This is a genomic window from Streptomyces sp. NPDC050211 (assembly GCF_040656035.1).
Lineage (GTDB): Bacteria > Actinomycetota > Actinomycetes > Streptomycetales > Streptomycetaceae > Streptomyces.
On record NZ_JBFALC010000015.1, the window covers coordinates 109,850 to 150,516 of the forward strand.

Consider the following 40,667-nt stretch of genomic DNA (forward strand, 5'->3'; position numbering starts at 1 on the left):
GCTGCGCAGCCTGGGCCTGGCCGACCGGCCGCGCCGTCTGCTCCAGGCCGTCAAGGGGCTGGAGCTGGTCGAGTTGCCGGGGGCGGACGAGTGCTGCGGCTTCGGGGGCACCTTCGCCCTGAAGAACTCCGACGTCTCCGCGGCGATGGGCGCGGACAAGGTACGCAACGCCGAGTCGACGGGCGCCGACGTGCTGTGCGCGGCCGACAACTCCTGCCTCATGCACATCGGCGGGACCATGGCCCGGCTCAGCACCGGCATGCGGCCGGTCCACATCGCGGAGATCCTGGCGAGCACGGAAGAGGAGCCGGCGGAATGAGCGGGCGTACCGGAGAGGAGCCGCGCGCATGAGCGGGACGTTCGTAGGGATGCCGGCCTTCCCGAAGGCCGCGCACGAGGCGGTGCACAACCAGACGCTGCGCGGCAATCTGCGGCACGCCACCCACACCATCCGCGCGAAGCGGGAGAAGGCGGTCGCGGAGGTCTCCGACTGGGCGGCGCTGCGCGAGGCGGGCAAGCAGATCAAGGACCACACGCTCCGCCATCTCGACCGCTGTCTCGTGCAGTTGGAGGAGTCTGTCACCGCAGCGGGCGGTACGGTCCACTGGGCGGCCGACGCCGACGAGGCCAACCGGATCGTGACCCGCCTGGTCAAGGAGACCGGCGAGTCGGAGGTCGTCAAGGTCAAGTCGATGGCCACGCAGGAGATCGGGCTCAACGAGGCGCTGGAAGAGGAGGGCATCCGCGCCTACGAGACCGATCTCGCCGAGTTGATCGTGCAGTTGGGCAAGGACCGGCCCTCGCACATCCTCGTCCCGGCGATCCACCGCAACCGTGGCGAAATCCGGGACATCTTCACCCGCGAGATGAGCGAGTGGGGCCGCCCCGCACCCGAGGGCCTCACCGACACACCCGCCGAACTCGCCGAGGCAGCACGCCTGCACCTCCGCGAGAAGTTCCTGCGCGCCAAGGTCGGCATCTCCGGCGCCAACTTCATGGTCGCCGAGACCGGCACGATGGTCGTCGTGGAGTCCGAGGGCAACGGGCGGATGTGCCTGACCCTGCCCGAGACGCTGATCTCGGTCGTCGGCATCGAGAAGATGGTGCCGACCTGGCAGGACCTGGAGGTGTTCCTGCAGACGCTGCCGCGCTCGTCGACGGCGGAGCGCATGAACCCGTACACGAGCATGTGGACCGGCACGACGGACTCCGAGACCGCCGACGGGCCGCGCACCTTCCACCTGGTGCTCCTCGACAACGGCCGCACCGACACCCTCGCCGACGAGGTCGGCCGCCAGGCACTGCGCTGCATCCGCTGCTCGGCGTGTCTCAACGTGTGCCCGGTGTACGAGCGGGCCGGCGGCCACGCCTACGGCTCGGTCTATCCGGGCCCGATCGGCGCCATCCTCAGCCCCCAACTCCGGGGTACGGACAGCGAGATCGACGCCTCACTGCCGTACGCCTCGTCGCTGTGCGGTGCCTGCTACGAGGTGTGCCCGGTCGCCATCGACATCCCCGAGGTGCTGGTGCATCTGCGGGAGCGGGTCGTGGAGGGCGGCCAGGTGACGCGGGCGGGCAACAAGGTGGTGCTGAAACCAGCGAAGGGACATGCCGCCGAGCGGGCCGCCATGCGCGCGGCACGCTGGGCGTTCGCCCGCCCGGGAGCCCTGCGCACCGGCCAGCGGCTCGCCTCCCGCACCCGGCGGCTGCATCCGCGCTCGCTTCCGGGTCCCGGCAAGGCGTGGAGCGAGACCCGGGCGCTGCCCGCGCTGCCGTCCGAACCGTTCCGGGACTGGTGGCAGCGCACGCACGGCGGCGGAAAGGACGGTGCGAAGTGAGCAGCAGGGAGCGGATCCTGGGCCGGGTACAGCGCGCGCTCGCGGACGTGCCACCGGACGACACGCCGTACGACCAGGCGATCTCGCGCGCCTATCTGAGCGAGCACGGGAACCGGAGTGTCGAGGAGACGGTGGATCTGCTCGCCGAGAACCTGGCGGACTATCGGGCGATCGTGCACCGCACGGACGGCGCGGGACTCGCCGGAGTGATCGCGGGGTTGCTCGACGCACGGGAATCGGCGTCCGTCGTCGTGCCGCCGGGGCTGGACGAAGGCTGGCTGGCGGCGACCGAGGTGGCCCGGGTGCCGGACCGGGCCGAGAGCACGTCGTATGAACTGGACCGGGTCGACAGTGTGGTCACCGGCTGCGCGCTCGCGATCGCCGAGACCGGCACGATCGTCCTGGACGGCTCCCCCGGTCAGGGCCGCCGCCGGATCACCCTCGTTCCCGACCACCACATCTGTGTCGTACGGGTCCCCGACCAGGTCGTCTCGTCCGTGCCGCAGGCCCTGCCCCGGCTCGACCCGACACGCCCGCTGACCTGGATCTCCGGCCCCTCCGCGACCAGCGACATCGAACTCGACCGGGTCGAGGGGGTCCACGGGCCGCGCACCCTGGAGGTGATCCTGGTGAGCGGGGAGTGATCGGCGCGGCGGTACGCCCGGTTCCTGGGCGTACTGACCCCGGCGAAGCGGCGTCAGCTGTATTTCATCGGGCAGCCGCGTCTCAGGGAATGGCGGGCGGCGCTCAGATACAGCGCCGTGTAGAAGGCCGTGTCCAGGTCCTTGGCCCATGGTCCGGGTCGGGTTGCGGCCACCTCCTGCGCCGGTCCGTCCAGGAACCACGACGTGAGTTCCAGGTTGCCGTTCGTGGCAGGTATCTCGGGCGGGAGGCCTATGACCGCCGCCAGTTGTTCCGCGAGGGCGAGCACCTGGGGTGCGCCGGCGAGCGTGGTCTCGTCGGTGTAGGAGGACTCGACGGGCAGTCGGATCTCCTCGTCGAGCGAGATGGGCACCAGCACGGTCCAGCCCAGGAGCCGTTCCTCTGCCTCCCGTGACAGGTGGGCCCGGCACAGCGCGCTGAATCCGTCCATGGGTGGAACGAGCTTCTCCTCGAATGCCGACGCCTCCGGCACCGACTCGTACGGCGGCAGTCCGCGCCGCCGCAGCTCCTCGTTCAGCCCGGACGCCACCGCGCCCAGTCCCCCCTCCTCCTCATCCTCGTCGAGCCACTCCTGCGCACCGACCCCGACCAGGTAGATCCCCATGACCGCCAACGTACAGCGCACCACTGACAGTCCCCCGGCCTCACCGCAGCCCTGGTGACCCGTACAGGGTGTTGCCGAGTACACCCTCCAATACGGGTTCTGCGCCCAATGTGGTCCCGCCTCCGTCTCCGTAGCGTCTTGGGCATGGCACAGGGCGTGCCGCAGTGAGGGTGATGACGACATGTTTCGCACAGGTTCGCGACGTATGCACGACAAGGGACCCGCCGCCGAGGCGCTGCGGCTGGTCAAGGTCACCAAGACCTACGGCTCCGACGACAGCGCAGTGACCGCCCTGGACGGGGTCACGCTCAGCCTCGGGCGGGGCACGTTCACGGCGGTGATGGGGCCGTCGGGCTCCGGGAAGTCGACGCTGCTGCAGTGCGCGGCCGGTCTCGACCGGCCCGACAGCGGCATCGTGCTGGTCGACGGGGCGGAGATGACGGGTGGCACGGAGGCAGAGCTGACGAAGTTCCGGCGCCGTCGGATCGGGTTCGTGTTCCAGCAGTACAACCTGCTGGAGACGCTGACCGTCGCGCAGAACACGGTGCTGCCGCTGAAGCTCGCCGGGCAGCGCGTCGACCGGCGGCGGGCCCGGGAGGTCCTGACCTCCGTGGGGCTCGGTGAGCGGCTCGGGCACCGTCCCGACCAGCTCTCCGGCGGTCAGCGGCAGCGAGTGGCCATCGCCCGCGCCCTGGTCACCGAACCCCGTGTGGTCTTCGCGGACGAGCCGACGGGCGCCCTGGACACGCGCAGCGCACGGGAAGTGCTGCTGCTGCTTCAGGAGGCGGTGCGGGTGCACGGCCGGACCGTGGTGATGGTGACGCACGACCCGGTCGCCGCCTCGTACGCCGACTCGGTGCTGTTCCTCGCGGACGGCCGGCTGGCCGGCCGGATGGACGCACCGACGCCCGACGCGGTCGCCGAGCGGCTGGCCCACCTGGGCGACGACGCGCTGCAGGGGGTGTGAGCGATGTTCATGCTGGCCATGCGGTCGATCCGGCAACGGCCCGGACGCTTCCTCGCGACCTTGCTGTCCGCCTTCCTCGGCGCGGCGATCATCATGACGTTCAACTCGATGCACGACACCGCCGGACAGCCCGGCATCGACTCGACCAGCTCCGAGACGCTGAGCCTCTCGGCGAGCGTCGTCGGCGGCTACGGCACTCTGCTGGTGTTCTTCGCCATCGCCTCGACGCTCACGGTCAACGTCCGCCAGCGGGCGGCCGAGCTGGAGCTCCTGCGCTGCTCGGGGGCGACTCCGGCGCAGATCAAGCGGATGGTCGTCGGTGAGGCGGTGGCCGTGGCCCTGGTGGGCGCGGCGCTGGCGATCGGCCCGGCGATGCTGGGTGGACAGCTGCTGCTGGACGTGTTCCAGGACAGCGGCCAGGTCGCCGAGTCCGTCGACCACTCCTTCGGGCCGATCGCGCTGATGTCGGGCATCGACATCACGCTGCTCGCGGCGGCGGGCGCCGCGTTCCTCGCCGTACGGCGGGCGACGCACCGGCGCGAACGACGGGACGGGAAGCGGAAGTTCTTCGCGTACGCCGCTCTGGTCGTCGGCGCTGTGGCGGTGACCTCCACCTTCGCGATGTCGGCGACGGACGAGGCGCTGATGGCGGCTCCGGCGTACGGCGCGATCCTGCTGTCGGTGGGTTTCGCGCTGCTGGCGACGCGACTGCTGAAAGGCATGCTGGACCGACTGTCGCTGTCGGGGGCGAGCGGCTGGCTGGCCGTGCGCAACCTGCGTGAGCGGGCGGAGCATCTCGCCGGGATCCTGATGTCGCTGATCCTGTTCACGGCGGTGTCCACGGCGACGCTCACCATGCAGGCGGTGGAGAGCGACACTGTCGAGAAGCTGGGGATCGTCAAGGACGTCGACGCCAAGACTCTGGAGACGCTGAACTTCACGGTCGTCGGCATCATCGTCGCGTTCGTCTGCGTGATGCTCGTAAACTCGCTGTACGCGGCGACGACGTACCGGGCCCGGGAGTTCGGGCAGCAGCGGCTGGCCGGGGCGACTCCGGGTCAGGTGCTCGGTGTGGTGGGCGCCGAGGGGCTGGTGCTCACGGTGACCGGTGTGTTCTTCGGCACGGTGGCGGCACTGGCGGGGATCGTCCCGTTCGCCGTCGTCCGCTCGGACGAGGCGCTGCCCGGCCAGTTCTTCGGCATCTGGCTGGCGGTCGTCGCAATAGCGGCCGCGGTGACGATGGGGACGAGCCTGGCCACGAGCCGGCGGGTGCTGCGCACTCCGGCGGTCGAGGCGGTGGGGCTCGCGGCCTGAGCGAGGAGGACTCGGTAAGGGGCGGCCGCCATTGCGGCCGCCCCTTACGCCTGTTCGACCGCCCAGTGACAGGCGCCCTGAACAAGCGCTTAGATAGTGGCCAGGAATCCACACCGAGCGGGAGGCCCCGTTGTTCACATCCGTCGACGAAGTCTCCATCCGCCTCGCCGAGACCGGCTATCTCGCCTCCCCCGCGGTCGCCACCACCGTCTTCCTCGCCGACCGTCTCGGCAAGCCGCTCCTGGTGGAGGGCCCCGCCGGCGTCGGCAAGACGGAGCTCGCCAAGGCGGTCGCCGCGATCGCCGGAGCGGAGCTCATACGGCTGCAGTGCTACGAAGGCGTCGACGAGTCCCGCGCGCTGTACGAGTGGAACCACGCCAAGCAGCTGCTGCGCATCACCGCGGGCCGCGACGAGACCTGGGACGAGACGCGCACCGACATCTTCAGCGAGGAGTTCCTGCTCCCCCGCCCGCTGCTGACGGCCATCCGGGGCGACACCCCGAAGGTCCTGCTGATCGACGAGACCGACAAGGCGGACGTCGAGGTGGAGGGCCTGCTGCTCGAAGTGCTGAGCGACTTCCAGGTCACCGTCCCCGAACTGGGCACGGTCACGGCCACGCGCCGCCCCTTCGTCGTCCTCACCTCGAACGCGAGCCGCGAGCTGTCCGAGGCGCTGCGCCGCCGCTGTCTGTTCCTCCACATCGGCTTCCCCGACGAGGAGTTGGAGCGCCGGATCGTACGGCTGAAGGTGCCCGACCTCGACGAGGCGCTGGCCGCGTCGGTGGTGCGCGTCGTCGGCGCCCTGCGGGCGATGGACCTGCGCAAGGTGCCCTCGGTCGCCGAGACCGTCGACTGGGCGCGCACGCTGCTGGCGCTGGGCGCCGACACGCTCGACGAGACGGTCGTACAGGCCAGTCTGGGCGTGCTCCTCAAGCACCAGGACGATGTCCTGAAGGCGGCCGCCAAGCTCGATCTGGACGCCGTGTGACCGCGGCGGCATCGGATGTCGCGGCGCGGCTGACGGACTTCGTCGCCGCGCTCCGTGCGCACGGCATCCGCATCGGCACCGGGGAGACCGTGGACGCCGGCCGGGCGGTGGCGGCGCTGGGCCTGGCGGACCGTGAGCAACTGCGCGAGGGACTGGCCGCGACGCTGCTGCACGGCACGGGACAACGGCCGGTGTTCGACCCGGTCTTCGACCTGTACTTCCCGCGGGGCGTGGGGGCGCCGGAGGAGCAGCCCGCGGACCGGGACGATCTGCGGGACCGGCTCGCGAAGGCACTGACCGCCAACGACACCGCGTTGATGGGCCGGTTGGCGGGCGAGGCCGTCGACGGCTTCGGCGGGTACGGGAGTTCTCCGGCGTCGGACGGCTGGTCGTCGTACCAGACCCTCGACCGGCTCCGCCCGCAGACGCTGCTGGCCCGCGTCCGCGACGACATCCGGGCGCAGAACGGCACTTCAGGGTTTGCGGACCGGCTCCTCGACGACGAGATCCGGCGGCGGATCGAGGCGTTCCGGGCGATGGTGGCCACGGAGGCGCGGCGCCGGGTCGCCGAGCGGCGCGGGCGGGACGAGATCGCCCGGCGGGCGGTGGCCCCGACCGCCGACCGGGTCGACTTCCTCTACGCCGGCCGGGACCGGGTGGCCGAGCTGCGCAGGACGGTGCAGCCGCTCGCCCGGAAGCTCGCCACTCGGCTGGCGGCACGCCGGCGCCGTGCCGCGCGGGGCACGATCGACCTGCGCCGGACGCTGCGCGGCTCGCTGTCGACGGGCGGGGTGCCGATGCGGCCCGTGCTGCGCCGGCGCCGTCCGGCCCGGCCCGAACTGGTGCTGCTGTGCGATGTGTCGGGGTCCGTGTCCGGCTTCTCGGACTTCACGATGCTGCTGGTGCAGGCGCTGCACGACCAGTTCAGCAAGGTGCGGGTGTTCGCCTTCGTCAACCGGATCGACGAGGTGACCGGGCTGCTCCGGCACGGCGCCGCCGATCCCCAGGGACTCGGCGCCCGCATCCAGACGGAGGCCACGCTCACCCGCTGGCACGGCAGCAGCGACTACGGCACCGCACTGGGCGAGTTCGCGGAGCACTACGCCGACGCACTGGGCCCGCGTACGACCGTGTTCATCCTCGGCGACGCCCGCACCAACATGAGCGACCCCAACCTGCCCGCCGTACGCGACATCGCCGAACGGGCCCGCCGCGTCTACTGGTTGAACCCCGAGCCGCGCACGCTATGGGGCACCGGCGACTCGGCCGCGCCCGAGTACGCCGGTGTCGTCGGAATGCACGAGTGCCGCAACGCCCGGCAGCTCGGCGACCTGATCGCCCGCCTGCTGCCGGTGTGATGCCAGCACCGGTGACCAGGGCGACGGAACGTCTCTCCCGAACCCCCTAGGGGTGCTCTCCGGGGGGAACCAGGGCTTGCTCCTCATTCCCGGGCGGACCTCGCCCTTCTACGCTCCGCAGTAACAGAGGGGGGATTCCATGAAGGCTGTGATCCAGGACCGGTACTGCTCGGCGGACGAGCTGCAGATCAGAGAGGTCGACCGGCCGGTACCGAAGCCCGACCAGGTGCTCGTGCGGGTGCATGCGGCGTCCGTCAACGCCAAGGACTGGCACATGATGCACGGCGACCCGAAGCTGATGCGTATCTCCATGGGACTGCGCGCACCCAAGTTGAAGATCCGCGGCAATGACTTCGCGGGCCGGGTCGAAGCCGTCGGCAGCGAGGTGAAGGGGCTGCACCCGGGCGACGAGGTGTTCGGCGAGACCGACGGGACGTTCGCCGAGTACGCGTGCGCCCGCTCCGCGGCCGTGGCCCCGAAACCGCCCGGCCTCACCTTCGAGCAGGCCGCCGCGATACCGGTGGCGGGATGCACCGCGCTCATGGGCCTGCGCGACGTGGCCCGCGTGCGGTCCGGGCAGACGATCCTGATCAACGGCGCGTCCGGCGGCGTCGGCACGTTCGCGGTGCAGCTCGCGAAGGTGTACGGCCTGGACGTCACCGCGGTGTGCCGGACCCGCAACGTGGACATGGTCCGCTCGCTCGGCGCGGACCATGTCGTCGACTACAGCCAGGAGGACTTCACCCGGAGCGGACGCCGGTACGACGTGGTGCTCGACCTGGTCGGCAACAAGTCGCTGAGCGAGTTCCGGAGCGTGCTGACCCCGGCCGGCACGCTGGTGCTGTCCGGCGGCGGGACCTACAACGGTGGCACCTTCTTCGGGCCGATGAGTCTCTTCTTTCAGGGGCGGGTGGTCGGCAGGTTCGTTCGGCACCGCGTGGTCGAGATCGCGGCGGTCATGACCACGGAGTATCTGACCGTCCTGGGCGAGCTGGCCGAGTCCGGAAAGGTGGTCCCGGTCATCGACCGCACGTATCCGTTCGCCGAGATACCGGCGGCGATCCGGTACCTGGAGGTGGAGCACGCGCGCGCGAAGGTCGTCATCACGGTGTAACGTGCCGGCGCGGGCCGACCGGTCCTAGTCCTTCTTCGCGAACTCCCTCGCGGTCTGCCCCTGGAAGTCGTAGACCACGACCTGCTCGTCGCCCACGACCCAGGCGTCGTGCCCGGGCGAGACGACGAAGACATCGCCGGGGCCGACTTCGCTCTCGCCGCCTTCGTCCATCTTGATGTGCATGCGGCCTTGGGCGACGTAGCCGTTGTGGTGCATCTGACAGGTGTCCGTGCCCGCGATCGGGGCCACGGACTCGGTCCAGCGCCAGCCGGGCTCGAAGGTCGCCACGGCGAAGTCAAGATCCGTCATGTGGATGGCTTCCATGTGGCCGCGGGGGAAATCACGCCGCTCGTCCGGCTTCTCGAGCGTCTTCACTTCCAGCACCATGACGCGCTCCCTTCCGGTCGCGGTTCACCGCGGCCGCGGCCGGTCTCCCCGGCGGCCCTGGGCACCGCCGTCGGCTGCCGGCCCCCTGCCCTTCCATCGTCCGTCCGACCACCGGGAGCCGCCATTCGGGGGAGCCTGCTCAGGCCTGCTTCCCGCAGATCTCAGCGAAGCGCCCGGCGTCGATGTTGCCGCCGGAGATGATCACGCCGACCCGGCGCGGAAGTGCGCCCACTCGGCTGGTGAGCAGGGCGGCCAGCGGTGTGGCACCGCTGGGCTCCACGACGATCTTCAGCCGCTCGAAGGCGAACCGCATCGCGTCCCTGATCTCGTCGTCGCCGACCAGCGCGATCTCGTCGACCAGCCGTCGATTCACGGAGAAGGTGAGCTCTCCGGGGGTGTGCAGGGCCTGTCCGTCGGCGATGGTGCGGGGCACGGGGATCGTGATGCGCCGGCCCGCCTCCAGCGACCTCTTGGTGTCGTCCCCGGCCTCCGGCTCGACGCCGATCATCCGGATCCCCGGGTACAGGCCCTTGGCGACCGTGGCACTGCCGGCCATGAGCCCGCCTCCGCCGACCGGTGTGACGAGGGCGTCCAACTCCCCCGCTTCTTCGAGGAGTTCCAGGGCGGCGGTGCCCTGCCCGGCGATGACATGCGGATGCTCGTACGGCGGGATGAGGGCGAGGCCCCGCTCGGCGGCCAGAGCTTCACCGATGGCGATGCGGTCGCCGGTGTAGCGGTCGTACGTCACGATCTCGGCGCCGTATCCGGCGGCGGCGTCCATCTTGGAGCGCGGGGCGTCCTCCGGCATGAGGATGACCGCGGTGGTGCCGAGTTCGCGGGCGGCCAGGGCGACGGCTTGGGCGTGGTTGCCGGACGAGTAGGCGGCGATACCCCGGGCCAGCTGCTCCGGTGCCAGCCGGGAGGCCGCGTTGTAGGCGCCGCGGAACTTGAAGGCGCCCACACGCTGGAAGTTCTCGCACTTGAGGAACACCTCGGCGCCGACGAGCGCGTCCAGCGTCCGTGAGCGCAGCACCGGGGTGCGGTGCGCGACGCCCTTGAGCCGGGCGGCGGCGTCACGGACGGCATCGAGGGTGACCGGCGGGGTCGTGGTCGTCACGCGTGTCCTCCATCGGCGTCGGGGTGGCCTCGGGCTCGATTCACACCCTCTAGACTAACAGTCCAGATCCTGTACTGACAGTCCAGATTTTCCGGCGCCCGCCGGGGAAACCCTCAGTACCCGACGTAGAACGTGGCGTCCTGCCGTTCCGTGGCGGTCGAGACGGGATCGATCCGCAGGGCGTAGTCGGCGTGCCTGATGTACCGGGTCGGGTTGTTGTAGGAGCGGAACGACGACCAGGAGGAGTCGGCGAGCCCCGCGGTCCGGTAGAAGGTGGCGTCGGCGGCGAACGTGGACGTGCCGTCGTTCTCGTCCAGCCTCAGGTTGTAGCTGTAGTGGCGCAGATAGCGGGCGGGGTAGTTGACCGACTGGAAGGAGACGCCCGCCGAGTCGGCGAGGCCTGGCACGAGCTTCCACTGCGAGTCGGGATACGGGTCGAAGGGGTATGCGTCGATCCGGCCCACGAACCCGCTGTGCCGGACGTAACGGCCCGGGTAGTTGTACGACTTCAGCCGGTTCCAGGCCGGGGCACCCCAGGCGGACACCAGATTGCCGTACTGGGCCGAGGTGATCGACTGTATGCCGCAGTGCTTGGAGTTGAGCGGCTGGGTGTAGAGGCGCTGGTCGAGCGCGGCCCAGGTGCCGGCCGCGAGGTTCGTGGTCTGCCAGGCGTAGAAGACGCCGTTCGGTGTGTAGGTGTCGCCCCAGAGGTACCAGGTGTTCGAGGTCAGGGACTTCACGACGGTCGGGGCCTCGGTGCCGCCGTGTGCGGCGGGCGTACTGAAGACCGTGAAGCTGCCCGGGTTCAGTGAGGTGGATCTCGCGCCGACGAGGGTCTGCTCCCGCTTGAAGTACAGGTAGTTGACGCCGTTCACGCCCACGGTCAGATTGCCGTCGATGACGTCGTAACCGGGGTCGAAGAAGACCTGCGGGTTCTCGGTCGTCCGGAAGTCGGTGGTGTAGCTCACCATGATCACGTTGTGGCCGCTGCTGTTCACCGACGAGTAGAGGATCCCGTACCGGCCGCGCCCGGCGTCCCAGAAGGCCTCCGGTGCCCAACTGTGCGTGTTCGTCATGTCGTGCAGCTTCAGCAGCCGGTAGCCGGTAAAGGTGCGCAGGTCGGCCGAGTCCCAGACGTGGATGTTCACGCTGTTGCGGGACCAGTCGGTGCCCTTCAGGTCCGTTGCCAGCACGACGAAGGTGCCGTCCCGCTTCCGCAGGATGAACGGGTCGCGCAGCCCGCCCGCGCCGGCGGTCGGCGTGACCACGGGGTTGTTCTGGTTCAGCGGCATCCACTGCAGGCCGTCGGTGCTGACGGCCAGATGCAGGCCGTAGTCGGCCTCCAGCATGGTCGTGGACTCGGTGAAGTAGCACATGACGTACGCCGAGTCGGCCGCGTGGGCCGATCCCGCACCGAGAGCCAGCGAGCCGGTCACGGCCAGCGGCACGGTGGCGGCCATACCGAGCACCTGACGGCGTGAGGGGCGGGGTCCGGGCTGGGCACTGCTGCTCATCTACCCTCCAAGAGGTCATCGACTTCCGATATTTCGAACGCAGTTCGGTGAATCGATCAGAAGGTAGAGGCGTGGTGACAGGGGGTCAATTGTTCTGTCAGGCCTTGTTGATTCCTGTGAGAACTCCCAGGACAGCCGCGTCAGCCGGGGGCGGTCGGGTCAGCGAGGAGTGAGGAGGCAGAACTCGTTGTCTTCCGGGTCGGCCAGAACCGTCCAGGGGATTGCGGACTGGTCGATACCAGGGTCGGTGGCGCCCAAGGCGCGCAGTCTGGCTTCTTCTGCGGCCAGGTCGTCACCGGGGTAGGGGCAGACGTCGAGGTGGACGCGGTTCCACCCGCTCTTGGTGTCGGGGGTGCGAACGAACTCCAGGTAGGGGCCGACGCCTTTGGCGGAGCGCATGGTCGCGTGGTCGTCGGAGACCTCGTGCAGCGTCCAGTCCATCGCCTCGTCCCAGAACCGAGCCATCCTTCGCGGGTCGGTGCAGTCGACCACCACCGCGGCAATCGGCCCGGTGTCCTGGTAGATCGGGCGGGGCTCCAGGACGCAGAACTCGTTGCCCTCCGGGTCGGCCATCACCGTCCAGGGGACGTCGCCCTGACCCACGTCGGCGAGCGTCGCGCCGAGATCCTTCAAGCGCGCGACCAGCTCCGTCCGGTGGGCGGTCGAGGTGGTGGCCAGATCGAGGTGCACCCGATTCTTCACCGTTTTGGGTTCCGGGCGGGCGATGATGTCGATGCAGACGGCCACGGGGTCGGGATAGGCGAAACCCACGGGTTCGAGGTTGGTCACGCCGGGTCCTTCGCTGTCGACACCCCAACCGAGTGCCTCCGCCCAGAACCGGCCGAGCGCGGAGTCGTCCTGGGCCTTCATATTGATCTGCACGAGTCTTGATGCCATGCCGCAGATCCTAAAAGCTGCCGCGGACCCAGGTCGCCGCGATCAGTACTTGCTCCCCCTGGTACTGACCATGGTCACACGCGTCGAGACTGCGCGAGTCCTTGTGAACGAAGGCGCGACCTGACCACGCCGTCTGCACCCGCGTAGTACGCGGAGGAGAAACCGCCCGAGTCCTGGAACATGGCGGCCAGCCCGGTCGCTCCTTCGGCGGCCGCGGCCGCCTGGACGTGGGCGGGGTAGGACACACCCGTCATCACCACCCTGCGCCAGGCGATCGTGTCTGCCCCGTCCGGGCCTCACCGAGGTACGCCTGGGCCACGACGTCCTCGCGACCGTGGCACGGTGAACCGAGAGGGGAAGCTCAGGGCTAGGGGCTGGCCTTGGGTTCCTCGGCACCAACCAGTCGACCTTGTTTGGTTCAGCGCACCCTGCCCCGCGGCTTCAACGGCAGCGGCGGCAGTTCTGGCGCCAGCAGCGGATCACCGTCGTAGCCCTTCACCTCGCCGAAGCGGGAGCCGGTCATCCAGTCCTGGCGGGCCTGTTCGATGTCGGCCTGGGTGCGTCCGATGAAGTTCCACCACATGATCAGTTCCTCCTCGAACGGCTCACCGCCGAGAAGCATCAGCCCCGCGTCCGACGCGGCGCGCAGCGGCAGTTCGGTGCGGCCGCAGCCGAGGTAGAGCATCGAGCCCGGCAGCACCGGCACCCCGTCCACCTGGGCCTCGCCGGACATGGACAGCACGGCGTATTCGAAGTCCGGCTCCAGCGGCAGGCGTACGTCCGCGCCGCCGGCGAGGGCCAGGTCGGCGCCGACGATCGGGGTGTACGTCGTGCCGGGCGAGGCGGCGCCGTCGAGCTCGCCGAGGATCATGGTGGCCCGGAGGCCGGGCGCGGTGACGACGGGCAGTTCGCCGTGGTGCTCGAAGCGCGGGTCGGTGTGGCGGTGTCCGTCGGGGAGGGCGACCCACAGCTGGGCGCCGTGCAGGAGGCGGGCGTGTGAGCGGGGGCTCTCCTCGGAGTGGCTGATCGCCCGACCCGAGGTCATCAGGCCCAGTTCGCGCGGGCGGATGGTCTGCAGGCTGCCCGTCGAGTCGCGGTGGAGCACCTCGCCCTCATGCAGCCAGCTGACCGTCTGAAGTCCCATGTGGGGGTGCGGCGGGACCTGCATGCCGGGCTCGTCAGCGATGTCGTCGGGGCCGTAGTGATCGACGAAGCACCAGGCGCCGACCATACGGCGGCCCAGGTTGGGCAGGAGACGGCGGACCTCGGTGGACTCGCCGAGCTTGACGTGGCGAGGGCTGAGAAGTTCACGCACGGGCTCCGGCACGACGAAGCCGCGGCCGCCGCACAGCGCGGGAACCGCCTCGCGATCAAGATTGCTCATGGCGCCCAACCTAGACCCGAGGGAGTCCTCGCGTCAGTCCAACGCAGGCCAGGCCCATCCGAAAATAGTAGCCATGAATATAGTAGCCATGTACTCTATTCGCATGAGCATGGCTTCCGAGGGCGCGACGCCCGGTTTTCTGGTCTGGCGGCTGTCCACGAAGTGGCGGGTCGCGGTCGACCGCGCGGTCACCCCGCTGGGACTGACCCACGCGCAGTACGCGCTGGTGGCCTCGTTGTACGGCATGCAGCGCGGCGGCGAGCGCCCCAGCCAGCGGCGCCTCGCGGACCACACCGGTCTCGAACCGCTGTATGTCTCCAAGCTGGCGCGCACCCTCGAAACGGCCGGCCTGCTCGAACGCACCCGTGATCCCCGCGACCCGCGCGCGGTGCAACTGGCCCTGACCGAGCAGGGCCGTGAGCGGACCCGGGAGGCGATCAAGGTCGTCCAAGGCCTGCTGCAACAGCTGTTGGAGCCCCTCGGCGGCCTCGACAGCCCGCGCACCCGGGAGTTCACCCGCGATCTGGCCACCCTGCTCGACGCACCTCTTGATCCGTTCGCCATGGACCGCGAGTCCGACAAGGAGCAGTCATGACCACCACCACCCCGGTCGACCCCCGCGTCATAGCCCTGGCCCACTACGCCGGCCGCGCGCTTCTCGAGCAGGCACTGGCCCGCCACGGCGCCACGTTCCAGCAGTCCGTCACCCTCCGGTCCGCCGCCACCGCCGACGAACCGATCGAGCGGGACCGCCTCGTCGACAGTGTCGTCGGCGCGCTGAAGATCGACGCCGCGGACTCGCACTCCGTGGTCGACGAACTGCTCGCGGCGAACCTGCTGGCTCCTCAGGGGCCGTCCCAGCTGCGGATCACGGACGCCGGACGGGCGCTGCTCGACAGGACGTCGGCCGAGACCGCCCCCATCACCGCCCGGATCTACGCCGGTATCCCGGCCGAGGAACTGGCCACCGCAGGACGGGTGCTGACCCTCATCACCGAGCGGGCCAACGCCGAACTCGCCGCCATGGCCGCCCACTGACCCAGTAGTGGAATATTGAACCACCGTGCTCCGTTGACGGCGCCGAAGGAGGTCACGAGTGGACACGACGTACTACGACCACGGAACAGAGGCGGAGCGCTGGGAGCGTGCGCAGTTGTTCTTCGACGCCAGGGACTACGCCGCCGCGGCGCGCGTGCTGGTCGGGCTGGTCGAGGAGGTGCCGGAGCAGACCGGACCGCGGCTGCTGCTGGCACGCGCCTACTACCACTCGGCCCAACTGCGCCGCGCGGAGACCGAGTTGCGCACGCTCGTCGAGCGCGACCCGGTGGAGCACTACGCCCGGCTGATGCTGGGCCGGACCCTGCAGCGGCAGGGGCGGCACGAGGAGGCGGAGCAGCACATGCGCCTCGCCTCGGCACTCGCCGGGGACTTCGAGCGGCTGTGAGCCACGACGGGGGCCCGGTTCCCACAGGGGAACCGGGCCCCCGTCCGGTTCATACTTCCGCGTTACGCGGCGTCCGGCGCCCCCGGCGGTGGGCGATCTCCCCGAGCACGACGTCCACCACGATGAACGCGGCCAGTGGAATACCGAGCAGCGGCACGAAGTAGCCGAGGACGGCGATCACCGCGACCAGCGGCACGAGGATCTGCGGGGGCACCTGCTGCCAGGCCCCGCGCGGGATCGGCCGGCCGAAGGCGGAGCCGCGGCCACGCTGCCACCACATGCGGTAGCCCAGCACGATCAGCACGATCAAGCTGAGCGCGAGAAGCATCAGGGCGATCTGGTTGACCAGGCCGAAGAGGATTCCGGTGTGCAGATCGATGCCCCAGCGGGTCAGCTTCGCGAGCAGCGGATAGTCGTCGAACCGCAGCACGTCGGTGACCTCGCCGGTGGCCGGGTCGATCGCGACCGAGTCCTGCTTCGTCGGCCAGCTGCGCTGCACCTGCTTGACGACGTACGCGGACGACGCGTCGGCCGGCGGGACGATCTCGACCGGATCGCCGAGCTCCTCGGCACGTGCGGAGGCCAGGATCTTGTCGAGGCCGACACCATGCTCGGCGTTCCCACCGGAACCGGCCGCGGCACCGTGCCCACCGTGGTCGCCGCCCCCGGTCGCCGAGACCGACGGGGTGGAGTGGCCGAGCGAGGTCCGCAGTTCGTCGATGTTGGCGCCGGCGTAGGTCGACCAGGTCAGGCCGGTCGCGGACAGGAAGAAGAACCCGATCGCTGCCCAGACGCCCACGGTCCCGTGCAGACCCAGTGTGCGCCGCCGCCCGCTGGTGCCCCGCACCTTCCGCAGGGCCCGGCGGCGGGACAGCCACAGCACCACGCCGCCGCCCGCGATCACCCACAGCCAGCTCGCGGCGAACTCACTGTAGAGGCGGCCGTTCTCGCCGAGGTGCAGGTCCCGGTGGAACTCGTCGATCCACGTACGCAGCGGCAGTGCGCCGGTCGAGCCGTACTGTTCGAGGGCGCCACGCACCTCGGCCGTGTACGGGTCGACGAACACGGCGAGCGTATGGGTGTCGTCGACGCCCTTGACGCCGGACAGCAGCACACGGGTGCTCGCGTCGTCCGCCGGGGAGGGGCGTACCGCCGAGACCGTGCCGTCGGGGTGGGCCTTGCGGGCGGCGGCCACCTGCTCGGAGATCGGCAGCTTGGTGTCGCCGACCGGGACGGTCATCTCGTCGGCGTACACGATCTTCTCGACCTGGAACGAGGCGGCGTACAGCAGACCGGTGGTGGCGGCGACGAGCAGGAACGGTGCGACGAGGAGCCCGGCGTAGAAGTGCAGACGCAGGACCAAGGGGCGGAGCGGGGCCCATCTGCTGGGGGACGGCGCCGGGGCGGCGGCTTTCGGGGCCTCGTCCGTGGAGGTCGAGGGAGCGATGGACATCGGCGGCTTCTCCGGGGCTGGGGACGTTTCTCGGGTCTGGCGGTCCAGTAGTCGGGGGAACAGCGCGCCGAGTTCCCGGCATCTGGAGTGACGTACGCCACACAGTCGCGATCCGGTCGTCGTGGTGCCGTGGCATTCTGGCCCGATGTCATCTCCCCATGACCGCGCGCCCCTTGCCGAGCTGGTCGAGGAACTCCTCGCCACCGAGGGGCCGCTGACCATCGTCGAGGCGGGCGAACCGGTGCTGCGGCACGCCGCCGAGCCCTTCGACGGACAGCTGGACCCCGCGCTTCTGGCGCGTTTCGTCGCGGCGCTGCGCGGCACGATGCACGCGGCGCCGGGTGTGGGCCTGGCGGCCCCGCAGGTAGGGGTGCCGCTGCGGATCGCGGTCATCGAGGATCCGGCGCCGGTTCCCGACGAGGTGCGGGTGGCGCGCGGGCGGGTGCCGCAGCCGTTCCGGGTGCTGGTCAATCCGTCGTACGAAGCCGTCGGGCCCGGCCGGGCCGCGTTCTTCGAGGGCTGCCTCAGCGTGCCGGGCTGGCAGGCGGTGGTGGCACGGCACGCCGAGGTGCGGCTGACGGGCGAGGACGAGCACGGCCGCCCTCTGGACGAGGTGTTCAGCGGCTGGCCCGCGCGGATCGTGCAGCACGAGACGGATCACCTCGACGGCACGCTGTATCTGGACCGCGCGGAGCTGCGCTCACTGTCCTCGGGCCGGGCGATGGCCGAACGCTGGGCGCAGCCGACGCCGGATGCGGCGGCGGCTGCGCTGGGATTCCGGCTGCCCGAGGCGTGACTCAGTTGTCCCGGTAGGCCTCCAGCAGCCGCAGCCAGATCTCGCTGATCGTCGGATAGGACGGCACCGCGTGCCACAGCCGGCCGATCGGGACCTGCCCGGCGACCGCGATCGTGGCCGAGTGGATCAGTTCGCCGACGCCGGGGCCGACGAAGGTGACGCCGAGGAGGATCTCGCGTTCCAGGTCGACGACCATGCGGGCGCGGCCGCGGTAGCCGTCGGCGTACAGGCCCGCGCCGGCGACCGAGGACAGCTCGACGTCCACGGCGCGGACGCGGTGGCCCGCCTGCTCCGCCTCGGCGAGGGAGAGCCCTACGGCCGCCGCTTCCGGGTCGGTGAACACGACCTGGGGTACGGCCGCGTGGTCGGCGGTGGCGGCGTGGGCACCCCACGGGTCCGACTCCAGGAGCGGTACGCCGGAGGCGCGGGCGGCGATGGCGGCGCCCGCGATCCGGGCCTGGTACTTGCCCTGGTGGGTGAGGAGGGCGCGGTGGTTGACGTCGCCGACCGCGTAGAGCCACTCGCTGCCGGTGACGCGCAGGCTGTCGTCGACCGGCAGCCAGGAGCCCGGCTCCAGGCCGACCGTGTCCAGGCCGATGTCGTCGGTGCGCGGGGCGCGCCCGGTGGCGAAGAGGATCTCGTCGCCCTCGATACGGTCGCCGGCCTCGGTCACGGCCACGACCGTGCCGTTCTCACGGGTCACCGATGCGAGCGACGTGCCGGTACGGACGTCCACGCCCGCTTCCGCGAGCCCGTCGCCGACCAGCTCGCCGGCGAAGGGCTCCATGCGGTTGAGCAGGCCCTTGCCGCGGACGAGGAGCGTGACCTGCGAGCCGAGGGCCTGCCAGGCGGCCGCCATCTCGGTTGCCACGACGCCGCCGCCCACCACGATCAGCCGGCCGGGCGCGGCCTTCGCGCTGGTGGCCTCCCGGCTGGTCCAGGGCCCGACGTCGGCGAGCCCGGGCAGATCGGGCACGAGGGCGCGGCTGCCGGTGGCGACCACGACGGCGTGCCGTGCGGTCAGGACGTGCTGTTCGCCGTCCGGGCCGGTCACGGTGACCTCGCAGGGTCCGGTGAGGCGGCCGTGGCCGCGGTAGAGGTCGGCGCCGATGCCGTCGATCCACTGGACCTGGCCGTCGTCCTTCCAGTGGGAGGTGAACTCGTCGCGGCGGGCGAGGACCGCGGCGGTGTCGAGCGGGCCCTGCACCGACTGCTTCAGACCGGCGAGGCGGCGGGCGTCGGCCTGGGCGATGACCGGGCGCAGCAGGGCCTTGCTGGGCATGCACGCCCAGTACGAGCACTCGCCGCCGACCAGCTCACTCTCCACGACCGCGGTGGCGAGACCGGCCGCACGGGTGCGGTCGGCGACGTTCTCCCCCACGGGCCCGGCTCCGAGCACCACGACGTCGTACACGTTGGAATCCGTTTCCGTCATGGGGTCAGTCTGGTGGGTGGTGTGCGCTGTGGCCACACGGGTACGTGCGCGGAATACGCAATGGGTCGGACGTGTTGAGCGGACGGCTTCGCCCCGACATCAGGAAGAGAGAATCACGCCATGAGCAGCACCGTGGAGCTCACCAAGGAGAACTTCGACCAGACGGTCACGGACAACGACTTCGTCCTGATCGACTTCTGGGCGTCCTGGTGCGGGCCGTGCCGTCAGTTCGCCCCGGTCTACGAACAGGCCGCCCAGGACAACCCCGACCTGGTGTTCGGCAAGGTCGACACGGAGGCACAGCCCGAGCTGGCCCAGGCCTTCGGTATCCAGTCGATTCCGACGCTGATGATCGTCCGTGACCGGGTCGCCGTGTTCTCGCAGCCCGGCGCCCTGCCCGAGGCCGCGCTGACCGATGTCATCGGACAGGCCCGGAAGCTGGACATGGACGAGGTCCGCAAGGCCGTCGAGGAGCAGCAGGCCAAGGCCGAGCAGAACGGCGAGTGAACGCGGGGGCGTTGTGCCATGGAGCCACGTCGCCGTGTGCGCGGCGGCGTGGCGCACATCGTCCTACAGCGCCAGCGGCAGTCCCGCGTAGTTCGCCGCCAGTTCGGCGGCCGCGTGGCGCGATGCGGTGATCCGGCGCAGACGGGCCCGCTGCAGCCGGTCGTCGAAGGCGTCCCCGTCCGGCCGTACATGCAGCATCGTCGTCATGTCGTACGAGAAGCGGGTCGCCTGCCAGACCCGGGCGAGGCACAACTCCGAGTATCTGTCGAGGAGTTGCTCCGACCCGGTGCGGTGCAGCTCATCGAAGGCGCGGGCGAGGACGCGTACGTCGGACACGGCGAGGTTGAGGCCCTTGGCACCGGTGGGCGGCACGATGTGGGCGGCGTCACCGGCGAGCAGCAGCCGTCCGTGGCGCATCGGTTCGTGGACGTAACTCCGCATCGGTGTCACCGACTTGGACGTGATCGGGCCGCGACGCAGGGTCCAGTCGGCGTCGATGGCGAAGCGCGCGGCGAGTTCCTCCCAGATGCGGTCGTCCGGCCAGTCGTCGGGGTCGGTGCCGTTCGGGACCTGCAGATACAGGCGTGAGACGCTCGGCGAGCGCATGCTGTGCAGCGCGAAGCCGTGCTCACCACGGGCGTAGATCAACTCATCGCAGGACGGCGGGACGTCGGCGAGGATCCCGAGCCAGGAGTACGGATAGTCGTGCGCGTACGAGCGACTGCGCGCGGCCGGGAAGCTGTCCCGGGCGATGCCGTGGGAGCCGTCGCAGCCGGCCACCCAGTCGCAGGCCAGCGCCTGCTCACGGCCCTCGTGCCGGAACCGTACGACGGGCGCCTCGCTCTCCGGCTTCTCCACGGCGAGCACCTCCGCCTCGAACAACAGCGGTGGGCCTTCGGCCAGTTGGAGCGCCACGAGGTCCTTCACGATCTCGGTCTGGGCGTAGATCGTGACGGTACGGCCGCCGGTGAGGGCCGGGAAGTCGAGGTGGTGCCGTTCCCGGTCGAAGCGCAGCTCGATGCCCTGGTGGACCAGTCCCTCGGCGTCCAGACGGTCGGCGGCGCCGGCCTCACGCAGGGCGTCGACCGTGCCCTGCTCCAGCATGCCGGCGCGCTGGCGCTGTTCGACGTACTCCCTCGTTCTGCTCTCCAGCACGACGCAGTCGATGCCCGCCCGGTGCAGCAGACGGGCGAGGAGCAGTCCGGCGGGGCCGCCGCCGATGATGCCGACCGTCGTGCGCATGGTGCGCCTCCCGTGGGGTTCAGCTGGATTCGCGGTGCATCACCGTGGCACCGAGCACGGTGTGCCGCTCGGGTGCGGTGCCCGGGTCGCGGACCGCGCGGTCGACGAGTTCGGCGAGGTCACGGCCGGACGGCAGCTCGATGTGGACCGTGCTCAGCCGGGGCCGCAGCAGCCGCCCGAGCATCAGGTCGTCGGCTCCGATGATCGCCGTGTCCCCGGGTATGTCGACCCCCTCGTCCTGCAGCGCGCGCATCAGCAGCATCGCGTACTCGTCGTTGTACGCGAACACGGCGTCCAGGTCGAGTTCCCGCCAGCGCGCGGCGAGCCGGGCGCCTACGGACTCCTCGTAGGCGAGCGGCAGTTCGGTGACGGTGGCGTCCGTGCCGTGCAGGGCGCGGCGCACGCCGGCGAGGCGGGGCGCGGAGAAGGTCTCCAGGCCGGGCTCCTCCGGTACGACGACGCCGATCCGGCGCCGGCCGCGGTCGTACAGGTGGGTGGCGGCGCAGTGGCCCACGGTCGCGTGGTCCATGAGCAGGGCGTGGGCGCCGTCGACGGTTTCGGGGCCGAGGGTGACGACGGCCCGGGCGCCGGAACGCTTCAGCACCGTGACGCCCTGCGGGCCGAGGCCGGCGCCCGGGACGAGGACGGCGACGGGCCGCAACTCCGCCCAGGCGCGGGCGGCTTCGTCGCCGTGCAGGCCGACGGTGCCGTACTGGACGACCGTGTAGTCGAGCCGGCTGAGCGCCCACTGGAGCTCGTTGATGAACTGGCTGTAGAGCGGGCCGACCGGGATGGTCGGGGCGGGCATCAGGACCAGTCGGCTGTGCCCGGCGCGCAGGCTGCGGGCGGCGGCGTGCGGCACATACCCGAGTTCCTTCGCCGCCTGGTGGACCCGGCGCCGGGTCGGTTCGCTGATCCGGACGGCGCTGGTGTTGTTGAGCACGTAGGAGACGGTCGCGCGCGAGACGCCGGCCAGGCGGGCCACATCGGCGCTCGTGGGCACGGGGTGCTGCGCGGGCGACACGGGGGCGGGCGTTTTCGGTATCTGCACCATGACGTCTCGCATCTTGGCAGAGGGCCGGGGCGGGGGTGCGGGCGGGATCGGGCGGGTGAAGATTGTACGAACGGGGCTCAGCGAGGCGGGTCGGTACGCGTGACGCGGGCGACCAGGTCGACCCAGCCCGTCTCCAGCCGCTCCAGCGGCATCCCGCACTGCTTGGCCAGATGGTGGATCACGGCGGGATCGAGGTAGCCCAGCAGCGTCTGGGCGAGGAGCTGGCAGTCGGCGTCGGGCACGATCTGCCGCAGCAGGATCACCATGTGCGTGCGCAGCGCCCGGACCGACGGGTGGGAGTACCGGCGGGTCGGTTCGGGCTGGGCGGCCAGTTCCAGCTCCAGCTGTTCGACCGAGCGGTACAGCACGGCCACGCCGAACGCCCGCAGCCGCTCGACCGGCGGCGCCCCGGGCCCCAGGGGCGGCGGTCCGCCGAGGAAGTCGGCCTGGAGCTTGCGCGCGGAGTGGTCGAGCAGCGCCGTCAGCAGACCCGTGCGGTCGCCGAAGCGGCGGAAGACCGTCCCCTTGCCCACTCCGGCCGCCGCGGCCACCGCCTCCATCGTGACCCCGGCGACGCCGTGCTCAGCGATCAGCTCGGCGGCGGCCTCCAGCAGCCGGGCCCGGTTGCGGGCCGCGTCGGCACGCAGGCACGGCTCGTCCTCGGCGCTGCCGAGCTGGAGCAACCCGGCATCGTCGAAGGGCTCTTGAGGCCCCGGGAAGGGCGGCAGAGGGGCGGACATGAAAACAGCGTAAAGCATGGGGAATGAAACTGGACCGCGGTCCGGTTATGGTGCTACACATTAAGCGGACCCCGGTCCGGATCGTTTCGGCAATGTTTCAGCACCCCTGGAGTACGCATGTCTGTTCGCATCCTGGCGCTCGTCGGCAGCCTTCGCGCCGGTTCGCACAACCGTCAGCTCGCCGAGGCCGCCGTCAAGCTGGCCCCGGAGGGCGCGGATATCCACCTGTTCGAGGGCCTGGCCGAGATCCCCTTCTACAACGAGGACATCGACGTCGAGGGCAGCGTCCCGGCCCCGGCCGCCAAGCTGCGTGAGGCCGCGCAGGCCGCCGACGGCTTCCTGCTCTTCTCGCCCGAGTACAACGGCACCATCCCGGCCGTCCTGAAGAACGCCATCGACTGGCTGTCCCGCCCGTACGGCGCCGGCGCGATCACCGACAAGCCGGTCGCCGTGGTCGGCACCGCGTTCGGCCAGTACGGCGGCGTGTGGGCGCAGGACGAGGCCCGCAAGGCCGTGGGCATCGCCGGCGGCAAGGTGCTGGAGGACGTCAAGCTGTCCATCCCCGGTTCCGTGACCCGCTTCGCCGAGACGCACCCGGCCGACGACGCCGAGGTCGCCGCGGACCTCGCCGAGGTCGTCGCCCGGCTGCACGTGTACGCCGGCGAGACCGCTGCGGCCTGAGCCACACCCCTCCCACAGGGGCCGGAGCCGCGAGAGGCTCCGGCCCCTGCATGCGTCAGGCCACCGCCTTGGGCGCCAGCTCACGCAGTTCCGCCAGCGCGGCAGCGACCGCGGGGCGCTCGTGGCCGCCGCGGCGCGTGCAGGTGAGGAGCTTGCGGTGCGGGTCGGCCGCGCACTGCACCCGGGTGATCGGCAGGTGGGGCGTCAGCTGTGCCAGCCGTGGGATCAGCGCGACCCCGAGGCCGTGCGCGACGAGATGCGCCATCACGTTCCAGTCCATCGCCTGGTGCACGACGTCCGGAGTGAACCCGGCCGCCCCGGCCGCCGACAGCACATGCGGACGGCAGGGGCTGTCCGGCACGGGGGCGATCCAGGGCTCGTGCGCCGCCTCCGCGAGGTCGATCCGGTCCCGCCCCGCCAGGGGATGATCCTCGGGCACGACAAGGTCGAACGGGTCGTCCAGCAGCGGCTGTTGATCGAAGCGCGCGTCGCTGAGGGGCGGGTTGAACACGGTGGCCTCGACGACCGCCAGATCGCTCTCCCCCTCAAAGAGCAGGTTGAAGCTCTCGGGCACCTCCGCCTCCTGGATCCGCACGTCCAGACGCGGATGGCGTGCGCGCAGCCGCGCCGCCATGGGCGCCAGCAGCACCGAGACGGCCAGCGGGAATCCGCTCGCGCGCAGGGGCCCCGCGGGTTCGCCCTGGCTGGCCCGCAGATCCAGCTCGGCCCGGTCCCAGCGGGCCTGGATGGCGTCGGCGTGCGCGAGCAGGCTCTCGGCGGCCGGGGTGAGTCGTACCCCGCGACCCTGCGGTTCGAGCAGGTCGACGCCCAGATCGCGGGCCAGCTGCCGGATCTGCTGGGAGGCCGCGGACGGCGTGAAGTGCAGGGCCTGGGCGGCCGCGGTGACCGTGCCGTAGTGGGCGACGGCCCTCAGGACGTGCAGTCGGCGCAGGTCAATCATGAAGTCCACGCTTCAAGGTGGAGTCCACGAAGTCAACCTGGACGTGTACGGAGGTTGCGCAGCACGCTGGCTGTGTCGCGACGGTCAACCAGCCATGACGTCCAAGGAGTTCCCATGACCAGCACGTCCGGCACCGTCTGCCCGCACTGCGGCTGGCCCGACGGAGCCGAGCCCTTCCAGGTCGTGTCCCGGCACGTCACCGCGGTCGGCACAACGGTGTGGACCCGCTGCGGCTGCGGCTCGCTCCAGGTCCGGGTCGTCGACGACCACGGCATGCGGATCGTCTCCCGCAGCCGCCCCGCCCTCACCGAGCCGAGCACGGCGAACTAAGCCACGCGTTCCGACTCGTTCTCCTGCTCCTGCTTCTTCGCGGCCCGCAGGCTCGTCACCGTCGTCACCGCCAGGACCAGCACGATGAAACCGAGCGAGAAGGGGATGGAGATCTCGGGGACGTGGACCCCCGACTCGTGCAAGGCGTGCAGCACCAGTTTGACGCCGATGAAGCCGAGGATGATCGACAGGCCGTAGCTGAGGTGGACCAGCTTCTTCAGCAGGCCGCCGATGAGGAAGTACAGCTGCCGCAAACCCATCAGCGCGAACGCGTTGGCGGTGAAGACGATGTACGGGTCCTTGGTCAGACCGTAGATGGCGGGGATGGAGTCGAGGGCGAAGAGCACGTCCGTCGAGCCGATGGCGAGCATCACGACCAGCATCGGGGTCATGACCCGCTTGCCGTTCTGCTCGACCCACAGCTTGGTGCCGTGGTAGCGGTCGGCCACACCGAAGCGGCTCTCGACCATCTTGAGCAGCTTGTTCTCCTGGTACTCCTCCTCGTGCTCCTCCTTGCGGGCGTCCTGGATCAGCTTCCAGGCGGTCCAGATCAGGAAGGCGCCGAAGAGGTAGAACACCCACGAGAACGTGGAGATGATCGCCGCGCCGGCCGCGATGAAGCCCGCACGCAGGACGAGGGCCATCAGCACGCCGACCATCAGCACGCGCTGCTGATACTGCGAGGGCACCGAGAACTTCGCCATGATCAGGACGAAGACGAAGAGGTTGTCGACGCTCAGCGACTTCTCGGTGATGAACCCGGCGAAGAACTCACCGGCGGGCTGCCCGCCGCCGAAGACGGCCAGCCCGAGCCCGAACAGACAGGCCAGCACCACCCATACGACCGTCCAGGTCCCCGCCTCCTTGACCGACACGTCGTGCGGCTTGCGGCCGATGAAGAAGTCGACGGCGACGAGGGCACAGAGCGCCACTACGGTCAGCAGCCAGACGGAGAGGGAGACGTTCACGGGATACTCCTAGTGCGATGGGGCCTGGACAGCGTTGTCGCCGCTCCCTTTCCCTTCCACTGACGGAAGGTGAACAAGAGGTCATGTCATGGCAAGGTCCCACACACGGATGTGCTGGTCAGCGGGGTGCCACCCGCCGTACGGCGGGCAGGTTCCGCCGTACGGCGGCGCTCTGGAGCCGCTGCCGCGCGCGGACCATGACCGCAAGAGCCGCCGCGCGACAGCGTGATGTGAGGAGAAGCCATGACCCAGGTGCCGCCCCCGTTCGACCCCGAGCTCGCCGCCGCGCTGGATACGATCAAGGACATGATCTCGCCCAGCTTCACGCCGGAGGAGATCGAGGCGGTGAGGACCGGCCCGGGCATCCAGATGCTGGCCGAGCTGGACCTCACCGACGGCGGGTTCTTCGAGGTGGAGGACCGGGTTGTGCCGGGGCCGGAGGGAGCCCCGGACATCTCGCTGCTGATCTGCCGTCCGGCCGCCGAGCCGGTCGCGGGCCCGCGTCCGGTCGTCTACCACGTCCACGGCGGCGGCATGGTCCTCGGCACCAACCGGGTCGGTGTGGACGTACCACTGGCCTGGGCCCGTGAGCTGGACGCGGTCGTGGTGTCCGTCGAGTACCGGCTGGCGCCGGAGCATCCGCATCCGGCACCGGTCGAGGACGTGTACGCGGGTCTGGTGTGGACGGCGGAGCACGCCGAGGAGATCACCGGGGACGCGGAGCGGATCGTCGTCGCCGGCGCGAGCGCGGGCGGCGGACTGTGCGCGGCGCTGGCCCTGCTCACCCGTGACCGCAAGGGCCCGCAGCTGGTCGGGCAGCTCCTGATGTGCCCGATGCTGGACGACCGCAACGACACGCCGTCGTCGTACCAGATGGCGGGCCTCGGCATATGGGACCGCACCTCCAACGACACCGGCTGGACGGCGCTGCTCGGCGAGGCGCGCGGCGGCCCGGACGTGCCCGCCTATGCGGCACCGGCCCGGGCGGAGGACCTGACCGGGCTCCCGCCGGCCTTCCTGGACGTCGGTTCCGCGGAGACCTTCCGGGACGAGGTCGTCGCCTACGCCTCACGCCTCTGGCAGGCCGGCGGCGTGGCCGAGCTGCATGTGTGGCCGGGCGGCTTCCACGGCTTCGACGGCTTCGCCCCGCAGGCGGCCCTGTCCCAGGCGGCCCGGGCGGCACACGTGCAGTGGCTGCGACGGCTGCTGGCGAGCTGACGCCCGGCCGATCCCCGCTCCCCCGGATCCGGTGCCCCCACAGGCGGCCCTGACCCGGGCCGCACGGGCGGCACCTGTGCAGTGGCTGCGCCGACTGCTGGGGAACTGAAGCCCGGCCGATCCCCGCTCCCCCCCGGATCCAGTGCCCCCGCAGGCTCCTCATCCACGCCCCGATGCCGCACCATGGGCAGATGAAAGAGCTGGCCGGGCGCCTGACGGCGCTGGATCCGGACGCCGGTGCCGCCGTGCGGGTCATCGCCTACTTCGACCGGCTGTTCGAGTCGCGGGCGGGCCTGGAGGCGCTGGTGCGCGGGGCGGCCGTACTGGCCGGGGTGCCCGCGCGGCTCGTCGACGCCGACCGGCGGGTACAGGTGCGCGTGGAGCCGGACGGCACCCGGCGGGACTCCGACCTCCCGCCGGACCCCGGCTGGCCGTCCGCAGCGCTGGTTCCGGACGGTGCGCCGGCGCTGTGGCTGGAGCGTGCGCCGGTGGAGCAGCCCAGTGTGGTCGACGCGGTGATCCTGGAGCGGGCGGCCGGTGCCGTACGGCGGGTCCTCGACCGCACCCGCGGCCGGGCCCCCGTCGACGACCCCGCCCTCGTCGAAACCCTCCTCGACGCCACCGCACCGGAGGCGGCCCGGCTGCACGCCGCCCGCCGGCTGGGCCTGGACGCCGCGGGACGGGCCCGCGCCCTGGCGCCGTACGACGGCCGCCCCCGCATCGCACCGGCGCACCCGGAGACCGAGCCGCCGCACACCGGACAGCGCATGGGCGTCGGACCCTCCGTCCCCGTGCTCGACCTGCCGTCCTCCTGGGCGGCGGCCCGCACCGCCCTGCGCTTCACGGCGGACGGCACCGCCCAGGACCCCGGCGCGCGCGTCGTGCACGCCGACGACCTGGGCGGTATCGCGCTCCTCGCCGACCTGGTCGTCCCCGGTGCCGAACCCCCGCCCGACGTCCGCGCCGTGGAGGCGGCGGCAGCGGCGACGCCCTGGCTGCTGGCCACACTGACCGCGGTCGCCTCGACGGCGAGCCTGCGCGCGGCGGCCACCGGGATCAACGTCCACCACTCCACGCTCCAGGACCGGCTGGCCCACGCCGAGCATCTGCTGGGCTGGCCGGTGCGCACCCCGCAGGGCCGGCTCAGGCTGCAACTCGCCCTGACGATGCGGCACTTGGCGCGCTCATAACCCGGGACGCGCCCTACCTCGCCCCCGACGACGAGCGCTGCTCCAGTCGCCGCAGCGCCATCCGGCCCCACTCCAGGTTCGCCCGCTCGAAGGCCATCCCGCCCATCAGCGTGAGGTAGGGCCCGATGCGCTCGGCGTCGGCGAAGTACTCGTCCTCGCCGCGCCCGGCCAGCAGCCGCTCGCGCATCCGCTCGTACCGGGCCAGCTTGGCGGTGGACCGCTCCACCCGCTCGACGATCGCGGCCCGTACGGCGTCGATGTCCCCGATGTCGACGCACTGGACCCGGACCATGAGCTCGTCCCGGATGGCCGTCGGTTTCGAGGGCCCTTCGGCGACATAGGCACGCAGGACGTCGCGACCGGCTTCGGTGAGCGAGAAGAGCCGCTTGTTGGGCCGGCGCTCCTGCTGTACGACCCGGGCGGAGACGAGCCCCTCGCTCTCCATGCGTTCCAGCTCCCGGTAGAGCTGCTGAGGCGTGGCCATCCAGAAGTTCGCCACCGAGGCCTCGAACCCCTTCGCGAGGTCGTACCCGGACGCCTCACCCTCCAGCAGCGCGGCCATCACCGCATTACGCAACGCCATGGCCTCAAATTATCAGTCCGTTGATTACTCAACGGGGCGACCGTCGCCTCGCCCAAGGTCTTGACCCGGCGCCGAATGTTACCGGTAACATCCCTCCTCGTGACCGAACAACAGACCGCTCGGCCCCTCACCCCTCCCCCGGCTCGTTCCGTCTTCAGCCCTTCCGCGGTGGTCGCGTCCTGCGTGGGCTTCGTGCTCATCGGCGTGCTCCAAGCCCTCTACGGCCCCTCGATCCCGGCCCTCCGCGAGGAGTTCGGCCTGTCGCCCTCGGCCGCCGGGCTGGCGCTGAGCGCGCACTTCGTGGGCGGGGTGGCCGGTGTGCTGCTCTTCGACCGGCTGTACGGCCGGATCGGCAACCGGCGGCTGCTCGGCGTCTCCTATCTGCTGATGGCGGTCGGCGCGGCCGGGTTCGCGCTGGCGCAGAGCTGGCCCGTGGCCCTGGCCGCCGCACTGCTCGCCGGGCTCGGGTTCGGCGGGATCGACTACGGCCTGAACCAGCTGTTCGCCGTCGGCTTCGGCCACCGTTCCACCGCGATGCTGAACGTCCTCAACGCGCACTTCGGCGTGGGCGCGATCCTCGGCCCGGCGCTGATCGGGGTGGTGGGCGCGGAGCACTATCCCGCGGTGTTCCTCGGTTTCGCGCTGGCCAACCTGCCATTGCTGCTGTGCCTGAGGGGCGTACGGGACCGGGTGTCGCCGCCCGCCGGCGTGGTGCCGGAGTCCGGTGCCGGGGTCCTCCGCCGCAGCCTCGGCTCGGTGCTCGCCGTGTTCGTCGCGCTGTATGTCCTGCACGTGGGCATCGAGGCAGGGGTGGGCGGCTGGGAGCCCACCCATCTGGAGACCGTGGGCTATGGCGCCGGGGCCGCGGCCACCGCCACGTCCGTGTACTGGCTGATGATGACCGTCGGCCGCTTCCTGGTGGCGCCTCTCGCGCTGCGCTTCTCGGCGCAGGCCATCATCACCGTCTCCTGTGCGGGCATGACGGTCTGCCTGCTGCTGGCCGCCGTGCCGGCCCTCGCCCCGTACGCGTACGCCGGGGTCGGTCTGTTCATCGCCCCGATCTTTCCCACCGGGCTGCCGTGGCTGCACCGGGCGGCCCCGGGCGCCCGGCGGGCCGGTGCCGTCGTGATCGCCGCGTCGATGGCCGGCGGTGTCGCGGCCGGTCCAGCACTCGGCAAGGCCATCGAGTGGTCCGGGATCCGTGCGGTCCCACTGCTGCTCTGCGCCGTCTCGGCGGTCTGCCTGGCCGCGACGCTCTGGCTCATCCGCGCGACCCGACGCCGCGCTGAGCGCTCCGCTGGGTAGGCAGTTTGTTCGCTGCGGGCCGGTGGGGGCTGATCGCGCAGTTCCCCGCGCCCCTTGCGGGGCGCGGTTCCCCACCCGCGGGACGGTCGTGGGCGGTCCCGGCCGGGACAGGGCCTGTCGTGCGGGCCGCCTATGCTGAGTGCCTGCCGCCGCGATGTCGAGGAAGCACCCGTCATGACCAGTAGCGCCGTTCCCAAGGGGCGCAGCCGTCGGAACTTCGCCGGGGCGCGTCCCGTCATGGACGACGTGGCCCGGCTGGCCGGTGTCTCGAAGCAGACCGTGTCCCGGGTGCTCAACGACAACCCGGCCGTACGCCCCGAGACCCGCGAGGCGGTGCGGGCCGCGATGCGTGCGCTCGGCTACCGCCCGAGCCGCAGTGCCCGGTCCCTGGCCAGCGGCAGGACCCGCATGCTTGGCGTCATCTCCTTCGACGCGGCGCGCTACGGGCCCGCCTCCATCCTCACCGCGATCAACACGGCGGCGCAGGAGGCCGGTTACCTGGTGAGCTCCATCGCCCTCGACACGGCCGACCCCCACACGGTGGTCCAGGCCGTGGACCGGCTGTCGGCCGAGGGCGCGGACGGCGTGATCGCCATCGCCCCGCAGGAGTGGGTGGGCCGGGCGCTGGCGGACGCCCGCCTCGACAGTCCGCTGGTGGTCCTGGAGAACGACCTCGGGGGCGGCGGCACGCCCCTGGTCACCGCGAATTCCCGCATCGGCGCCCGTGACGCCACCGAGCACCTGCTGAGCCTCGGTCATCCGACCGTCTTCCACATCGCGGGCCCGACCGGATGGACCTCCGCCGATCTGCGAGTCGCCGGCTGGCAGGCGACTCTGGAGGCGGCCGGGGCCGAGGTGCACGCCCCGCTGACCGGCGACTGGAGCGCCGAGTCCGGATACGACCTGGGCCGGCGGCTGGCCCACCGCTCCGACGTCACCGCGGTGTTCGCGTCCAACGACCAGATGGCGCTCGGCGTGCTGCACGCCCTGCACGAGGCCGGGCGGGCCGTCCCCGAGGACGTCAGTGTCGTCGGCTACGACGACATCCCCGAGGCCGCCCACTTCCTCCCGCCGCTGACCACCGTCCGCACGGACTTCGCCGAGATCGGCACCCGGTCACTGCGGCTGCTGCTCAACCGCATCGACGACCCCGCCGAGCCGCCCCGCGTCGAGCCGCTCGTCCCGGTCGAACTGGTCGTCCGCCGCAGCAGCGGTCCCTACCGCCGCTCCTCCTGAAGCACCTTCACGTCCCAGGGCCCCAGCGGCACCGCCTCCGGGTGCACCGCGCCCGACAGCACATCCCGTACGGCCGCGGGCACCGGAACCGACACCTCCTCCCACGACCAGTTGTGCAGGAAGCGCACCCGCCGGCCGTCCCGGGCGGTGGCGGAGGCAACGGTGACGCTCGGCAGGGCCGGGCGCCACTCGTCCGCCGGGACGGCCCACCGGAACAGGGCCCGGGCGAACTCGGGGTCGGGCACCGTGCCGACATACGTGATCCGGCCGGCTCCATGCCGGTGAGTGGTGGCCGCGGGCCAGCGCCCGAAGTGCGGATGCTCGTACGCCGCCAGCACCTCGGCGCCCTCCGGCCGCAGACCGTCCGCCCAGTGCAACGCGTGGGCGCCCGGCGGGAGTGGGAAGTCCGAGCTGCCGGTCACGGTGAGCGGTGCTCCGAGGTTGCTGAATTCGTCGTACGTCACCCCGGCCGCCTCGGCGAGCCGTCCCGGCTGTGCCTCGGTGCGAGCCCTGGCCTCGGTGTCGGCGTAGGCCGTGCGGGGGCCCAGGATCAGGTGGCCGCCGTTCGCCGCATACTCCTTGAGCCGGTCGAGGGTCTCGTCGTCGGCGGCGTAGAAGGCGGGGACGACCAGGACGGGGGGCAGGTCGTGGTCGGGCAGTTGGCCGGGGTGGAGGATGCGGGACTGGAGGCCCGCGTCGAAGGCGCCGCGGTAGAAGGCGTCGAAGATGGTCTGGTACGAGCTTTCGTCGGCGCTCCCGCCGGGCCGGGCGAGTGGCGCCTGGGCCTGGAGCGCCCACTTGCTCGGCGAGGAGTAGAGGAAGGCCACGTCGGCATCGGGAGTCAGGGCTGACACCAGGTCACCCGCCGTCTCCAACTCCCGTCCCAGAGCGGCCAGTTCACGGTAAACGCGGCCGGGGCGGCCGTTGTGCGGGAGGATGCCGCCCCAGTAGGTCTCGGTGCCGAAGTGCAGGGTGTGCCAGTGCCAGTACTCGATCATCGAGGCGCCGCGGGAGACCAGCGCCCAGGCGGCCTGGCGCCACTGTCCGTCGTAGGCCGGGCGGTTGTTCCACGGGGTGCCGATGGCCTGGGCGTTGGTCTCGGTGACCAGGTAGGGCTCCTGGCGGGAGGAGTACATGCGGTCCGCGCTGCGGTACAGCGCCCAGGTGCCGTTGGTCGTCCAGCCCTGATCGTCGCGGTTGCGGTCGGGCAGCGCGAGGGCGTCCTGCATCGTGTAGTAGGGGTTGCCCGCCGTGACGTCGAGGCGCTCGGTGAGTTTGTCGTCCTCGACGCCCTTGCGGTCGTAGGAGATGCAGGTGGTGACGAACTGGCCGGGGCGGGCGTACTCGCGCACGATGTCCGCCTGCCAGGCGATGAACTCGGTGGTGAGGCGGGCCTGGAAACGGCGCCAGGCGAGGTCGTACTGGGGCTGGGCGTTGTTGTCGGGGGTCCACAGGTCGGCCCACGTGGACAGCCGGTGGGACCAGTAGACCAGGCCCCAGGCGCGGTTGAGGGTCTCCACGTCTCCGTACTGCGCGCGCAGTTCGTCGGTGAAGCGCTGGAACACGCCGTGGTTGTGGAAGAGTTCCAGGCCGGGTTCGTTGTCTACCTGGAAGCCGATCACGGCCGGGTGGTCGGCGTAGCGGCCGACGACCTTGCGGATGATCCGCTCGGCGTGGAAGCGGAACGCCGGGTGAGTGAAGTCGACCTCCTGCCGGGCGCCCCAGCCGATGCGCTCACCGGTGCGGCGCTCCCCCGCGATCTCCGGGTACTGCCGGGCGAGCCACGGCGGCACCGCGTAGGTGGGCGTTCCGAGGACGACGGAGATCCCCCGCTCCTGTGCCCCGTCCAGCACCGGCTGCAGCCAGTCGAGGTCGAAGCGGCCGTTCTCCGGTTCCCAGGTCGACCAGACCGACTCGCCGACCCGGATCACCGTGAAGCGGGCCTCGGCCATCAGGTCGAGGTCGTCCTTGAGGCGCTCGTAGGGCTGGTACTCGTGGTAGTAGGCGGCACCGAACAGAACCCGTCGCGGCAGGTCGAACATGCTTCTCCTATACGTTGGTTGAGGCAGCGTCAGCCCTTGACGGCGCCGGTGGACAGGCCTTCGAGGAGCTGTTTGCGCAGCAGGACGAAGAGGGCGACGGCGGGCAGGACGGCGAGGACGGCTCCGGCGAGGACCAGGTCGTACTGGCGCTGCTCGGAGACGAACAGGGTCTGCAGGCCGAGGGGCAGGGTGTACTGGGAACTGTCGGACACCAGGACCAGCGGCCACAGGAAGCTGTTGTAGCTCTGCAGGAACGTCCACACCGCCAGCGCGCCGAGCGCGGGCCGCAGCAGGGGCAGCACGACGCGGCGGAAGATGCCGAACTCACTCGCGCCGTCGATACGGGCCGCTTCGAGCACCGAGTCCGGGACGGACTGCACGATGTACTGCTGCATCATGAAGATGCCGAACGCGGGCGCCACCCAGGGCACGATCAGAGCGAACCACGGGCTTCCCAGACCGGTCTTGACCAGGATCACGAACAGCGGCACCAGGATCACCGCGAACGGGATGGACAGCGAGCTGAACATGACCGCGAACAGCGGCCGTTTGCCCGCGAAGCGGAACTTGGCGAAGCCATAGCCGGCCAGGGCGCACACGAACACCGACACGGCCGTCGCGATGACCGCGACCACGGTGCTGATCACGAACCAGCGCACGAAGGGCTGATCGTCGATCAGGGCACGGTAGTTGTGCAGGGTGAACGGGTCCGGGATCAGCTCGGGCGGGTAGGCGAAGATGTCGCCGCGCGGCTTGAACGAGCCGCTCAGCGCCCACAACAGCGGCGCCAGGAAGGCCAGGAGCAGCAGGACGAGCGTCGTGTACAGCAGGGTTCGGCCGGTCCGTGTGCCGGAGTTCATGAGGTCGCCCTCCCGATGCCGAGGAGACGGTTGAAGAGCGTGCTCAGACCGAAGACCACGACGAACAGCACCACCGCCGCGGCGGCCGCGTACCCGAACTGCTGGCGCTGGAAGGCGGCCCGGTAGATGAACATCGTCACGGAGAGGGTGGACTCGGCCGGTCCGCCGCCGGTCAGCAGATACGGCTCCTCGAAGATCTGCGCGGCGCCGATGAAGGAGGTGACCACGACGAACGCGGTCACCGGCTTCAGCGCCGGGAGGGTGACCGTCGCGAAGGTGCGCAGCCGTCCTGCTCCGTCGATCGCGGCGGCCTCGTACAACTCCTTTGGTACCGCTTGGAGTCCGGCCAGGAAGAAGACGGTGAGGTAGCCGGTCCAGCGCCACAGCATGACCAGGCCGATACTGATCTTGGCCATGCCCGGGTCGCCGAGCCAGTCGACGCCACCGGTGCCGAACAGGGCACGCAGCACGGAGTTCAGCAGTCCGAACTGCCGGTCGAAGATCAGCCCGAAGACGAGCGCGACGATGATCGGCGAGACGACGACCGGCACGAAGTACGCCGTCCGCCACAGATCGCGGACCCGCAGCCCCCGGGTGTTGAGGGCCTGGGCGATCAGCAGCGCGAGCGGTACGACCACGCAGACCGAGATCAGCACGAAGACGCCCGTGTTGCCGAGGGCCCGGTGAAAGCTGATGTCGGTGGCGAGGTTCCGGTAGTTGCGCAGGCCCACCCAGTGCGGGGTGCCCAGGCCGACCCATTCGGTGAGGCTGAGCCACAGCGAGACGGCGACGGGGATCAGCATGAACAGGACGTAGAGCAGGTAGAAGGGCGAGATGAAGAGGTAGGGCGCCCAGGACCGCTTCCGGGGAGACGTCCGGGCCGTGTCGACGCGCTCACGTGCGGTGTGAGCCCGGCCGGCGATGGTGGTGGTCATGTCGGGCCTCCTTCCTAGCGTCCGGCCTGGTCGCGGAAGTCTTCCGCCGTCTGTTTGAGCGCCTGACGTGGGCTGAGGTCGCCGTGGTAGGCGCGCAGCAGGTTGCCCGCGAGGACGTCGTAGAGGATCGACTGGTCCGGGCTCTGGTGGAAGGCGGGCACGTCCGGGAGCAGCGAGCGGTAGAGACGGAAGAGGCGCTGGCCGCCGCAGAACTCGTCGGTGAGGGCGTTGAGTTGGGGATCCTCGAAGACGGAGCGGCGGGTGGGGAGATAGCCGGTCTCCTCGAAGCGGCGGACCTGGCCGTCGTGTGTCAGCCACGTGTTGAGAAGGAACTCCGTGGCGGCCCGCGTGTTGGCCTTGCCCTTGAGGACGCCGAATCCGGTGCCGCCCGCCGCGGCCGTGATGCCGCCGCCCTTCGCGAACCGGGGCAGGGCCCTGACCCGCCATTTGCCCTTCTGCTCGGGCACGTTGGGCAGCAGGCCGTAGTTCTTGTACCAGATGGCCATGGGCAGGCCGATCACCTTGCCCTGCTTCAGGGCCGTCTGCATGGCGGCCCCGTAGTAGTCGGAGATGTCGACGACGAAGCCGCTGCGCAGTCCCTCGCACAGGAAGCGCAGCACCTCCTCCGCCTCCGCCGAGTCGAGGGCCAGTTGCTGGTCGGCGTCGAAGAAGGCTCCGCCGCGCTGGTAGAGCAGCATCTGGAAGGACTGCACGAGCTGGCCGACGTCACTGCCCGCGGTGGAGACGACGCACAGCGAGGCGCCGTGGTCCTGGTGTACGCGGGCGCCCAGTTCGGCGAACTCCTCCCAGGTCGGGACGGAGTCCGGGATGCCGTACTCGGTGAAGAGGTCGTCGCGGTAGTAGTAGACGACCATCGGGGTGTCCGAGTCGAGGGCGTAGACGCTGCCGTCCATGCTGTACGGCGCGGTGCGGGCCGGGAGCAGGTCCTTCTGGAGGCCGGGGACGGCGGCGATGTCGGCGGTGAGGTCGTGCAGCAGGCGCGGTGCGATGTCGCCGCGCAGCATCCGCGGGAAGCTGCCGATCTCGAATCCCGCGAGGTCGGGTGTGCCGCGGCCGGCGACGGCCTGGGCGAGCAGCTTGGTGACGAGGTCGGCGGCCCCGGCGCGGGTGACCTCGAGCCGGTAGCGGAAGTCGGTGAGTCGGTCGGCCTCGGTGATGCCTTTGGTGAAGAAGGCCTCGTATCCGGGGTCGTGGGTCCACAGGGCGAGCGTCACGTCTCCGGACGTACGGGCGGTGGTGCTCCCGGTGCCACAGGCGGCGAGTGCGGCGGCTGCTCCCAGTCCCAGGGCGCTGCGGAGCACGGTTCGGCGTGATGGGGTGTCCACACGTGACTCCTCACGTGGTGCGGCTGCGGAAGTGCGCGTGCGCGGCCGTCCCGGGCGGCGCACGCGGGCAGGGCGGATCGGGCCGGCGGCGGGGTGCCGCAGGCTGTTCCGCCGACGGATCAGCGGCTGGGTGCGGTGGAGGACCGTACGGCCAACTCGACCGCGAGCGCGGTGTGCCGGTCCGGACGGGACTTTCCTTCGATCATGGCGATGAGGGTGGCGACGGCGTGGTCGGCGACGGCGGTGAAGTCCTGCCGGACGGTGGTCAGGGGTGGGGAGAGGTAAGGGGCGGCGGGGATGTCGTCGTAGCCGACGATGCTCACGTCGTCGGGGACGGCCAGTCCCGCCTCGGCGAACGCGCGCAGGGCGCCGATCGCCATGTCGTCGTTGGCGGCGAACACGGCGGTGACGTCGGAGAGTCGGGCCAGCTGGCGACCGGCCGCGTACCCGGAGGCCGGGCTCCAGTCGCCCGCGGCCGGCAGCGGCGGCTCGGGGGCGCCGACGGCTTCGAGTGCCTCGCGCCAGCCGCGCAGTCGGTCCCGGGCGGCGTACCAGTCCTGGGGTCCGGGAAGGTGCCAGACCGTGCGGTGACCGAGCGCGAGCAGATGCTCGGTCGCCATGCGGGCGGCCGCCACACCGTCGGCGCCGACCACGGCACCCACCCCTTCGGTGAGCTCCATGCCCTCGCCGAGGCTGACCACCGGCACGTCCGCGCTGAACCGGAGCGGGGTGCCCTCGTCGATCGGTTCGGACAGGACGATCCCGTCCACGCCCTGTTCCAGGAGGGACTCGACGGCGACCGAGACACGCTGCCCCTCCAGGGTTCCGGCCAGCGCGAAGGAGTAACCGGCCCGCTGCATCGCCCGTTCCAGCGCGCTGAGCAGGGTGGACGGTCCGTACAGCGCTGTGCCCAGCGTGACGACGCCGATCCGTCGGTACCGGCCGAGGAGCAGGGCACGCGCCGCGTTGTTCGGGCGGTAGTCCAACTCCCGGATGACCCGCAGGACGCGGTCGCGTACCTCCGGGCTGACATGCGGTTCGCCGTTGACGACCCGCGACACCGTCTTCTGCGAGACACCGGCGACCCGGGCGACCTCCGTCATTCCGGGGCCGCGCCGACGTCGTCCGCCCTCGGCAGCGGTCGTCGCCATGCATCCTCCTCGTCTGCGACTACGTAGTCATGAGCGCGTGCGAGCCACCGGCCCAAGCCCCATGACTACGTAGTCATGTCAGTGTCAGGGCCGCTCAGGACCGAGTCAATGGTCCGTACGCCACCAACCTGAAACTCGCATGCGCGTGCGCCTGCGGCTCTGGGACCATCCCGGAATGGTCCACAGCCCCGAAGCACTGGTCGTACGTCACACGCGCCGCCTCCCCTCCCCGACGGGTCCCGCGGGCGAAGGCGCCGTCGCGGCACGGCAGTTCGACGCCGCGCTGATGTCCGTGGGCTTCAAGCTCTCCGCCGAGCTGCTGGAACGGCTGTCGGGGCTGTCCGAGGGCACGGTCGTCGACACGGCCGTCCGTACGCTGGCGGCCGTCCGCGAGATGGTCGGCGACCACGTCCGGCACAACGTGTACTTCATCGACTTCCCGGCCAACGTGCCGGACACCTTCGACTTCTGGATGCGCTGCATCGCCGAGGCCCTCGCCGACGACGCCACGCGTGATCGCACGCTGGAGCAGCTGAGCAGCGGCGTGGTGAACCTGCTGACCCTGCCGACGTACGGCAACTACCGCCACACCTACGCCGAGATGCTCGCCGCGCACCAGGAGCTGATCGCCGCCGCGGGCGACCGGATGACGGTCCTGCACCTCGGTGGCGCCCTGGACGACGAGGTGACCGCGCTCTATCTCGCCCTGGCCGGCAGCACCACGCCGCTCAACGAGGACGACCTGCGTGACCTCGACGTCCTCGCCGGGCTGTGCGTGCACGGTCCGCAGCCCAAGGCGATCCCGGTGCGGGAGAACCGGGCCGTCGTCAACCGGGCCCGCCTGGAGGCCGGTTCGGACCTGCTGCTGGACACGGTGACCGATGTGCTGCGGCTGGCCTGCGCGCTGTCGGACGGTGACGTGACCCTTCAGGAGCCGACGCGTTTCCGGGGGCTGTCCCGCCGGGTCCGCCGTGCACTGATGGCGGGACTCGACTCCGTGGTGGCCGCGTCCGAGGCCAAGCTGGCCGACGTACACGCGCATCGCGAGGCGTTCAAGCGGCTCGGTGAGCGGCTGCATCCGCACGAGTACCCGCGACTGCCGCACGCCGCCGAGGTGTTCGCGGTCGCCCGCGGCGAGAAGCGGGCGCCGTCCTTCGACGCCCGGGTCGAGGAGCTCCTCGCCATGGACGATGTCACCGGTGCGGTCCAGCTGCTGAAGTCCGCGCCGGGCAAGCTGTTCCGCGCGCTGGACCGGCTGCTGCGCTCGGCCGCCGGTCAGGAGGAGCGTGATGCCGTCGTGGCCGCCGCGGAGGAGGTCGCCCCGCTGGCCTCCGGCCGGGTCGTGCTGTCGGTGCGCGAGCATCTCCACAACCGGACCGAAGGGACCGGCGGGCGCCGGGTGTTCGTCAATCGCCTCGGCCGCGCCCATGTCACCGACGACACGCGTGCGCCGGTCCTGCCGGCGGAGCGCAAGCGACTGATCGCCGCGCTCGACGCCGAGACGCGGCGCCGACTCCCGGCCGTGGAGCGGCTGTTGGTGGATCCCGACATCCTCGACGTGGCACTTCCGCTCAGCGGCAAGGCGACCGCGTCCGGCCTCGGCGTGCTGCCGCGCGGCTCCGTCTCGCCGGTCGACGGCGAACTGCTGCGCTTCTTCGTCTACTGGAAGCAGAGGGAGCACGTCACCGACTACGACCTGTCGGCGCAGCTGCTGGACGCCACGTACACGACCGTGTCCTGGCTGTCGTACACCAACCTGCGGAATTTTGAGGGCGAGCACTCCGGCGACATCACCGACGCACCCGATGGCGCCTCGGAGTTCATCAACCTGCGTCTGGGGGCTGTGCGGAGCACGTTCATCGTGCCGCAGGTCAACATCTTCTCCGGGGAGGGTTTCGAGGAGGCCGCGGAGTCGTTCTTCGGGTTCATGCTGCGTGAGGCCGAGCAGCAGGGCCGACCCTTCGAGCCGCGCACGGTGCGGATGAAGTCGGAGATGCGCGGTCCGGGCCGGGTCGCGCTGCCGCTGGCGTTCCGGCGTGGGCGGGACGGCCGTTGGCATGCCCGGTGGCTGCACCTCTACCTGAAGGGCATGCCGTCGCACAACCGGGTCGAGGGCAACCGGGTGACGGTCGCGACGCTGCTGCGTGCGATCATGGAGCGCGAGCAGCTGACGATCCGTCACCTGACGGGTCTGATGGCGGACATGGGCGCGACGGTGCTGCCATGGGACGGCGCCACGGTCCCGGACGTGCCCGTGACCTACATCGGACTGGAGCGGCCCGAGGGTCTGCATCCGGACTCGCGGATCATCACCCCCGAAAATCTGCGCGACTTGATCCCCGACTGACTGTTACCGTTGCCCGTGGCGAGGCCATGAAGGGGCTTCCTTCTCATCCGCCGCGAAAGCGGCTTCGCTGATTCAGTCCCTTCGCTCTCCTCGCCCTCGTGCCCGGGCGGCACAGGCGGATCACCGCGCCTGTGCCGCCCGAGCCACGTCCAGGGCCTGTTCCGCGTAGCCACGGCCGAAGAGCACCGCGTGCACCAGCAGCGGGAAGAGCTGGTGTAGTCCCACGCGGTCCGTCCAGCCGTCGGCCAGGGGTGCGGTCTGCTGGTAGCCGTCCAGTACGAGGTCCAGGTGAGGGCAGCCGAAGAGGCGCAGCATCGCCAGGTCGGTCTCACGGTGTCCGCCGTGCGCGGCCGGGTCGATCAGCCAGGCGTGACCGTCGGCGCCCCACAGCACGTTTCCGTTCCACAGGTCGCCGTGCAGCCGGGCGGGCGGCTCGGCGGGGCCTGCCAGCTCCGGCAGCCGCTCGCAGACCCGCTCGATCACGGCCGCCTCCGCGGGGCGGATCGTGCCGTCGTCGACCGCGCGGCGCAGGTACGGCAACACTCGGTGTGCCGCGTACCACTCCGGCCAGTCGGTGCCCGGCGAGTTACGCATGGGGGCCAGCCCGATGTACGCGTCCACCGGGCCATCGGGCGGCGGGGCGCCGAACGCGGGCGCACCGGTCGCGTGCAGGGCGGCCAGCTCACCGCCGAAGCGGG

Annotated in this window: 41 protein-coding genes (1 of these 41 cut by a window edge); 20 read left to right on the forward strand and 21 right to left on the reverse strand. The window is 71.0% G+C overall.

What is annotated here, in order from left to right; genetic code table 11:
- The 3 genes in view from AB0I98_RS18345 to AB0I98_RS18355 are tightly spaced (at most 28 nt apart) and all read left to right on the forward strand, a layout consistent with a single transcriptional unit that may run on beyond the window.
- Positions 1-319: the final stretch of a (Fe-S)-binding protein gene (locus AB0I98_RS18345; RefSeq protein ID WP_362942497.1), read on the forward strand. 437 nt of this gene lie to the left of the window's left edge; 319 of the gene's 756 nt are visible here — the last part of the coding sequence; the start codon falls outside the window, past its left edge; it ends in the stop codon at positions 317-319.
- Positions 320-347: 28 nt separating this feature from the next.
- Complete coding sequence (locus AB0I98_RS18350; RefSeq protein ID WP_362942500.1) at positions 348-1,838, forward strand: LutB/LldF family L-lactate oxidation iron-sulfur protein; 1,491 nt, start codon at positions 348-350, stop codon at positions 1,836-1,838.
- Entirely contained in the window at positions 1,835-2,482 is a 648-nt protein-coding gene (locus tag AB0I98_RS18355) for an LUD domain-containing protein (RefSeq protein WP_362942503.1), read from the forward strand. Before AB0I98_RS18350 ends, AB0I98_RS18355 begins: the two co-directional genes overlap by 4 nt.
- Positions 2,483-2,535: 53 nt before the next feature.
- Here AB0I98_RS18355 and AB0I98_RS18360 read toward each other — a convergent pair whose 3' ends face one another.
- Positions 2,536-3,105 carry a hypothetical protein gene (locus AB0I98_RS18360; RefSeq protein WP_362942506.1) on the reverse strand — a complete coding sequence of 190 codons (570 nt, stop codon included), beginning with the start codon at positions 3,103-3,105 and terminating at the stop codon, positions 2,536-2,538.
- A 181-nt stretch (positions 3,106-3,286) separates the two neighbouring features.
- On the opposite strand from AB0I98_RS18360, the gene AB0I98_RS18365 reads away from it, so the two are divergent.
- From AB0I98_RS18365 to AB0I98_RS18385, 5 genes are all read left to right on the forward strand, one after another.
- Positions 3,287-4,072, forward strand: coding sequence for an ABC transporter ATP-binding protein (locus AB0I98_RS18365; RefSeq protein ID WP_328350411.1), 786 nt, complete (start codon positions 3,287-3,289; stop codon positions 4,070-4,072).
- Positions 4,073-4,075: 3 nt separating this feature from the next.
- Complete coding sequence (locus AB0I98_RS18370; RefSeq protein WP_362942509.1) at positions 4,076-5,386, forward strand: FtsX-like permease family protein; 1,311 nt, start codon at positions 4,076-4,078, stop codon at positions 5,384-5,386.
- A 130-nt stretch (positions 5,387-5,516) separates the two neighbouring features.
- On the forward strand, positions 5,517-6,374 hold the full coding sequence (locus AB0I98_RS18375) for a MoxR family ATPase (RefSeq protein WP_362942512.1): 858 nt from the start codon (positions 5,517-5,519) through the stop codon (positions 6,372-6,374).
- Complete coding sequence (locus AB0I98_RS18380) at positions 6,371-7,732, forward strand: VWA domain-containing protein (RefSeq protein ID WP_362942515.1); 1,362 nt, start codon at positions 6,371-6,373, stop codon at positions 7,730-7,732. Before AB0I98_RS18375 ends, AB0I98_RS18380 begins: the two co-directional genes overlap by 4 nt.
- A gap of 139 nt (positions 7,733-7,871) precedes the next feature.
- Entirely contained in the window at positions 7,872-8,846 is a 975-nt protein-coding gene (locus tag AB0I98_RS18385) for an NAD(P)-dependent alcohol dehydrogenase (protein ID WP_362942518.1), read from the forward strand.
- Between the two features lie 24 nt (positions 8,847-8,870).
- Here the strand turns inward: AB0I98_RS18385 and AB0I98_RS18390 are convergent, their stop codons facing one another.
- The 6 genes from AB0I98_RS18390 to AB0I98_RS18415 form a co-directional block, all read right to left on the reverse strand.
- Positions 8,871-9,230, reverse strand: a complete 360-nt coding sequence (locus AB0I98_RS18390; protein ID WP_362942602.1) for a cupin domain-containing protein — start codon at positions 9,228-9,230, stop codon at positions 8,871-8,873.
- 142 nt (positions 9,231-9,372) lie between these two features.
- The gene (locus AB0I98_RS18395; protein ID WP_362942521.1) at positions 9,373-10,350 is read right to left on the reverse strand and encodes a pyridoxal-phosphate dependent enzyme; all 978 of its coding nucleotides are present in this window, start codon (positions 10,348-10,350) and stop codon (positions 9,373-9,375) included.
- Between the two features lie 113 nt (positions 10,351-10,463).
- Positions 10,464-11,864, reverse strand: coding sequence for a glycoside hydrolase family 43 protein (locus tag AB0I98_RS18400; protein WP_362942524.1), 1,401 nt, complete (start codon positions 11,862-11,864; stop codon positions 10,464-10,466).
- Between the two features lie 159 nt (positions 11,865-12,023).
- A complete protein-coding gene (locus tag AB0I98_RS18405; RefSeq protein ID WP_362942527.1) occupies positions 12,024-12,761 on the reverse strand; it encodes a VOC family protein in 738 nt (245 codons plus the stop codon).
- Positions 12,762-12,835: 74 nt separating this feature from the next.
- Positions 12,836-13,015 carry a CocE/NonD family hydrolase gene (locus AB0I98_RS18410; RefSeq protein WP_362942530.1) on the reverse strand — a complete coding sequence of 60 codons (180 nt, stop codon included), beginning with the start codon at positions 13,013-13,015 and terminating at the stop codon, positions 12,836-12,838.
- 164 nt (positions 13,016-13,179) lie between these two features.
- Positions 13,180-14,145, reverse strand: coding sequence for a pirin family protein (locus tag AB0I98_RS18415; protein ID WP_362942533.1), 966 nt, complete (start codon positions 14,143-14,145; stop codon positions 13,180-13,182).
- 103 nt (positions 14,146-14,248) lie between these two features.
- Between AB0I98_RS18415 and AB0I98_RS18420 the strand changes: the two genes are divergently transcribed.
- Genes AB0I98_RS18420 through AB0I98_RS18430 form a run of 3 tightly spaced genes read left to right on the forward strand, consistent with a single transcriptional unit; the run spans position 14,249 to position 15,589 of the window.
- Positions 14,249-14,740 carry a MarR family transcriptional regulator gene (locus tag AB0I98_RS18420; protein WP_362942536.1) on the forward strand — a complete coding sequence of 164 codons (492 nt, stop codon included), beginning with the start codon at positions 14,249-14,251 and terminating at the stop codon, positions 14,738-14,740.
- On the forward strand, positions 14,737-15,183 hold the full coding sequence (locus AB0I98_RS18425; RefSeq protein ID WP_362942539.1) for a MarR family transcriptional regulator: 447 nt from the start codon (positions 14,737-14,739) through the stop codon (positions 15,181-15,183). The genes AB0I98_RS18420 and AB0I98_RS18425 overlap by 4 nt, the downstream gene beginning before the upstream one ends.
- Before the next feature lie 58 nt (positions 15,184-15,241).
- Complete coding sequence (locus AB0I98_RS18430) at positions 15,242-15,589, forward strand: tetratricopeptide repeat protein (RefSeq protein ID WP_362942542.1); 348 nt, start codon at positions 15,242-15,244, stop codon at positions 15,587-15,589.
- A gap of 49 nt (positions 15,590-15,638) precedes the next feature.
- Here the strand turns inward: AB0I98_RS18430 and AB0I98_RS18435 are convergent, their stop codons facing one another.
- Positions 15,639-17,042, reverse strand: a complete 1,404-nt coding sequence (locus AB0I98_RS18435; protein ID WP_362942545.1) for a PepSY-associated TM helix domain-containing protein — start codon at positions 17,040-17,042, stop codon at positions 15,639-15,641.
- Positions 17,043-17,187: 145 nt separating this feature from the next.
- Between AB0I98_RS18435 and AB0I98_RS18440 the strand changes: the two genes are divergently transcribed.
- Positions 17,188-17,838: a peptide deformylase gene (locus tag AB0I98_RS18440; protein WP_362942548.1), complete on the forward strand. Its 651-nt coding sequence runs from the start codon at positions 17,188-17,190 to the stop codon at positions 17,836-17,838.
- 1 nt (position 17,839) lies between these two features.
- On the opposite strand, the gene AB0I98_RS18445 is transcribed toward AB0I98_RS18440, so the two are convergent.
- Complete coding sequence (locus AB0I98_RS18445) at positions 17,840-19,273, reverse strand: NAD(P)/FAD-dependent oxidoreductase (RefSeq protein ID WP_362942551.1); 1,434 nt, start codon at positions 19,271-19,273, stop codon at positions 17,840-17,842.
- 120 nt (positions 19,274-19,393) lie between these two features.
- Between AB0I98_RS18445 and trxA the strand changes: the two genes are divergently transcribed.
- Positions 19,394-19,780, forward strand: coding sequence for a thioredoxin (gene trxA, locus AB0I98_RS18450; RefSeq protein WP_328350454.1), 387 nt, complete (start codon positions 19,394-19,396; stop codon positions 19,778-19,780).
- Between the two features lie 63 nt (positions 19,781-19,843).
- Here trxA and AB0I98_RS18455 read toward each other — a convergent pair whose 3' ends face one another.
- The 3 genes from AB0I98_RS18455 to AB0I98_RS18465 all read right to left on the reverse strand — a co-directional run bounded on the left by AB0I98_RS18455 (position 19,844) and on the right by AB0I98_RS18465 (position 22,834).
- Positions 19,844-21,022 carry a 4-hydroxybenzoate 3-monooxygenase gene (locus AB0I98_RS18455; protein ID WP_362942553.1) on the reverse strand — a complete coding sequence of 393 codons (1,179 nt, stop codon included), beginning with the start codon at positions 21,020-21,022 and terminating at the stop codon, positions 19,844-19,846.
- A 19-nt stretch (positions 21,023-21,041) separates the two neighbouring features.
- A complete protein-coding gene (locus AB0I98_RS18460; RefSeq protein WP_362942555.1) occupies positions 21,042-22,076 on the reverse strand; it encodes a LacI family DNA-binding transcriptional regulator in 1,035 nt (344 codons plus the stop codon).
- 77 nt (positions 22,077-22,153) lie between these two features.
- The gene (locus AB0I98_RS18465; protein WP_362942557.1) at positions 22,154-22,834 is read right to left on the reverse strand and encodes a TetR/AcrR family transcriptional regulator; all 681 of its coding nucleotides are present in this window, start codon (positions 22,832-22,834) and stop codon (positions 22,154-22,156) included.
- A 99-nt stretch (positions 22,835-22,933) separates the two neighbouring features.
- Between AB0I98_RS18465 and AB0I98_RS18470 the strand changes: the two genes are divergently transcribed.
- Positions 22,934-23,497 carry an NAD(P)H-dependent oxidoreductase gene (locus tag AB0I98_RS18470; protein WP_362942560.1) on the forward strand — a complete coding sequence of 188 codons (564 nt, stop codon included), beginning with the start codon at positions 22,934-22,936 and terminating at the stop codon, positions 23,495-23,497.
- A 55-nt stretch (positions 23,498-23,552) separates the two neighbouring features.
- On the opposite strand, the gene AB0I98_RS18475 is transcribed toward AB0I98_RS18470, so the two are convergent.
- Positions 23,553-24,458, reverse strand: a complete 906-nt coding sequence (locus AB0I98_RS18475; protein ID WP_362942604.1) for a LysR family transcriptional regulator — start codon at positions 24,456-24,458, stop codon at positions 23,553-23,555.
- Between the two features lie 114 nt (positions 24,459-24,572).
- On the opposite strand from AB0I98_RS18475, the gene AB0I98_RS18480 reads away from it, so the two are divergent.
- Positions 24,573-24,788: a hypothetical protein gene (locus AB0I98_RS18480; protein ID WP_362942562.1), complete on the forward strand. Its 216-nt coding sequence runs from the start codon at positions 24,573-24,575 to the stop codon at positions 24,786-24,788.
- Here AB0I98_RS18480 and AB0I98_RS18485 read toward each other — a convergent pair.
- Positions 24,785-25,756, reverse strand: coding sequence for a TerC family protein (locus tag AB0I98_RS18485; RefSeq protein ID WP_362942564.1), 972 nt, complete (start codon positions 25,754-25,756; stop codon positions 24,785-24,787). The genes AB0I98_RS18480 and AB0I98_RS18485 overlap by 4 nt on opposite strands.
- 243 nt (positions 25,757-25,999) lie before the next feature.
- On the opposite strand from AB0I98_RS18485, the gene AB0I98_RS18490 reads away from it, so the two are divergent.
- On the forward strand, positions 26,000-26,974 hold the full coding sequence (locus tag AB0I98_RS18490; protein WP_362942567.1) for an alpha/beta hydrolase: 975 nt from the start codon (positions 26,000-26,002) through the stop codon (positions 26,972-26,974).
- A 191-nt stretch (positions 26,975-27,165) separates the two neighbouring features.
- Positions 27,166-28,164 (forward strand): helix-turn-helix domain-containing protein, encoded by a 999-nt coding sequence (locus AB0I98_RS18495; protein ID WP_362942569.1) that lies wholly within the window; start codon positions 27,166-27,168, stop codon positions 28,162-28,164.
- 13 nt (positions 28,165-28,177) lie between these two features.
- Here AB0I98_RS18495 and AB0I98_RS18500 read toward each other — a convergent pair whose 3' ends face one another.
- A complete protein-coding gene (locus AB0I98_RS18500) occupies positions 28,178-28,747 on the reverse strand; it encodes a PadR family transcriptional regulator (RefSeq protein WP_362942571.1) in 570 nt (189 codons plus the stop codon).
- Between the two features lie 99 nt (positions 28,748-28,846).
- Here AB0I98_RS18500 and AB0I98_RS18505 point away from each other — a divergent pair, with 99 nt between their 5' ends.
- Together AB0I98_RS18505 and AB0I98_RS18510 are read left to right on the forward strand one after the other, a co-directional pair.
- On the forward strand, positions 28,847-30,052 hold the full coding sequence (locus tag AB0I98_RS18505; protein WP_362942574.1) for an MFS transporter: 1,206 nt from the start codon (positions 28,847-28,849) through the stop codon (positions 30,050-30,052).
- A gap of 174 nt (positions 30,053-30,226) precedes the next feature.
- Positions 30,227-31,288, forward strand: coding sequence for a LacI family DNA-binding transcriptional regulator (locus tag AB0I98_RS18510; RefSeq protein ID WP_362942576.1), 1,062 nt, complete (start codon positions 30,227-30,229; stop codon positions 31,286-31,288).
- Here the strand turns inward: AB0I98_RS18510 and AB0I98_RS18515 are convergent.
- From AB0I98_RS18515 to AB0I98_RS18535, 5 genes are all read right to left on the reverse strand, one after another.
- A complete protein-coding gene (locus AB0I98_RS18515; protein ID WP_362942578.1) occupies positions 31,270-33,330 on the reverse strand; it encodes a beta-galactosidase in 2,061 nt (686 codons plus the stop codon). The two genes, AB0I98_RS18510 and AB0I98_RS18515, sit on opposite strands and share 19 nt — an antisense overlap.
- A gap of 29 nt (positions 33,331-33,359) precedes the next feature.
- Positions 33,360-34,190 carry a carbohydrate ABC transporter permease gene (locus tag AB0I98_RS18520; protein WP_362942581.1) on the reverse strand — a complete coding sequence of 277 codons (831 nt, stop codon included), beginning with the start codon at positions 34,188-34,190 and terminating at the stop codon, positions 33,360-33,362.
- Entirely contained in the window at positions 34,187-35,125 is a 939-nt protein-coding gene (locus tag AB0I98_RS18525; protein WP_362942583.1) for a sugar ABC transporter permease, read from the reverse strand. The genes AB0I98_RS18520 and AB0I98_RS18525 overlap by 4 nt, the downstream gene beginning before the upstream one ends.
- 14 nt (positions 35,126-35,139) lie before the next feature.
- Positions 35,140-36,471 carry an extracellular solute-binding protein gene (locus AB0I98_RS18530; RefSeq protein ID WP_362942586.1) on the reverse strand — a complete coding sequence of 444 codons (1,332 nt, stop codon included), beginning with the start codon at positions 36,469-36,471 and terminating at the stop codon, positions 35,140-35,142.
- A 119-nt stretch (positions 36,472-36,590) separates the two neighbouring features.
- A complete protein-coding gene (locus AB0I98_RS18535; protein WP_362942588.1) occupies positions 36,591-37,622 on the reverse strand; it encodes a LacI family DNA-binding transcriptional regulator in 1,032 nt (343 codons plus the stop codon).
- Positions 37,623-37,797: 175 nt separating this feature from the next.
- Between AB0I98_RS18535 and AB0I98_RS18540 the strand changes: the two genes are divergently transcribed.
- Positions 37,798-39,969 carry a hypothetical protein gene (locus AB0I98_RS18540; RefSeq protein ID WP_362942607.1) on the forward strand — a complete coding sequence of 724 codons (2,172 nt, stop codon included), beginning with the start codon at positions 37,798-37,800 and terminating at the stop codon, positions 39,967-39,969.
- A gap of 120 nt (positions 39,970-40,089) precedes the next feature.
- On the opposite strand, the gene AB0I98_RS18545 is transcribed toward AB0I98_RS18540, so the two are convergent.
- The coding region (locus AB0I98_RS18545; protein ID WP_362942591.1) for a fructosamine kinase family protein at positions 40,090-40,667 on the reverse strand (578 nt) is incomplete at its 5' end.

Excerpts from the sequence above, each read along its gene's own strand:
- AB0I98_RS18520 (WP_362942581.1), bottom strand. The coding sequence starts at position 34,190 with ATGAACTCCGGCACACGGACCGGCCGAACCCTGCTGTACACGACGCTC.
- trxA (WP_328350454.1), top strand. The coding sequence starts at position 19,394 with ATGAGCAGCACCGTGGAGCTCACCAAGGAGAACTTCGACCAGACGGTC.
- AB0I98_RS18535 (WP_362942588.1), bottom strand. The coding sequence starts at position 37,622 with ATGGCGACGACCGCTGCCGAGGGCGGACGACGTCGGCGCGGCCCCGGA.
- AB0I98_RS18480 (WP_362942562.1), top strand. The coding sequence starts at position 24,573 with ATGACCAGCACGTCCGGCACCGTCTGCCCGCACTGCGGCTGGCCCGAC.
- AB0I98_RS18470 (WP_362942560.1), top strand. The coding sequence starts at position 22,934 with ATGTCTGTTCGCATCCTGGCGCTCGTCGGCAGCCTTCGCGCCGGTTCG.
- AB0I98_RS18460 (WP_362942555.1), bottom strand. The coding sequence starts at position 22,076 with ATGGTGCAGATACCGAAAACGCCCGCCCCCGTGTCGCCCGCGCAGCAC.
- AB0I98_RS18370 (WP_362942509.1), top strand. The coding sequence starts at position 4,076 with ATGTTCATGCTGGCCATGCGGTCGATCCGGCAACGGCCCGGACGCTTC.
- AB0I98_RS18385 (WP_362942518.1), top strand. The coding sequence starts at position 7,872 with ATGAAGGCTGTGATCCAGGACCGGTACTGCTCGGCGGACGAGCTGCAG.
- AB0I98_RS18425 (WP_362942539.1), top strand. The coding sequence starts at position 14,737 with ATGACCACCACCACCCCGGTCGACCCCCGCGTCATAGCCCTGGCCCAC.
- AB0I98_RS18435 (WP_362942545.1), bottom strand. The coding sequence starts at position 17,042 with ATGTCCATCGCTCCCTCGACCTCCACGGACGAGGCCCCGAAAGCCGCC.
- AB0I98_RS18350 (WP_362942500.1), top strand. The coding sequence starts at position 348 with ATGAGCGGGACGTTCGTAGGGATGCCGGCCTTCCCGAAGGCCGCGCAC.
- AB0I98_RS18495 (WP_362942569.1), top strand. The coding sequence starts at position 27,166 with ATGAAAGAGCTGGCCGGGCGCCTGACGGCGCTGGATCCGGACGCCGGT.
- AB0I98_RS18400 (WP_362942524.1), bottom strand. The coding sequence starts at position 11,864 with ATGAGCAGCAGTGCCCAGCCCGGACCCCGCCCCTCACGCCGTCAGGTG.
- AB0I98_RS18405 (WP_362942527.1), bottom strand. The coding sequence starts at position 12,761 with ATGGCATCAAGACTCGTGCAGATCAATATGAAGGCCCAGGACGACTCC.
- AB0I98_RS18440 (WP_362942548.1), top strand. The coding sequence starts at position 17,188 with ATGTCATCTCCCCATGACCGCGCGCCCCTTGCCGAGCTGGTCGAGGAA.
- AB0I98_RS18540 (WP_362942607.1), top strand. The coding sequence starts at position 37,798 with ATGGTCCACAGCCCCGAAGCACTGGTCGTACGTCACACGCGCCGCCTC.
- AB0I98_RS18525 (WP_362942583.1), bottom strand. The coding sequence starts at position 35,125 with ATGACCACCACCATCGCCGGCCGGGCTCACACCGCACGTGAGCGCGTC.
- AB0I98_RS18475 (WP_362942604.1), bottom strand. The coding sequence starts at position 24,458 with ATGATTGACCTGCGCCGACTGCACGTCCTGAGGGCCGTCGCCCACTAC.
- AB0I98_RS18455 (WP_362942553.1), bottom strand. The coding sequence starts at position 21,022 with ATGCGCACGACGGTCGGCATCATCGGCGGCGGCCCCGCCGGACTGCTC.
- AB0I98_RS18420 (WP_362942536.1), top strand. The coding sequence starts at position 14,249 with ATGAGCATGGCTTCCGAGGGCGCGACGCCCGGTTTTCTGGTCTGGCGG.
- AB0I98_RS18360 (WP_362942506.1), bottom strand. The coding sequence starts at position 3,105 with ATGGGGATCTACCTGGTCGGGGTCGGTGCGCAGGAGTGGCTCGACGAG.
- AB0I98_RS18515 (WP_362942578.1), bottom strand. The coding sequence starts at position 33,330 with ATGTTCGACCTGCCGCGACGGGTTCTGTTCGGTGCCGCCTACTACCAC.
- AB0I98_RS18510 (WP_362942576.1), top strand. The coding sequence starts at position 30,227 with ATGACCAGTAGCGCCGTTCCCAAGGGGCGCAGCCGTCGGAACTTCGCC.
- AB0I98_RS18415 (WP_362942533.1), bottom strand. The coding sequence starts at position 14,145 with ATGAGCAATCTTGATCGCGAGGCGGTTCCCGCGCTGTGCGGCGGCCGC.
- AB0I98_RS18365 (WP_328350411.1), top strand. The coding sequence starts at position 3,287 with ATGTTTCGCACAGGTTCGCGACGTATGCACGACAAGGGACCCGCCGCC.
- AB0I98_RS18410 (WP_362942530.1), bottom strand. The coding sequence starts at position 13,015 with ATGACGGGTGTGTCCTACCCCGCCCACGTCCAGGCGGCCGCGGCCGCC.
- AB0I98_RS18445 (WP_362942551.1), bottom strand. The coding sequence starts at position 19,273 with ATGACGGAAACGGATTCCAACGTGTACGACGTCGTGGTGCTCGGAGCC.
- AB0I98_RS18465 (WP_362942557.1), bottom strand. The coding sequence starts at position 22,834 with ATGCTTTACGCTGTTTTCATGTCCGCCCCTCTGCCGCCCTTCCCGGGG.
- AB0I98_RS18490 (WP_362942567.1), top strand. The coding sequence starts at position 26,000 with ATGACCCAGGTGCCGCCCCCGTTCGACCCCGAGCTCGCCGCCGCGCTG.
- AB0I98_RS18500 (WP_362942571.1), bottom strand. The coding sequence starts at position 28,747 with ATGGCGTTGCGTAATGCGGTGATGGCCGCGCTGCTGGAGGGTGAGGCG.